This is a genomic window from Meridianimarinicoccus sp. MJW13 (assembly GCF_014901205.1).
GTDB lineage: Bacteria > Pseudomonadota > Alphaproteobacteria > Rhodobacterales > Rhodobacteraceae > Meridianimarinicoccus.
The window spans coordinates 1-57671 of sequence record NZ_JACNMU010000013.1 but is presented as its reverse complement, the minus strand read 5'-3'; the positions used below and the strand labels follow the sequence as shown (position 1 = coordinate 57671).

Sequence of the window (57671 nt, the reverse complement as noted above, 5' to 3'; positions counted from 1 at the left end):
GCATGCCGATGTTTCGCGCGCGAAACATTCCGTTCGCGACCGAAAGGCATCATGGGGCTCCGCCCGTTCGCGCCGGAAACGCTCCCCCGGAGCGTTTCCGAGACGGCGCTCACTCTCTTTGGTCCAAATACTCCGGGGGTGAACGGGCCGGCAGGCCCGGAGGGGGCAGCGCCCCCTTGCGCCCCTCGCAGGCCCTCGCTACCCCGAAGGCAGGCAAGACGAAGAGGCAGGCATATGGCACGCATTCTGGTGACCGGCGGCGGCGGGTATATTGGCAGTCACGCCTGCAAGGCGCTGGTGGCGGCGGGGCATGAGCCCGTCACCTTCGACAATTTCCAGACCGGCTGGCACGACGCGGTGCAATTCGGCCCGAAGATCGCGGGCGACCTGCGCGACCGTGACGCCATCGAGGCCGCCCTGCGCGACGTAAAGCCCGAGGCGGTTCTGCATTTCGCAGCCCTGATCGAGGTCGGCGCCTCGGTGCAGGATCCGGCGGGCTACTGGGACAACAACTTCCGCTCGGCCAAGGCGCTGTTCGATGCCATGGTCGCCACCGGCACCGACAAACTGGTGTTCTCCTCGACCTGTGCGGTCAACGGCGATCTGGACGGGGTGGAGATCGACGAGACTTCGCCGCTGAACCCGATGTCGCCCTATGGCGCCACCAAGGCCGCCGTCGAGATGATGCTGGCGGGCTATGTGAAGGCCTACGGGCTGCGCGCCCTGACCTTCCGGTACTTCAACGTCGCCGGGGCCGATCCGGCAGCACAAGTGGGCGAGCATCACCAGCCCGAGACCCATCTCATTCCGCTGGTGATCCAGGCCATCCGCGGCAGCCGCGGCGCGCTGAAGGTCTTTGGCGAGGATTACCCGACCCGCGACGGCACCTGCGTGCGCGACTATGTGCATGTGCTGGACCTGGTGAACGCCCATGTGGCGGCCATCGACTATCTTGACCGCGACACCCGCGTGCCGCTGCTGTGCCTGGGCACCGGGCGCGGCATGACCGTGCGCGAGATCATCGAGGCGGCGGAAGCGGTCACCGGCGAGACGGTCCCCCATGACATCGCCCCGCGTCGCCCGGGCGATCCGGCCAGCCTGGTCTGCGGCTCGCGGCTGGCGCGGGCGGAACTGGGGTGGGAGCCGGTGCATTCGACGCCCGAGCAGATGATCGGCGATGCCTGGCGATGGCACCAGAGAGCAGGATACACAACATGACACGACGCGCCCTGATCACCGGTTCGGCCGGTTTCATCGGTTACCACCTGTGCGAGCGGCTGCTGGCCGCCGGCTGGCAGGTCACCGGCTATGACGCCCTGAGCGACTATTACGACGTCGCCCTCAAGGAGGCCCGCCATGCCCGGCTGGCCCGGCACCCCGGCTTCACCCCGATCATCGGGCGGCTGGAGGACATGGGCGCGCTGGAACGGGCAGGCGCGCAGGCGCAGCCCGAGGTGATCGTCCATCTCGCCGCCCAGGCCGGGGTGCGCTATTCCATCGAGAACCCGCGCGCCTACCTGGAGACCAACATCACCGGCAGCTTCAACGTCATGGCGCTGGCGCTGGAACACAAGGTCGATCACCTGCTGATGGCCTCGACCAGCTCGGTCTATGGCGCCAACACGAAGATGCCCTATGCCGAGACCGACAAGGTCGACACCCAGATGTCCTTCTATGCGGCCACCAAGAAGGCCGATGAGGCCATGGCCCATGCCTGGGCGCATATCCACGGGCTGCCGATCACCCTGTTCCGGTTCTTCACCGTCTATGGCCCCTGGGGCCGGCCCGACATGGCCTATTTCAAGTTCACCAGGTCGATCCTGAACGGCGATCCCATCGACGTCTACAACAACGGCGAGATGTGGCGCGACTTCACCTATGTGGAAGACCTGGTGCGCGGCATCGAATTGCTGATCGACGCGAAACCGGTGCGCCCGGCCGCCCCCGAGGATATCGCGCCGGGCGACAGCCTGAGCCCGGTGGCGCCCTGGCGGGTGGTCAACATCGGCAATTCCGAACAGGTCCGGCTGATGGATTTCATCGGCGCGCTGGAAGACGCGCTGGGACAGAAGGCCAATTGCAACTTCATGGAGATGCAGCCCGGCGATGTGCCGGCGACCTGGGCCGAGGCCAGCCTGCTGAAGCGGCTGACCGGCTATGCGCCGAAGACCGACATGCGCGACGGGATGCAGCGCTTCGTCGACTGGTACCGGGACTACTACAAGGTCTGAGGCGGGCGGGGCAGGGGCCGATCCCCCTGCCACTTGCGCGCAGGCGCCGCGTCGATGATATTCGGGCATGACAACACCAATCGACCATGACGCCTACATAGCCGCGGCCCCGGACCCACTGCGGCCCCTTCTGGGTCAAGTGCGGGCGCAGCTTGCCAGGACACTTCCCGACGCCGAAGAGATCATCGCCTACAACATGCCCGGTTTCGGCTTCGGGAAATCCGTCATCGCGGGCTATGCGGCCTTCAGCAAGCAATGCGGACTTTACGTGTCCCATGGCGCCATTGCGGCCCATGCCGACGACATTGCCGCCGAGGGGCTCAAACCCACGAAAATGGGCGTCACCTTTTCCCCCGGCAAGCCGATCAGCGACGCATTGATCGCCAAGCTGGCCCTTGCTGCGCGCAGGGATCTTGGTTTGTAAGGCGGTGACCTTGTCTGGAGCGCCGGACCGGTCGGCCCAAGGGGGGTGAATGCGGTACCGCAAGCCGTGCTCTCGGGGCCGGATATCGGTCGTCCCGGACACATGGCGGACAGAGACCGGGGGAAATAAAGCTTGCTTGCTGTGGCGTGAGGCTTTACGAGGGCCGGGTTACGTTATCTCTATCGATGAATCTGCTCCTTACGGCTCAGTGTCGCGATCTAGCACTGACATAGCCGCCCTGCCGCATGTCGCGGGCAGGAAACAAGGAGAATTACGATGGCCAATGGCACCGTGAAATGGTTCAATTCCACAAAAGGTTTCGGATTTATCGCCCCTGATGATGGTGGCCGCGATATCTTCGTGCACATCTCTGCAGTTGAGCGCGCCGGCCTGACCGGTCTGAACGACAACCAGAAAGTCACCTTCGATATCGAAGCTGGCCGCGACGGTCGCGAAAGCGCCGCCAACCTCGCGCTGGTGTAAGGCTGTGCCCCTCAGGGGGCAAGGCTGACGGATTTGAGCGGGCGTATCGGAAACGATGCGCCCGCTTTTGCATGCCGGTGCGGGATCCTGATCCGGTACCCCCCGCATCCTTCGGGGTGGATGCCCCCCGGCGGGTCTAGGCCCTGTCGCGCCGCGCGGCGCGGGCCTTCCTGCGGCGCTTGACGGCGAGGATGCCGCCCAGACCCGACAGGAGCAGCAGGCCGCCCGCAGGCAGCGGCACCGCGCTCACCGCGCCGATCTGAAGATTGTCCAGCCGCATGTGCTTGTTCGTTGCGGTCGATCCGAAGCCGATTTCAACCTGGATCTCGTCGAACAGAATCCCGGTGAACCCATAGTATTTCCAGCCCCCCGTCGGGGCGGTGAAACTTTCGACAACCCCGCCGTTCAACAGCGCCGTGAACTTGTCGGTATAGCCGTTGGTCACCATGTTGAAGGCGGCCTCGGTGACCGTGCCGGAGAAGGTGATCGAAAACGGGTTGTAGGTGTCGGGGAAAAAGTTCCGCAGTTCCGCGCCGGGGTTGCCGCTGGCGCCGAAGTAAAGGCCTGCCGTCGCAGACAGACTGCCGAAGGTGGCGCCAAGGGCGGCGAACTGATCGGTCACGACCGCGCCCTGGGCAATCCCCGGAACTTCCGAGAAGGTTATGGTCGTGACCGGCGCGGCCAGCCCCGTCGCGGTGTTGACCGGTGCCGCGGATGCGCCCGTGACAGAGGACGCGGCCAGGACCGTTCCGGCCAGGATCGACTTGAAAGACATAATGGGGCCCTTTCAGGGGGTGGGGCACAATCGCGCTCACCAAAGGGGAAAGGACGACGGCAACCGGGGTTCCGGCAAGACGTCGGTCATCAAGGGGGGGGCGCCCCGGCTTCGTCAAGTCATTTCGCGCCCCCCCCCGGCGGGCTGCCGGTCGAGGTCGCCCTGGCCGGCCCGGCGAACACGGCGGTGGGTGACGGGCCTGCGGCGTTGTGGTCTGGCGGGGGGCGGTCTGGCCTTTTGTCCTGCCACGGAAGGATCCCCCCCGATGAGCGCCTATCCGATCCATGATGTCGACGTCCACGAACCCGGCCCCTACGGCGCGTTCATGGAACAGGTGAAGCCCCCTGGTTGAATCCTTCGGCGGAAATACCTGGTCCGGGGCGGCGCGCATGAGGTTCTGGAAGGGGACTGGACCCTGACCCGGATTGTCCTGTTCGAATTCCCCGACATGGCGGCGGCGCGGAAGCTGCTCACCCGCGAAGACCATGCCCCCTGAAAGCCCTGCGGCAGAGCGGTTCGACAGGGTGCGTGGTGATCGTCGAAGGCCTGTGACCCCGGCGCGTGTTTCGCGCGCGAAACACCCCCGCCGGTCAGCCCAGCAGCAGGTCGCCCGTCTCGGGCGGCAGGGCGTCCAGATCGGCGAGGATCAGCTGGTCGATCTCCACCGCCTGCGCCGCATCGCTCCAGCGGTTGCCCATGTGCCAGCCGCGTTCCCGCGCGGTGCTGGCGGCGAGGTCGAAGTCGATGCCGGTCTCGGCCAGCACAAGCTGCCCGTCCAGATGCGCCGTCAGCAGGTCGGCGCGGGCGTCAAGCTCCAGCGTCAGGCGGTGCGGGCCGTCGGCCTGCAGGTCGGTCAGGCGCCCGCTGGTGACCGAGGCGGTGCCGCCCTCGGCGGTGCTGGCGGTGAGTTTCAGCCGGTCGCCCACCAGTTCCGCCTCGAAGCGCCGGTGGCTGGACAGCAGGGTGCTGCGCTCGGTGACGTCCAGGTCCACCTGGAACAGGATCTCGGCGGCCAGATGTTGGCTGTGCAGGTCGCCGGGCAGGCCGGGCAGGTGCAGGGCGCCGCCGGTGCCGAGGCTCAACTGGCCGTCGCCCTCGGTGCCGGTCAGCCGGGCATCGCCCATCAGGTTGGCCGCCAGCGCCGGATCCTCCAGGAAGTCGAAGCCCTCGGCCATCACCGCCTGCGCCAGCAGCGTGGCGCTGTCGATCTCGGGCGGGAACACCGGCGGCACCGGGGCCGGGCTGAGGATCGGATCGGAATGTTCCACCAGACCGGTCAGCGACAGGTGGCGCAGCCCGCCCTGGGCATCCGCGTGCCAGGGCGAGCCCAGCATCAGCCCCTTGCGGGGCATCTCGGGCAGGGCGCCCTCCAGCGCGACGGTGTCCTGCAGCACCCCGTCCAGCGTCAGGGTCAGCCCGCCCCCCCCGGCGGCGCCGTCATAGGTCAGCGAGACGTCGTGCCAGCCGCCGTCGCCCAGGGGGCCGGGGGTCTGCACCCGCGCGCTGTCGCCCGTGGCGGTGGTGAGAACCGCCTCCAGGCCGCCCTGATCGGTGACCGAGACCATCAACACCCCCTTGAGCAGGAACACCACGCCCCGGTCCTGCCCCGTCTCCAGCCGCAGGCCGGCGTCAAGCCGGAAGCCGGTGCCGCCGCCCAGCGGTGCCACCGCCGAGGCCGGGGTTTCGACCACCGCGGTGCCCAGGTCCAGCCCGGTGCCGCCACCGCCCATCGGGGTGAGCGCCGCCGCGGGCAGCAGCAGCGCCTGCATGGTGCCGTCTTCCAGCATGCTGAGCAGGCCGGTGCCGCTGTCAAAGGCCAGCAGCGTGGCATCCACCGGGGTGCCCTCGGCCGGGTCATGGGAGATCGGGCTGAGGATCCCCCCGACATAGCCCGGCGCCCCCGGCCGCGCGCTTTGCGCCTTCACGTTGCCCGAGACCGACCAGTCGGCCTGCCCGGAATAGCCCTTCACGTCGTAGGTGATGTTGTCCGAGATCACCACGTTGGTGGAATGCGGCGCCACCCGGATGCGCGGGTCGCCGGCGCCCTTGGCGGTGTCGGCATCGGGGGCTTCGCTGTAGACCAGGATGTTGTTGCGGATCACCGCCGCATCCACCGCGCCCAGCTTGATCCCCGACACCGTGCCCGAGATGATCACGTTGTTCTCGATCAGGATGTTGCTGTAGAAGATCGCCGGATCCGCATCGCGGTTCGACGCGCGGCTGTTGTCCATATAGATCATCTGGCTGCGGTCGCCGTCGGCGATGTCGAAATAATTGTTGCGGATGACCATGTTGCCGGGCTTGCGGGCGGGATCGTCCTGACCGCTCCAGACCTGGATCATGTCGGCGTGGTCGCCCGACTGCATCGACCGGCGGATCGAGTGGAACTGGTTGTCTTCCACCAGCACGTCGCGGGTGTCGATCAGGTTGAGCGCATCCGAGCGGATCTCGTGCAACTCGGTGCGCAGCAGTTGCGCCCCATCCACCCGCGCCAGGTAGATGCCCTTCCAGAAGCCGGTGACCTCGCTGTCCTCGATCACGATGTTCTGGCTGTCGCGGGCGCGCAGGCCGAAACCGGTGAAGTGATCGTCGAAATTGGCCTTGCCGGTGCCCGAGGCCATGTCCCCGGTCAGCAGCACCCGGCGGAAGATGATGTCGCTGCTGTTGCGGACCGACAGCATTTCGGTTTTCAGCGTGTCGCCGGCCTGGAAGGTGTAGTCGAAGGTCACATCCTCGAAGGTCACGCCTTGCACGCCCCGCAGCATGCCGCCGCTGAAGCTGGCGCTGCCCGGGCTTTCGGCCTTGAAGGTCAGATTGGTGGCGGCCTTGCCGGTCAGGTTCAGGCGGCCGTAATCGCCCGGCGCCAGCAGGAAGGTTTCCCCGCCCGAGGCCTTGGCCAGGGCCGCGTTCAGCGCTTCGACGCTGTCGACCTTGAGGATCGTGGAGTTGGACACGTTCAGACACCCCTTGACCGCCGGCCCGTCACAGGACGGAGCGGCGCGGTGCCCCCATGGCAGGGCAACCTCGGGGGTGCGGGTGAAGAAAGCCTTAAGCGGGACCGCCGCGGCAGGAGGGGAATATCCTGCATTTTCCGAAGTTTGCACCGGACCGGTCGCAGCCGCCGGCAGCATGGTCGCCACGGTCAGAAGCGCGCCCAGGGCGGCACGCAGGGCAGGGGGGATCAAACGGGACATGAGAAAACCTCCGCAATAGGGCTTCAGTCTAGCGCAGCGCGCCCCAAGCGCCACGACAATCCCGGAAGGGGGGGTGGGGCGGGGCGCGATAATGGCAGCTTATCGGGGGTGATGGGACAGGGAAGTAAGTTGCAGGGGTAACGCGCGTTTGTCGGTCTTTTCAAACATAATGCTGTCCAATGAACCAAATCGGCTTGTAAAAATCTTTCCATGGAGGGCGGGCTGCAATGACACGCTGCGGGAGCCGTGGCCAAACGGGCAGACCAAGGGTCAGATCAATCAATTGAAAACACTGAAACGGCAGATGTGTGGCCGCGCAAACATCGACCTGCTCAAGGTCTTCCTGGTCGCAGCGCCATGAACTGAGGAAACACCATGCGGCACCGAGAGTGAGTCAGACCCAATTTTGCATGCCGATCCGCATCGCGGGACGACGGGATCGCCGTCCCGCAGCAAGGTCAATACGAAACATTCGTATAGCCGTTGTCGCTTGCGGTGATGTCGCGGGCGGTGCACAGGTTGACGCCCCTCAGTTCCACCTCTCGACCGCCGTTGTAGATGATCCTCACATCGAACTTGCAGTACCCCTGATGCCGATCCGGCTCGAGCGTGGCCGTGGACCCCACGGGAATCACGTAGTTTTCCAGCAGATCACGGCCCCAACCGCCATCGTCGACATGGGTCATCTGTACCGACCAGATGGACGCGTTTCCGGAATTGTGGATGCGCACCCAACGTTCCAGAGCAAGGGCGGGGTTGGCAAGGGCGGCGGTCAGCAGGGCGGCAGCGGCAATGGTTTTTCTGGTCATGACGGGTTCCTTTGTGTTGGGCTGTTGGCAGGTGTCCCGCCGTTGTTTGCGAGACACCTACAGTCTGCCGACACACCGTCATTGCACCGTCATCGGTGCTTCGGGTGGCGCCCCTGGTGCGGGCGCCAGCCTTTCAATTCTCCTTCGGTTCGCTGTGTGCCGGAGGCCTGAGCCGGGCCAACTCCCTGGCTTGTTCGAGGGTGAAAAGCTCGGGCTTTTCCGGCGGCGGCCCCTTGTAGGGCTGCGACGCGTGATTGGGTGTCGCGTCACCCTGTTCCCCGGCCCGTTGCAAGGCGATGGCCAGCGAGACCAGCCCCGCCGCAAGCGCCGTGGCCGCCGATGTTCCCGAGAACCGGCAATAGAGCGACGCGACCTCGAGATGCTCGTCACCTGGCTGGCTGGGAACGTGATCGTAGGGCGACGGGTTGTAGCCCGCCGGGCCGGGCACGTCGGTGGACACGATGTCCGTCGGCTGGAAATTCTGGTCGAACAGCCAGTCCGGCAGGTCCATTTCCGAGTCGTTCTTGGCCCAGGGATCAAGTTTCTGGACAATCTGGTCCAGGCGGGGATGCTCGGAACTCAGCGTCGTGATCAGCCGGTGGCCATTCCGGCGTACGGCCCCGGACTTGGGTGTATAGGTCAGGTCATGGCCGGTCTTGTCGCAGGCCCCCACGGCCCAGGGCCCGACCTTGGGCGTGCTGAGCGACGCAGGATAAACCAGGCGGGATCGCGGCTCGTTGCCAGCCGCGCAAAACACGAAGGTTTCCGTGCACAGCTTGCGCAGCGCTTCTTCAACGGGGGTCCAGCGATTGTCCTGTCCCGGAGATTTGCTGTCCGCCGCGGACTTGGGCACTTGCGATCCATAGCCGGTCGGGATTTTCCCCGCTTTCGTATTGGATCCAGCGTCATAGGCCGTCCCGGCGCGATCCCAGGAATCGGCAATGACGACGATGTCCACAGCAGCCTGCGCCGATCCGGCATAGTGCAATGCCGCAAGGATCATCTCGGGATCGGGGGCGGCAGACACCACGATGGGCACGATCGTGGCAAACGGATTGATCCCGGCGAAGGGCAGCGCGATGGGCCGCGTGGTGGATGCGGGTGGCAAGGGGGCGTCGGGATCGATGTAGCCCGGCACCCGCAAGATAACGTTCATTCCAGGCCGCGCGGCGATCAGACCTGCCACCGACGTGCCATGAGCCCCAAAGGCACTGCCGGAGTCAGGCAAAGCTGGCAGGTCTTTTCCCGCGCTGTCGGTCGTGAAATCCATGCCACAGGCAATATCGATTGCATGGGTCAGATTTGGATGCGTGAACGCCGGCAACGTGTCGATGATCGCAACGCGCACCGGATCGGCAGGAGCATGGCGCTGCTGGCTGTCATAGACTTTTTCCCAGGCCGCGCTTTCGAAGGCTTCGATTTCCTCGGCCACGCCCAGTGTTTTCAAGTGCCACAACGCATGAAACCTTGGGCGCCGCCCTGTCCGCTCCAGCGGGTCGAGATGTTTGGGGCTGGCGGGCTGTGTGTGTTCGTTCTCGCCGGTCATTGTCCACCCTCCGTGCTTTCGCCAAGCCACTCGGCGCGCACACCGCGCCGGTGATCCTTCAGAACCTCCTCGATCGCCGGCGCGCTCAGCCGGGCAAGCTCCATCCCGGCAAGCGTGTCCGAGCGATAGTGCAGCCCTGCGTATTCGCGGTTGATCGCGACCTCCCATGCCGCGTGGAACAGGGATGACGCGCCGGGGTGTTCCGGAACCATGCGCGAGAACACTTCGGCAATCAGGAAGGACTGGAAGGCATGGTTTGACGGAAAGGACGAATAGACCGGCACCGGGATGTAGGGTTCGAGCGTTGGGTCCAGAACGTTCGGGCGCGGGGTGTTGTACCGCGCCTTGTAGATCTGTCCGATCAGGCTGCCGAGCCAGAGTATGATCTGGAACATCACGGCGGTGTGGCCGGCCGGCGACGCGGCATCCGCGCCCAGCGGCAGCATATAGGCCGTCAGGTCGTTGCCCGCCTCGATCTGGATGCGCTCGCGGCGCCAGGCGCTGTCCGGGCGCCGAAGGTCGTCTTGCATCAGGTGCAGGACAGCAAGCTCGGCCGCGAATTGGTCGATCTCGGGCGGGGCGCCGTCCAAGACGTGCCCGGGGCGATGATCCGGAAGCCGGTGCTTGTGCCAGGCATACTTGTCCTTCCGGTCGAACAGCCGCTTGATTTCGCGCCACGGCACTTCGATTTCCGGCCAGGCCATACTGCTGGCAGAGTAAGAGGCCGCCCCCCCCAGCACCGCCTTGTGCAGACTCTTGTGGAGCCCCTTGTGCAGGCTCTTGTGCAATCCTTTGTGCAGGCTTTTGTGAAGCTTGCCGCCGCCAATCCCGGCGACCGCCACGCCCAGCCTTGGAGCGAGAAGGGTATCCACGGCATTGATCAGCTCTTGCGTGACCTCGACCGAGACCAGGGTCGGGGCATGCCCGTCAAAGAGTTCCTCCCACAATTCTTCGAATGTATCGAGATCCTGTTGCGGAATGATCGGCCCCGAGGCCAAAAGCTCAATCCTGTCCTCGGAAACCCTGAAACGCCAGTCGGTCAGAACCTTGACGTAGTCTGCGTAGGTTGGCGCGGGCTCGCCGCCCCCGCCATCATCAAGTACGGATTGGTCAATCATTGGTTTTCTCCTTTCAAATCAAATGTGTCGTCTTCAACCCTTTCGCCAACGTCTTGCTGAAGTGCGGCTGAGACCGGCCCATCAGGCCAAGTGTCCAGCCGTTGAAATCATACCCCGGACGCAGCCTTTGGATGCGGGCCTTCATCCGGTCAGCCTCACGCGCCTGTTCCGACAGGGCGAAGCCGAGCATGGCATAACGCAACGCCCCGATGAATCGCGGCTTGAGCATCAACGCCCGGTTGGAAAACAGCAGCGCCTGGCGAACGTCGCCCCGCGCGATGGCAATCATCGCCCCGGACACGTTGTAGGTATACCGCCAGGGGCTGGCTGCCCCGCAGCGCAAACACCGGTCCAGCGCCCGCTCGGCGCCGGCCAGATCGCCGCGCATCAGCCGGATCACCGCCAGATGATCCAGGTTCAGTGCCAGGTTCGGAGCAAGGTTGCGGGACCGCGTCACCAACATCTCGGCCAGGTCATTGTCGCCGACCAGCATATGGGCCGAGTATCCCGACAGGCTGAGCGCAAGGGGAAGCAGCGGGTGGGTGTCGGGAATGGCCGACAGGGTTTCGCAGATTTCCTCGGCGCTGGTTGCGTCGGCGCGGGCCAGACCTTCGTTCTCCTTGAAGATCTGTGTAAACACCCTCAGGCATTCGAAGACAGGACGGTGGCCATTGTCCGCCAGGGTCCAAACCTTCGCTTCGGTGCGGGAAATCAGGTCATCATCCAGGGAAAACAGGCCCGTAAGGGCGGTCCAGGGAAACAGGTCACGCGGATCGCCCCTTGCCGGACAGGCCACCATTTGCTGCAACAGCATTTCGGACAGGGAACAGACCACGGCGTTGCGATGGTCCGCCCGCAAATCGATCGGTTCGGACATCCAGACCACCCGGCGATCCGTGGCCTCATACAGGCGCAGGTGCAGCGCAAGGGTCTGGCCGCGCCTCTCGACCACGGGTTGCAGAAGATGCGTCGCGCCAAGACCGGTGTCGATGGGAAGGGGGAAGGTGAAATCCGCGCAATCCCGCAGGTCATGGATTTCGATATCCGTCATCAAGCTGACAAAGCGGGCAATCGCATCGAGAAAGCTTTCGATCCGGTTCAGGTCATCCTCGACCAGCCCGGCATGATGCGGGGCCAGCAGCCCAAGCGCCGTGTGCTGGCGCGTGGGCTCGGGGGTGCGTGCAAGCTCGTGCCCTTCGCCGTCGCCTGTGTATCTTTCATCCCCGCCGGCCCGCATCTGGCGGAGCCAGTCCTCGAACCCTTCGCAGTCTGTGAGACGCCTCAGATCCATCCCCTCGAGGAACGACGGCCCGAAGGAGTCGTTGGCAACCGCAATGCGCCCCGGGGCAAGAGAGACACTGTGCCGGTCGGCGCGAATGCAGTCCTTGCCAAGCAGCGCCAGGTCTCGTTTCAGCAGGTTCAGGGCGGTCCGAAACCGGCCTGACGATTTTTCGGGTTCATCGGACCCCCAGAACATGTCCTGCAGCGTGCGCCGCGCCCGCGTTTGCGAGGGTGCGACCAGCAGGATCGCAAGGATGGCTTGCCGGAGCGCGCCGCCGGGCGTGATGTCTTCCCCATTGCCCAAAACCACCTTCATCGGACCGCAAAGGAAGGCCTCCGCGCAGGGGTTACCTTGCGGAACATGAGGTTCTCTGGGTGCTACCACGCCGTTTGAAGGCATCGTATTGACCTTTGTCAGCGGTAATTCGCCGAAAAAGGATACCACCGAATGCAATTCAAACGAAGCGTGGGCCATTAACGGTCCGGCTTCGGGTGATCTTGAAAATGATCGAACATTGTCGGTGCACTTGTCTGTATTTTTGAATGACCAACTTTTCAGGATTGGCACAATTGGCACATGGGCGGCAAATTCCCGTTGTGGACTTCGGAGCGGTCGTCGCCGAAATAGCCCGGTTGCCGCCTGCCCAATCGAAGGGGCGTTCTGTTGATGCCCGGGCGCAACGTGCTGCCGCGTATGGGATGTGCTGGAAGCCATGGCTTGCGCGCTGACACAAACTGACAGGCTTCGGGGTGCGTCGCCCCCAAAGCCTGCAGGGGTGCCAATGAACTCAGCGCGTTGTCACTGAGGCATCGGGCGAGCGTGTGCTGATTCGGGTCATCGAGGCCCGAACCTCGGCATCGAAAGCGGCGCGCTGCTTCTGGATCACATCCATGCGTTGCTGCCATTCATGCCCGCCCACTTGAGCGAGTTCGATCATTTCGATGGTGGTGTACTCGCCTGGTGCCACATCGGCAGCACGGGCAAGCTGCTCGTTCGCAAGCGCCGGTGCGGCGATTCCAACGGACAAAGCACAGATGATACAAACCTTGAACATTTCGAGTCCTCCTGTTTTGCGGTGCGTCCCGACAATGCGATCGGGATGGGAACATTCTGCCGACGCACCGTCATCGCTGCGTCATCGGTGAACTGCCCCCCCCCTTTCGACCGGCCATCCGGGCGCAACCCTGGAGGCCCGGGGACGGCCCTGAGCAAGGGCTTGTGTCTGAGTATGAAATCACCACCGGTGGCGGCCGCCGGCGTCGCGGGTCGAGACCCTCAAGGAAAAACCGGGCAAGCCACGCTCAGAAGGAATCGACGTATCTTGCGCAGGGAGACGACCGCCGGCTCTTGCAGCGGGGCCGGTGTGGTCGGCAAACAGCGCGGCCCGTGGGTGAGCCCGAAAACACGGGGGTGATGCTTCCAAATGCACACCGTCTGTGTCGCGGTTTCACTTGGCAAAAGTGCAGGTAGAAGCCATGAATATCAAATCATGAGGGGAAGGTTAGAATGACGAGCATCTTTTCAAAACAAACGCCTGTCGTGATGAAAGATGAGGTGGAACAGGCATCGGAAGAGACCCTCGAGGCAAAGATCCGGAAGGGGTTTGATGCTGCCTACTACCTGTCAAAATATCACGATGTACGCGCCTCGGGTGTCGATCCATTGGAGCACTACATGGCCTACGGCTGGCGCGAGAAGCGGCGCCCGAACGGCTGGTTCAATCCGGATGAATACACCGCCCGCCACCCCGAGTTGGTGGGGCCGGACACAAACCCGTTCCTTCATTTCCTGACGCATCAGAGCCGCGCCGCGAGCGAGATCAGGGAAGATCTTCGGGCCCTGCGCGAGAACCAGGTTCTTTACTGGGCCGACAAATACCTGGACGGGGAAGACGGGCCGCGGCCGGTCATCATTGCCTCCGCGATGCCAGACAGGGAAAGCCTGCGTCTCGTGCAGGAACACTTCGATGCAGAGTTCTACATCGCCCAGAACCCCGAGGTGATGGAACGGTCGATGGACCCCTTGCTTCACTTCATGACGCAGGGCTGGCTGGAACTGCGGGATCCCAGTCCGGATTTTTCGGTGTCCTATTACCTGCGGAACAACGCGGATATCCGGCGCCAGCGGGTCAATCCCTATGTCCATTTTCTCAAGCATGGATCTCGCGAACGCTGGCGCAGGTCGGCAACGGTCGCAGATGCCAATGTTCTTGAACTGTTCGAGAACGATGAAACGATGAGCCAGCTTGTTGCCAGGGCCAAGCAACTGGAGCCAATGGTTGCGATGCCCAACACGCCGCGGCAGATCACATCGCCGCTGAAGGCTGCGGAGCATACAACGAATGTCGCGCAGGCATTGCGACGCAAGCTGGCAGGCAAGACCTACAGATACATCGTCGCTGTGCCGCATGTACGCATGTCGGGTGCCAGCCGCGTGGCATCCATTTTTGCCGATGCCCTGACACATGCCTGCGAGGCCTCTGACATTCTGGTTGTCACCACGGACGGTTCGGAAAACGAATACATCGGCTGGTTCTCGGAAAAGCTGGATATCTTCGATTTGTCCAAGGAGATCGGCCCCCTGAGCGCCGAGGAAAAGATCCGGGCGCTGATCGACGTGATGCGCGGGGTGGGGTGCCGCACGATCGTCAACGTCAACAGCCGGCTGGTCTGGGAGGCCATGCGCCTGTACGGTCGGCAGTTGCACCATGAATTCCGCGTGGTGACCTATCTGTTCACATGGGACGAGAACACCAAGGGCGACCGCGTCGGCTATCCCATCCAATGGTTGCGCGACACGGCGGACCATCACCACCTGATCCTGACGGATACCATGAATCTGGCGAATGACGTGGCGGACCGGTTTGGCTTTGACCAATCGTCGGACCATGCACAGGTGGTGCCGCTCTATACGCCGATGACCGGAGAGACAGCGACCGCCACCCGGGAGACGCGCCGCTCCGGCGGGGGGCATTTCCTCTGGGCGGGCCGGTTCGATCCGCAAAAGCGGCTTGATATCCTGGTTGCGATCGCGCGCGCGAACCCGGACATGACCTTCGACGTGTATGGCAAGACGGTTTTGGGCAACAAGAGCCTGAGCGACTATAATCCGCCCGACAATATTATCCCCAAAGGCACATATACGGATCTGCAGGATGTCCTGAACACCCGGTACAGCGGGTTCCTGTACACCTCGCAATGGGACGGGCTGCCCACGATCCTGCTGGACATGGCCGCGGCCGGATTGCCCATTGTTGCTCCCGATGTGGGCGGCATCGCGGAACTTCTGGACGACCAGACGGGCTGGCTGGTCGAGGATTTTGAAGACGTGGAGGGTTTCAGCGCCGCATTGGCCGAAATGGCGGCAAACCCCAAGGTGGCCACCGCGCGGGCGCAGGCCCTGCAGGCCAGGCTGGCCGACAAATTCGCCCCGGAACGGTATATCAACCGCATCAGCAAGATGGTGACCACCTATGACCTGTGATCTGACATGCATCATTACGGGCCACCGCGAAGGCCGCCTGGCGGTGCCTTCGCTCCGTTCTTTCTGGGCAGCGATCGAAGCGGCCCGCGCGGCCGGCTTCAGCGTCGAGGCGTTGCTGTGTCTGGACCGTCCCGATCCGCTGACCGAAAAGCTGTTCAACGCCTACAAGAAGGACGCGGAGGCGATCGACACCTATGATGTGGCCGATCAGGGCAAGGTTCGCAACGGCGCGGTCGCCAAGGCCAGGGGCACCTATTGTGCGTTCCTGGACGCCGATGACCTGTGGTCCGAGACCTGGTTGGTCGACGCGCTGACCTTTCTCAAGGACGGGCCGGAAAACCGCATCGCGCACCCGCAGTTCAATTACTTCTTCGAGAAGCAGGCGACGATCTTCACCCATGTGGATCAGGAAAGCCCCGAGTTCCGGCTCGATCTGTTGCGTGTCGCCAACTACTGGGATGCATTGTGCGTGTGCCCGACCCAGATTTACCGCGAGATTCCGTTCTGCGACCGCGATATCGCGGGCGGCTATGCCTATGAGGACTGGCTGTGGAACTGCGAAACGGTTGAAGCCGGATACATCCACAAGGTGGTTCCGCGAACGGTCCTGTTCAAACGGCGGCAGGAGAATTCGCAAACGGTCAAGGCTTCGGCCAACAAGTCGCTGACCCGCAGGCACCCGCTTCTGGACTACGCGCATCCCATGTATTCAGCCAGATAGGGCATCTCATGATCTTGGTTCTGGGCGGCACCGGGTTCGTCGGAAAAAACCTTTGCGTGTCTCTTCATGCACGCGGCATCCCCCTGCGGGTTGTCTCGCGCGCACCCGATACGGGGTTTCTTGACGCCAATGTGCCCGGGGCCAGCGCCCTGCGGCTGGAGCAGTTTATGGCGGACCCCAAATCTGCCCTGTTCGGGGTCGAGACGGTCGTCTACCTCGCCTCGACCAGCACCCCGGGGTCGAACCTGGACAGTTCGTGGCGCGAGGCCCATGACACGGTCGAACCCGCCATGCGGGTCATGGCCGCTGTCGCCCATCATTCGCAGGCCAATGTGATCTACCTGTCCTCCGGGGGGGCGGTCTATGGCGAGACGACCTCGGAGATGATTTCCGAGAATACCGAGCTCAACCCGATTTCCCCCTACGGGCTGGGCAAGAAGATGACCGAAGCCGCGATTGACTTCATGGCACGGACCGAAGGGTTGAAGGTGACCATCCTGCGCCCGTCCAACCCGATCGGCCGCTGGCAGGTCAGCGTCAGCCAGGGCGTGGTGGGCGCCCTGATGCGCGCCGCCCGTCAGGGAAGCGTGTTCCCGATGATCGGGCAGGGCGTGGCTGTGCGCGACTATTTCGATGTCCGCGATCTGTCGGCCGCGATCGAGGCGGTGATCGACCAGCCCGACAAGAGCCACGGCAAGATCTGGAACGTGGGGTCGGGCACGGGCACATCGGTCCGCGAAATACTGGACCTGGTGCAGGAGATCAGCGGGCGCAGCATTGCCGTGCAGCATCTGCCGTCCAGACCCACGGATGTGGCGCGCGTCGTGCTGGACACCCGCGAAATCAACGCCGCCCTAGGATGGGCCCCGCAGCATGACTTGCGCAGTTCACTGCAAGATCTCTGGGCAGCATCCTGAACCGGAACCAGGTGGCCGCCCCCATGTGATCTGCGTGTTCCGGCCCCTGCCCTGTCCTGCGCGTCATCCTGCCGGGTGCCAGCGCGCCAGGTGGTCGATGCCCGCGGTGCTTGTCCCTGCATCCGGGACATGCGCGGGGGCGGTATAATTCCCGCGCCATGCGATCCCCATGACCTGCATGGTTTCATAGATTCTGGTCTGCCAGCCTGCATCGGCATAATGGTGCAGGGCCTGCGCCACGTCAGGGCAGACCAGATCGTGGAACATGACGGCCGCGGTGTCGGCCATGAAGGGTTCCACGGCGCGGGCATCCGCCAGCGGAGCGGTGCCGTCGTGCAGGCCATCGATGAAGGCAAAGCGCCATTTCGTGCGGGGTTTGGCGGCGTGGACCAGTTTCACGATGCCAGGTGAAAAACCGGCGTGCAGGCGCGGTGCGGTCCCGGGCACGGCCCGGTCCAGGTTGTCGTGCACGGCCACGAGATGTGCGGCATCCCCCAGGGCCGGATCGATGACATCCAGATCCAGACCCGCGGCCAGCAGATGAGCAGTTGAAAATCCCATGTGGCAGCCGATCTCCAGCCCGCGCCGGCCCTTGAAGGGCAGCGCCGCATTGTACAGGACCGCCCCTTCATCGACCGACAGCACGCCGATATTCGGCTTGGACGCCCGCGCGTCGGTGCGCCAGACCTGCGCCACGTGGCGGCGCAGGTACGGCCATTTGACGGGCATCGGGTCGGTTTTTTCCAGATAGCTGAACCGGCCGACAAGACCGGGGTCCCGAAGCCCCTTCGAGATATAGTCACGGCGGTCGAGATCCGACGCGGACGGGGCGGGTGGGGCGGTTTGGGGCTGGGGCTTCACGAACAGCCGTCCGGTATAGTCCAGCGGCGTCAGGAAATGCGGGCGCCCGGCCGCCTTTTCCTTTTCCAGAAAGGCATCGACGGCCTTGCGCGCGCCTTGCCAGTGTCCGTAGTCATCCACGATGACAACACCATGCGGGCTGACCTTGGGATACAGATGGATCAGCTCGGCCTGGGTGCTGTCGAAGAAATCGGTGTCCAGCCGCAGCAGGGCGATCTTGCCCAATCCTTCGCATGGGAGTGTCTTGCGGACATCGCCTTTCACATAGGCAAACCGGTTCCGGGGGTAGCCCGTGGAGATCATGTTCGCGCGGACCGTCGCAAGATCGCAGGCGGCGTGGGTCAATCCGTCGGGGGCTTCGGTTTTCAGAATGTCGGCGGCGGCGCGGCCTGAGGGATCGCGATCCTCGTCGGAGGGCTCCGTCATGCCTTCGAAAGTGTCGAACAGGCGAATGGCGCGGTTGGTCACCCCGCGCTCGAGCAGGGTCAGCGCGATGATCATCGACGAGCCGCCGCGCCAGACGCCACATTCCACGAAGGCCCCCGGAATGCGGTTGTCGATGACGTGATTGACCGCCTCATACAGCGCGAACCCACGGTTCCTTGAGGTCATGGTGAAGGGCTTCACCTTCTCCCAGATCGCCTCGAAAGGATCAGGATACCGCATTGGTTCACCCCCGTTCTTTGGCAGATCCCCGCCTTGAAAACCGTACTCGTGGTCCTGCACGTTCAAGGCAAGACGCCGGCAGGCCCCGGGGGCCTGCCGGCGCAAGGTGTTGCCAGCCCTAGCGCCAGGTGGAGACGCAGGGGATCTTGCTGGTGTCGCAGCGATCGGCGTATTTCGCGGCGATCTCCTTGACCTCTTCCATCAGCCCGGCTTCGAGCTTCTTGGGTTCGAGCCCCAGGCCCAGGAAACGGTCGTTGGCCACATGCAGATCGTTTTCTGCCGCCTCGTTGCGCGGGTTGTCGAGATAGGCAATCTCGGCGCCCATCATGTCGTGGATCATCTGCGCCAGATCCCGCACCCGGTGGGTCTCGGTCATCTGGTTGAGGATGTTCACGCGCTCGCCCGATTGCGGCGGGTTGTTCAGGGCCAGTTCGATGCAGCGGCAGGTGTCCTGAATATGGATGAAGGCGCGGGTCTGGCCGCCCGTGCCATGCACCGTCATCGGATAGTTCACCGCGGCCTGCATGATGAAGCGGTTCAGCACCGTGCCATAGTCGCCGTCATAGTCGAAGCGGTTGATCAGGCGCTCGTCCATCTTGGTTTCTTCGGTCTGGGTGCCCCAGACGATGCCCTGGTGCAGGTCGGTGACCTTGACTGCGTCGTTCTTGTTGTAGAAGGCGAACAGCAGCTGATCCTGGCTTTTGGTCATGTGATAGATCGAGCCGGGGTTGGTCGGGTAGAGGATTTCCTGCTCGGTCTCGCCGATCGGCGTATCCACCTTGACCTTCAGGTAGCCTTCCGGGATCTGCATGCCGGCGGTGCCGTAGCCATAGACCCCCATGGTGCCCAGGTGGATCAGGTGGATGTCCAGGCCGGATTCGACGATGGCGGCCAGAACGTCATTGGTCGCGTTGATGTTGTTCGAGACCGTATACCGCTTGTGATAGCTGGACTTCATCGAATAGGGCGCGGCGCGCTGTTCGGCGAAATGGACAACCGCGTCGGGCTTTTCCTCCTGCAGCAGCGTCAGCAGGCGATGGTAGTTCTTCCCGACCGTGCAATTGACAAACTTGATCTCCTTGCCGGTCAGTTCCTTCCAGACGCGGAGGCGTTCGCCGATGGGGCGGATAGGGGTCAGGCTGTCGACTTCAAGTTCAAGGTCGATCGCGCGGCGGCTCAGGTTGTCGACGATGACGACGTCATGGCCCTGCTTCGACAGATGCAGTGCGTTGGGCCAGCCGCAAAACCCGTCGCCGCCAAGAATAATTACCTTCATGATCTTCCTCATTTGAGCAGACGTCTACTGCCAGACTTATCGCAAGCCTTGCCCCGCAGTTGAAGCCACTTTCATCGCCGACACGGCGCGACCGCGCCCCTTGGACATAAAACCGCAGGCACCCCGAGTTGATTGCCGGAACAGATATGGCAAGGAACCGCCGGATTCCCGGCGGGCTCTGGCGGTATTTATCGGTTTATGCAGTTTTTCCGGAGCCTTGCAGCCCTCCACAACCTACAGCCTTGTGAGTCATGAAAATATCCTCGCCTGCCCCAAGCAGTCATGCTAGCAGGTTAAAAAAAGGGCTGCGAAAGGTATACTTTGCCAAACAGGACAAATTTAACCGCCCCCATATGCCTCGTTGGCCTCGGTCGGTCCGGAACCACTCTTGTCACCAATATTTTCCGCCGACATCCGGGTTTTCAAAGTCTCGGGGAGACCGCCAATCTGGTCTACTCAACATTTCGCCATATTGAGAAGTCACTTCCCATTTCAGGGCCGCGGAACCAGAATCGATCAGATCAGGATGTTGCGCGATTGCGTCTACAAGGTCCTGCTGGACATCTATGCGTCGCCGAAGCCCAACTGGTTTCAAAAGCCCATACTGATCCCGTCAATTGTGTCTTCCTTCGGACCTGACTTCGAGGGCTTCGGCACGTGGTACTGGTCGGTAAATCGGTTGCTATTCCCCGAGGGAAAATTCTTCACGGTGATGCGCGAACCAGCCGACGTGCTGAAGTCCAGCATCATCCGCTGGGGGTGGTCTTTCGATGACGGAATTGCGACTCTCCGGCGGAACTACACCCTGTTGTCCCATGCGGACACGCGCGTTGATCTGGTCATCCCCTTCGACAGGCTCCAACAGGAACCGGAGGCGACGACACGGCAGCTCCTCAATTTCGCCGGCGTCGATTTTCATGAGGACTGCATGACGGCCTTCAAGAGCGCGCATGCGCCCAATCCTCGGAAAAAGGACGGGGTCGCTATGGGTGAAATTCCCCAGGATGTCATGGATCTTTATCACAAGGTTCTGGCGCGCAGCGAGCCGGTCCGGGATCGGGTTTCCGAACCGGAACATGACAAGGGCGGCGCGGGCACGAGCTGACAGGACCCCCTTTGCGCAACGGTCATGTCCGGTTGCGACACGTCGCCAATCCCTGAGCCGGGTGCCGCCGGTCCAGACTCCGTGGCGCGGGCCCAGCCAGCCTCCGCCGGAACCGCCCACGAACCCCCCCCGCCGATGGCCTCGGCGGGGGGTTTCCTTGTCTTTCAGACCTGTGGCCGTCTTACGACTCCGAGCCGATCAGCCCCATGCTTTCCAGCTTCAGCAGCACCTGCTGGGCGCAGAAATCCACGTCGGTGCCTTCGGTGTCGAGGCGCAGTTCGGGGTTCTCGGGCACGTCGTAGGGATCCGAGATGCCGGTGAACTCCTTGATCTTGCCTTCACGGGCCAGCTTGTAGAGCCCCTTGCGGTCGCGGCGTTCGCATTCCTCGATCGAGGTGGCGACATGCACTTCCACATAGGCGCCGAACTGTTCGATCTCCTCGCGCACGGCGCGGCGGGTGGTGGCGTAGGGCGCGATCGGGGCACAGATGGCGATGCCGCCGTTCTTGGTGATCTCGGAGGCGACATAGCCGATGCGGCGGATGTTCAGGTCGCGGTGTTCCTTGCTGAAGCCCAGCTCGGACGACAGGTTCTTGCGCACCAGGTCGCCGTCCAGAAGCGTGGTCGGGCGGCCGCCCATTTCCATCAGCTTGACCATCAGCGCGTTGGCGATGGTGGATTTGCCCGAGCCCGAGAAGCCGGTGAAGAACACGGTGAAGCCCTGCTTGGCGCGCGGCGGCTTGGTCTTGCGCAGCTCGGCCACCACTTCGGGGAAGGAGAACCACTCGGGGATCTCCAGGCCTTCGGACAGGCGGCGGCGCAATTCGGTGCCGCTGATGTTCAGGATGGTGACGTTGTCCTTGTCGGCGATCTCGTCGGCGGGCTCGTACTGGGCGCGGTCCTGCACATAGACCATGTGTTTGAACGGCACCATCTCGATGCCCATCTCGTCCTGGTATTCCCGGAACATTTCCTGGGCGTCATAGGGGCCGTAGAAATCCTCGCCGGCGGAGTTCTTGCCGGGGCCGGCGTGGTCGCGACCGACGATGAAATGGGTCAGGCCGTGGTTCTTGCGGATCAGACCGTGCCAGACCGCCTCGCGCGGGCCGGCCATGCGCATGGCCAGCGGCAGCAGCGACATGTGGGTGGTGGCCGCCGGGTATTTGTCCAGCACCGCCTCGTAGCAGCGCACGCGGGTGAAATGGTCCACGTCGCCGGGTTTGGTCATGCCCACCACCGGGTGGATCAGCAGGTTGGCCTGGCTTTCCTTGGCGGCGCGGAAGGTCAGTTCCTGGTGCGCGCGGTGCAGCGGGTTGCGGGTCTGGAAGGCGACGATCTTGCGCCAGCCCATCTTGCGGAAATAGGCGCGCAATTCGTTCGGCGTGTCGCGGCGGGCGCGGAAGTCATAGTGGATCGGCGCCTGCAGGCCGGTGATCGGACCGCCCAGGTAGACCGGGCCGGCGGTATTGTGCAGGTAGTTCACCGCCGGGTGGGCGCTGTCATCGGCGCCGAAGACCTTCTCGGCCTCGCGGGCCTTGTTCGGGGTGTATTTGTCGGAGACGTTCAGGATCGCCAGGATCACGCCCTCGGGGTCGCGCAGGGCGATGTCCTGGCCGGGTTCGATCCCTTCGGCGAATTTCTCGCTGACATCCAGGGTGATCGGCATCGGCCAGAGGCTGCCGTCGGCCAGACGCATGTTTTCCACGACGCCGTTGTAGTCTGCCTCGCCCAGGAAGCCCTTGAGCGGGTTGAAGCCGCCGTTCATCAGCAGTTCCAGATCGCAGATCTGGCGGGCGGTCAGATCCCAGGACGGCATCTCGCCGGCCTCGACCTTCAGTTTCTGGGCGCTTTCGGCGGAGACATAGAGTTCGGTAATGGGCGAATGCAACGACGCTGTCATGGGATTGAACTTTCAACTGGTACGCGTTGGGGGCGCGTTTAACAGGCGCCCCGGTGCCGGGCAAAGCGACAAATCGGCTGTCATTGCCGCTGTGACAAGATTGCAAAGGGGGAATCATTTGCCATTCCCCCCCGGCTGCCGTCATACCCGGTCCGGTAGAAGTGGCGCAGGTGTCGAGTAATGGTGAAGAAGATCGTGCTGCTGTTGTCAGGCAACGTGATGACCTCGGTCATCCTGTTCCTGCGCACGATCCTGATCGCGCGGCTGATCAGCGTGGCCGATTACGGGATCGCGGCCACCTTCATGATCTCGGTCACGATCATGCAGCTGCTGTCGAACCTGGGCCTGAACCAGATGATCATCCAGGACAACGACGGCGACGATCCGGATTTCCAGGCCTCGTTGCAGGGGTTCCAGCTGTTGCGCGGCTTCGTCTCGGGGGCGCTGCTGTTCGCGCTGGCGGCGCCGATGGCGCGCTTCCTGGGCCAGCCGCAGATCACCTGGGCCTACCAGCTGCTGGCGGTGGTGCCGGTGCTGAACGGGCTGGCGCATTTCGATGTCTTCCGCCTGCAGCGGCGCATGGCCTATGGGCCGTTCATCGCCACCCAGCTGCTGCCGCCGCTGATCTCGGTGCTGGCGATCTGGCCGCTGTACATGATGTACGGCGACTACCGGGTGATGCTGGGGGCGATCCTGGCGCAATGGCTGCTGTACCTGCTGCTCACCCACCTGGTGAAAGAGCGCCGCTATGCGCTGGCCTTCCGGCGCGACATCCTGATGCGCGGGGTGCGCTTCGGCTGGCCGCTGCTGGCCAACGGGGTGATGCTGTTCATCATCTACCAGGGCGAGCGGCTGGTGGTCGGGCGCGAGCTGGGCATGGCGACGCTGGCGATCTTCTCCATGACCCTGTCGCTGGTGCAGACCCCGATGGGGGCGGTGACCCGCGCCGTGCACCAGTTCCTGCTGCCGCAACTGTCGGCGGCCAAGGCCGATGACGGCGAGTTCAACCGCATGGCGGTGGTGATGGTGCAGGCCTCGGCGCTGGCGATGGCGGTGCTGGCTTTGGGCATCGCGCTGGCCGGGCCGCCGCTGGTGCTGCTGGCCCTGGGCGAGAAATACGCCCCGGTGCTGGATTTCCTGCTGCTGATGGCGGTGGTCGAGCTGCTGCGGGCGGTGCGCTCGGGGCTGAGCCAGGTGGCGCTGGCCCGCGCCCGCACCCTGAACGGCGTGGTGTCGAACCTGCCGCGGGTGCTGGCCATCGCCGTGGCCTGGGCGCTGCTGATCCAGGGCGCCGGCCTGCCGGCGGTTCTGGGCGTGGCGGTTCTGGGCGAGGCCCTGGGCTTCATCGTGGCGCTGGTTCTGGCGCATCGCTGGGCCGGCATGGCGGTGGCGCCGCAGGCCCCCTGCCTGATCGCGCTGGCGCTGTTTGCCGCGGCGCTGGCGCTGGCCAGCCCGCTGCTGCCCTGGACTCTGCCGCCGCTGGTCGAGGCCGGGCTGCTGGCGCTGACCGGCGGGGCGCTGCTGGCCACGCTGCGGCCGCTCTGGCGCTACCTGCGGGATCGCCGGATGACCGCTTATGGCGGCTGACCGGCGGCTGGGTGTCCCGACGGGCAGCTAGCGTCCGCCCCTCATGACGGACGTCTTAGCGTCCCCTCTTCATGACGGACGTCTTAGCGTCCGATATTCCCTGACGGACGTCTTAGCGTCCGATACGCCGGGTGATCTTGCGGGTGAACTTGGCCATCGGGCTGTTGAACGCCTTCAGCGCCGCATCGCGTTCGGCGATCTGGGCGGCGGTCAGCACCGGGGCCGGGTTTTTGGGCGCCTTCGATCCGATCTCATAGCCGAAGCGGCTGAAATCCCCGGCATAGATCTCGGCGATCCGTTCCAGGTCCCAATCCGTGGGCTTGGCCCGTTCCACCGCCACCTTGGCGTAATTGCCCCGCTCGTTGATCTTGGGCAGGGCGCGCGGCGCGGCCGCGGTGCCGGTGAGCGCGTCGAACCAGGGCACCAGCGCGTCCAGCCCGTGTTCCATGTGAAAGACCTGGGCGCCCTCGGGGACGATCTCGGTCATCGGGCGGACGTGGTTGTCGTGCACGAAGGGATCCTCGGCGCGGCGGTCGGTCAGATCCTCCAGCCAGTCCGAGAAGCTGACCTGGGTCGAGATGCTCTGCTCGACCTCAAGCTGGAAATGATAGGCGCTGACCAGCCGCGCCACCGGGTGCCGCACGATGGTGAACATCGCGTCGAAGAACCCGTCGGGAAACAGCCGCGACAGGCTGGTGTGGTCGATGTGCTGCGGCGAGGTGCGCGACCACAGGCTGCGCGGATCATGCCGCGTGTGACGGCTGTCATGGAAGGCGACCTGTCCGAAGCGTTCGGTCAGGTACCACGACACGGCCGACCCCCCGCATTTGGGGACATGGGCATAGAGCACGAGCTTCTCGCCGGCCTTGAAGATGGGCATGAACTGGAATCCTTACTCACTGGTACGCGCGCAGTATACGAAGCCGGCGGGCAGAGACAGCAGGGACGAGATGACGCAAGAGGCCGCAGGGCCGGGGCCGGGCGGCCGCGTGCGGGGGGGCGATGCCCACACGCTCGGTGCGCCTCCGGCGAGTACGCTGCGTGCGCCTCCGGCGCAGGAACGCTCGGTGCGCCTCTGGCGAGTACGCTGCGTGCGCCTCTGGCGCAGGAACGCTCGGTGCGCCTCTGGCGCAACGCCCCCGCCCCTCAAGCTAGCCTGAGCCTTCATTTGCCGTTCCCGGAGGCCGGGGCGGGACGGATGGGCCGTGAAACCGGGAGAGGATCCGCCTTGATCCCGGCGCGCGGGGGCTGCCAGTAAGGGAAACCCCTTGCATCAGGACCCCTGCCCATGGCCGCCATCCTTTCCGCTCTGACCGCCCGATCCCGGCGCTGCCACAGAAGGAGCCTGCTTGCCATGATGATCCAGGTCGCGCTTGCCATCGGTCTGCCCAGCCCCATGTCGTCCGCCCCCTCGCCCGGACCCGCCGCCACCGCCAGTATCGCCGAGTTCTCGCGCGATCAGACGCTGTTCGACAGCGGGGCGGCGCGCGGCGGCAACAGTGCCGACATCCCGCTGTCGGGCAGCACCGATGCCCCCGACGGCGCCCGCATCATGGCCGAGATCCTGCGCGCCGACACCGGCGCGGTGCTCTATCCCGCCCAACCCGTGGCCACCGCATCGGGCGGCAGCTGGACCGGCGCCTATCCCGGTGCCGCGCGCAGCGCCCATTGGCTGCGCCCGCGGGTCTGGGTCGAGGGCCATGCAAGCGCCAAGGCCAGCACCACCAGCCGCTTCGGCGTGGGCCATATCGTCGGGCTGATCGGCCAGTCGGAAGATGCCCGGATGTTTGCCGACAATTTCAGCCAGACCGCGCCGCTGGCCGTGACCGACGACAGCGCCGTGCAGGTGATCCGCCAGCAGGAGGGCGGCACCAAGCCCTGGCCGATCACCATCGAACCGGTCACCGCCGCCAATCCGGTCACCGCCTCGGTCGCGGCGCTGGCCGATGTGCTGATCCGCAACGCGCCGGGCGAGAAGTTCCTGATCCTCGACCTGGCCCATTCCGGCACCAGCCGGGGCAACCTGGCCAATGACAGCGATTTCTCCCGCGACTGGGTGGATTTCGCGGCGATCGTGGCGCAGGCCCGCGCCGACGGGTCGGACCTGGGGCTGGTGCTGGACACCTGGACCGCCGCCGACAGCGCCGCCGCCGACATGTTCCGCCAGCGCTTCTATCCCTTCTACGCCGGCATCACTGCGGCCGGCGCCGATTACACGCTGGGCACCGCGCATCAGGCGCGCACCTTTGATCATGTCCTGTGGGACCTGTCGGCCGCCGGCGGACGCGGGATCTTCGATGCCGCGCGCACGCCGCTGCTGATGTTCGGTCCGCACCGGTTCGAAGTCGGCCAGGACATGCGCGACGCGGTGACCCGCGCCGATGGCAGCCCCGATCCGATCGCCAACAAGCAGGACACCCGCCTGTCGATCCGCAACATGCTGGACGACGCGGCCCTGGCCCCGATCCTGGCACCGCGCGGCAAGGGGCCCGAGATCCTGCTCTACCAGAACGGCTATCGCGCGGTCAGCGCCACCGACAACACGCCGTCGGACACCGGCACCCATTGGGATGACGCCTCGCACCCCGCGGCGATGACCGACGACGGGCTTCCCGCCCGCGCCCGCCACGTGGCGGTGACCGCGCTGCACGGGCTGGGGCTGGCACCGATCGAGGTGCCGCGTTTCAACCGCGCCTATTGGGAGCCCTCGGGCGCCTGGGTCGAGTTGTGGTTCGAGGACGCCAGCGGCGCCACGCCGCCGGTCACCACCACCCGCGCGGCGCGCGGCCTGCCGGCGATGCCCACCACATACCCGCATCGCACCGAGGTGCTGGGCTTCGAGATCAACGGCATTCCGGCGGAAAACGCCACGCTGGCGGGGGGGCGGGTGCGGATCGCGCCCAATGGCGGCGGCCTGTTCACCTTCGCCGATTCGGTGCAATTCGGCCGCGGCGGCGCCTCGGGCGTGCTGAAATGGCCCGAGGACAAGTTCGACGGCGACTGGATGAACCTGCCGATGGTGGACCTGGGGCTCGCGGGTGTCGAGGGCGTGGCGCTGGAGCCGCTGCCCCTGGCCACCGAGATCGCCAACACCCTGCCCGCACCCGCGACCTTCACCACCACCGGCGCGGGCCCCTATTTCAACGATCCGGGCAACCTGGGCGCCAATCCGGGCCTGCTGACCATGGCAGCAAGGCTGCGCTTTGCCCCCGGCGCCGGCAATGGCGGCATCTTCGCCCAGTCCGGCGGCGGCATGGAGGTCACCCGGCTGGCCTCGAACAGTGCGCTGCGGATCAACCTGGACGACAGCAGCGGCGCGGCACTTCTGACCAGCCATCAGCCCGGCCTCTCGATCCCCGAGAACGTCTGGGTCACGCTGCTGCTGGCCATCGATCTGCCGGGGCAGACCCTGACCCTGTGGAAGGACGGGGTGGAAACCCAGGTGGCGCTGCCGGCCAACACCGGCCAGCTGGTGCCGGGCCGCTTCCTGACCTTCCTGAACCGCAACGGCAATGGCGGCTACCAGTTCCTGGGCGAGGTCGAATACCTGCGGGTCTGGAAAGGGCTGGCCAGCGTGGATGCCAATGAGCCCGCCACCCCGCCAAGCGCCGAGATCACCGGCCCCGACAGCGCCCTTGTCGGGCATCCCTGGCGCAAGGGCGGCTGAGGGAATTTCCGCGCGGTCCGGTCAACCGGGCCGCGACAAAGCGCCTTCCAGAAAGCGCAGCCGAAGTGTGCCATCTTGCGCTTTGTGTTTGTGTGATCCGCAAGGCGGTCCCCCCCTGAGGATTCGGTCAGGCGGAACGCCGACAGAGTGATGTTACGAAAGGCGGGACGAATGGCGTTTTTCCGGGGCAATCTTCTGTGGAGCCTCTCCACATGACGGTGATCATTGTCGGGCTTTCGGTCCTGTGTTTCATCGCGGCCTTCCAGGTTCTGAACCTTGTGCCACGGGCGCGCACGGCCATCGCCACCTCGCGCGCGACGGCGGCCGTGATGGGCGACAAGAGCCTTGATGAAGACGCCAAGGAAGCGGCGGTGCAGAAAGCCGCGCTGTCGCTGATGAAGAATTTCCTCGATCTGCTGATCCGCGGGGCCCTGACCCTGGTCGCCGCCTGGGTGCCGATCCAGGCCGCCGACATGATCGGCCTCAAGCCCGCCGATGAAACCCTGGCCTTCATGCTGCGGCTGGACGTGATCCTGATCACCAGCGTGATCGTCACCGTGGCCGTGATCATCGGACTGCGGGTCGCGAAGAAATGAGCGCCTATTCCAAGCTGGACCAGCGGGTTCACAAGGTCGCCTTTTCCAGTCGCATGTTGCAGATGTCCATGGCCGACATGGAAGACAGCATGTTTGCCAAGGATCTCAAGGGCATCACCGGCACCCGCCCGATCTTCATCACCTCGCTGCCGCGGGCCGGCACCACCATCCTGCTGACCGCCCTGTCGCATGTGCCCGGCCTGGCCACGCATCTGTACCGCGACATGCCCTTCCTGATGGCGCCGATGCTGTGGAACCGCCTGTCGAAAGGCTTCCGCAAGGACAGCACCCTGGCCGAGCGCGCCCATGGCGACGGCATCCAGGTCGGCTATGACAGCCCCGAGGCCTTTGAAGAAGTGATCTGGAAAGCCTTCTGGCCCGATCACTACACCGACAACGGCATCACCCTGTGGACCGGCACCGACCGCAACGCCGAGGCCGAGGAGTTCCTGCGCAAGCATCTGTGCAAGATCATCGCCCTGCGCTGCGGCCCCAATGCGGCGGACGGGCGCTATATTTCCAAGAACAACGGCAATGTGGCGCGGATCCCGCTGCTGCGGGCGATCTTTCCCGATGCCGACATCGTGGTGCCGGTGCGCGATCCGGTCACCCATGCGGCCTCGCTGTGGCGTCAGCACAGGAATTTCCTGACCCAGCACGCCGAGGATCCCTTCGTCAAACGCTACATGGGCGACATCGGCCATTACGAGTTCGGGCAATTGCACCGCCCGATCCAGTTTCCGACGCTGGCCGCCCGCACCGCGGGCACCACGCCCGAGGATCTGGATTACTGGCTGGGCTACTGGATCGCCGCCTTCGAGCATCTGCAAGGCCTCGACGACGGCATCCTCTTCGTCAGCCACGAGGCGCAGCGCAACGACGGGCTGGGCGAGATGACCCGCCTGTGCGGCCAGCTGGGCCTTGAGCCCGGCGCGCACCTGGCCGAGGTGGCCGGAGAGTTCACCCCGCTGCCCGACCGCCCCATTGCCCACGATCTGCCCGCGGATCGCGTGGATCATGCCCGTGCCCTGTACCAGAGCCTGACCGGAACCACCCTGTAATGTCCAAAATCCTTCCGTTTCTGACGTTCCTCATCGGCGCGGTGATCGTCGCCTTCGGGGCCGGCATCGCCGTGAACGAGTTCAAGCTGCCGCCCTATCCGACCATCGCCAGCGGCGCCAAGACCCTGCTGTACACCTACAAGGGGCTCAACGCGCCGCCCTACCTGGGCCAGTTCGTGGGCCCGGCTCCCGATGTGCCCCCCGCCGAGGCCGCTGCAAACCGCTTCGAGGCGATCGATCCCGCAGCCGCCGGGCTGCCCGAGACCCTGCTGATCACCGGCGGGCTGAACGAGTTCCTGGAGCATTGCCCCGAGGATGGCTGCCTGGCGGTGGAGGTTGACCGCGCCGGCACGGTCACCCATGCAATCCCCTATCGCCCCGACGAGATCTTCGCCGCCGATATCACCGACGGCAGCTTCTACCGCGAAGGCGTGCCGCCGGATCCGCGGCTGATCAAGCGCCCGATCGGCCTGAAACCCTATGCCAACGGCGATTACCTGGTCAGCTTCCAGACCACCGGCAACATGTTTCCCTTCTCGGGCGGGCTGGCGCGCATCGACCGCGACGGTCATCCGCTGTGGTACCGCTTCGACTATTCCCACCATTGGGTGAACGTGATGCCCGACGGGCGCATCATCATTCCCGACCTGGTGCTGGAAGAGGGCGACTGGGAGGTCGGGATCGGCACCCGCGGCCGCATCTATGACCAGTATTGCGAAACCGGCCGCCCGCAGGTGGACGGCATTCATATCCTGGATGGCGATGGCGCGGTGCTGCAGCGCATCGATGTCGACAAGGCCCTGCGCGAAAGCCGCTGGGCGCCCCTGATGTCCCAGACCCCGGTGCCCTGCGATCCGCTGCACATCAACTATGTGGATGTGCTGGATTATACCGCGCCGGGCGGCGTACTGGAGCCGGGCAACCTGGTGGTCTCGCTGCGCAATCTCAGCATGGTCGCGATCATGGATCCCGACACCGGCGCGGTTCTGGACGTGGTGCGCGGCAGCTTCATGCAGCAGCACGCGGTGCAGCAGCTGCGCGGCTCGAAGGCGCTGGTCTTCGACAACTGGGGCGGCGCCGGCAACGGCCACGGCTCGCGTCTGCTGGAGATCGACCTGGCCGGCGGGCCCGAGCGGCAGATCTTTCCCGACCCCGACGCCCTGCAGACCGGGCGGCCGCTGTTCTCCTTCCGCGCCGGCCATCTGAGCATCTCGCCCGAGACCGACCGGGCGCTGGTCAGCTTCACCGAGGATTCGGTGGGGGTCGAGGTCGATCTGGCCAGCGGCGCGCCGGTGATGACCTGGACCAGCCTGCATGACCTCAGCGGCCTGGAGCAGGCCACCGAGGCGCAGAAATCCGCGGCAACGCGGGCGAAACTGTTTGGCATGTACTATCTGCAGCCGTGACCGTAAGACCCCGGGGGCCGGAGGCCTCCGGCCCAGTTACCGGCCCGACACGGGCCGTGCGTGGAGTTGAGCCGAGTATGTCGAAAATCCTGCCGATCCTGATGCCGGTCGTGTCGCTGGTGCTGCTGGTCTTCGGGGCCGGGGTATTCGTGGGCGAGTACCAGGTCCCCCCCTATCGCACCATTGCCGATGGCGCCAAGACGATCCTGTACACCTATCGCGGCATCAGCGCGCCGCCCTACCTGGGCCAGTTCCACGCCCATTCGCGGGAACGGGTGGCGCTGGAGGACGCGGTCTCCAGCCGCTTCACCCCCGGTCCCCGCGCGACCGAGCCGCAAGGCGGGCTGCTGATCAACGGCGGGCTGAACGAATACCTGGAACTGTGCCCCGAGCACGGCTGCCTGGCGGTGGAAATCGACCGCAGCGGCGCGGTGGTCCATGCCACCCCCTTCCGCCCCGACGAGATCTTCGCCGCCGACATGACCGACGGCAGCTTCGGTCACCAGGGTGTGCCCGGCGATCCGGCGCTGATCTTCCGCCCGCTGGGGCTGCAGCGCTATGACAACGGCGACCTGCTGATCAGCTTCCAGTCCACCGGCAACATGTTCCCCTTTGCCGCCGGCGCGGCGCGGGTGGACCGTGACGGGCATCCGGTGTGGTTCCGCTTCGACTTCTCGCATCACTGGGCGACGCTGCTGCCCGATGGCCGCGCCCTGGTGCCCGACCTGGACATCGCGACCGGCGACTGGGTGGTGCCGGTGGGGCCGCGCGGCTCGCGCGAGAAACTGAAATGCGACACCGGCCGGCCACAGGTCGACGGGGTGCAGATCCTGCGCGCCGATGGCAGCGTCGAGCGTCGCATCGATGTGTCGGCGGCCCTGCTGGCCTCGCCCTGGTCGGCGATGCTGGCGGAAACCACCAATGCCTGCGACCCGCTGCACATCAACTATGTGGACGTGCTGGACTATACCGCGCCGGGCGGCGCCCTGCAGCCGGGCAACCTTGTGATCTCGCTGCGCAACCTCAGCGCCGTCGCAGTGCTGGACCCGGCCACCGACACCATCACCGACGTGGTGCGCGGCAGCTTCGTGCAGCAGCATTCGGTGCATCACCTGACCGGATCGAAGATGGTGATGTTCGACAACTGGGGCGGCGACGCCGAGGTTGGCCGGGTCTCGCGCCTGCTGGAGGTGGACCTGGTCACCGGGCAGGAACGGCGGATCTTTCCGCAGCCCGGCACGCCGCAGGCCGCCGAACAGCTGTTCTCGGATCGCGGCAGCCACCTGAGCCTGTCACCCGACCGCCGCCGCGCCCTGGTCAGCTATTCCGGCGAAGGCCGCGGGTACGAGGTCGACGTGGCCACCGGCGAGGTCTATCTGCAATATGACAGCCTGCATGACCTGAGCGCCGTGCCCGGCGCCAACGCGGCGCAAAAGAGCCACGCTGCGCGTGCATCGTTGTTCGGGATGCTTTATACAGGCGAATGAACTGGTCTGAGTTGAGAATTGGAAAGGTAATACGATGAAACGGGATCTCACGGTACCCCTGGCGCTGGCCGTCATGCTGCTGCCGACCCTGGCCCATGCCTATATCGGCCCGGGCGCCGGCGTTTCGGCCATCGGTGCAGCCCTGGCCCTGGTGGCCGCGGTGTTTTTTGCCATCGTGGGCTTCGTCTGGTATCCGGTCAAACGCCTGATGCGCAAGCGCAAGGCCGCGGCCGAGCAGGCGTCCGACACCCCGCCGTCGGCCGAGTGACCGGGCACCGTCCCGGCGACCGCCGCGACATCAAAGCCCCTTGAGTTGAAGGGGCCCGACCCCCAAAGCTGCGGCCGCACAACCGGCGGGAACACCTCGTGTGCGCCCGCTCCGGTTGCGTCATGGCCGCGGCCGCTTTCCGTCCGCGCGCGCCTCGCGCCGGGCAAGACACGCAGCAGGTGAGTGCAGAAGTATGGATACCGCGTCGATCAAGGAAGAACTCGTCGACATCTTCGAGGATGTCATGGATGCCGATGACGTCGAGCTGACCGATGAGACCACCGCCAATGATGTCGAGGAATGGGACAGCCTGAGCCATGTCCGCCTGATCATCGCCATCGAGCGGAAGTACGGCATCAAGTTTTCCAATGCCGAGATCGAAGGCCTTAAGAAGTTTGGTGACATCATCACCCTGATTCAGACCAAGGCCGGCTGACGGCCCGCGGTGACGTAGTTTCGGTGCGCGTGGAGTATGCACAATGTTCGACCTGTCCTCCGGAAAGCTTCCCTGGCTGGTTCCGGCTACCGCTGATTTCCGCGCCACGCTGAAGGCGCTGATCGCGGCCCCTGGCCCGGTGCCCGCCCAGGACCTGGTGGCGCTGGCCGCCCAGGATCTGGATCTCAACAAGCTGACCAGCCTCGACAAGGCGGTGGGCAAGCTGGCCGGTCGCATCGACGGGCCGGCATTGAGCCCGCTGAAGCTGGCGCTGCTGGCCCAGGCCACCACCGATTACATCGCCCCTGCGATCCGCGCCTCGGCCCTGCGCCACGGGCTGCAGGTCGAAACCTATGTGCCCGCCTACGGCCAGGCCATGGCCGAGGTCATGGATCCGGGCAGCCCCCTGCGCGGCTTCGGGGCCGAGATGGCGCTGATCGCCGAAACCCCGCAAAGCCTGGGCCTGACCCGGTCGTTCATCGATGCGGCCAGCGGCGCGGCCGCCGTGGCCTCGGCCACCGCCACCCTGACGGCGCTGGTCGAAGGGCTGCAGGGGGCGGGCATCAAGACGGTGATCCTGCAGACCCTGCCGCTGCCCGCCGATCCCTGGGCCGGGCAATACGACCGCCGCGCCAAGGGCGCGCTGGCGGCCCAGATCGCCGCCGTCAATGACGCCATGGTCGATCTGTGCGACAGCCATGCCGCGGTGCTGTTCGATGCCGAGGCGCTTTCGGCTCTGGTGGGCCGGGCCAATTGGCACGACGCCGGGCTGTGGCATCGCGCCAAGGTGCCCTTCGCGCTGGATTACGTGCCACTGTATGCGGAAAAATTCGCCCAGGTGCTGCGCGCCCTGCGCGGCAAGGCCTCGAAATGCCTGGTGCTGGACCTGGACAACACCTGCTGGGGCGGCATCATCGGCGACGACGGGCTGGAAGGCATCGAGATCGGCCAGGGCTCGGCCCAGGGCGAAGCTTTCCTGGCAATCCAGAATTACGCCCTGTCGCTGAAGGAACGCGGCGTGGTGCTGGCGGTCTGTTCCAAGAACGAGGAAGCCAACGGCAAGCTGCCCTTCGAGCAGCACCCCGACATGGCCCTGAAACTGGACGACATCGCGGTCTTCGTGGCCAACTGGACCGACAAGGCCTCCAACATCCAGCATATCGCCAAGGTGCTGAACATCGGCACCGACGCGCTGGTCTTCCTGGATGACAACCCCGCCGAACGCGCCCGCGTGCGGATGGAACTGCCGATGGTCGGCGTGCCCGAGGTCGGCGACGATCCCAGCCTCTACCCGGCGATGCTGGCCCAGGGCGGCTATTTCGAAACCGTTGGCCTGTCGGCGGATGATGCCCAGCGGGCCGAGCAATACCGCGCCAACGCGCAGCGCGCCGTGGCGATGGAAACCATCGGCAATTACGACGACTACCTGCGCTCGCTGGACATGGCCTGCACCATCGCGCCGTTCGACGCGGTGGGCCGCACCCGCACCGCCCAGCTGATCAACAAGTCCAACCAATTCAACCTGACCACCCGGCGCTATACCGAGGCCGAAGTGGCGGCGATGCAGGACGATCCCGCCTGCCACACCCTGCAGGTGCGCCTGACCGACAAGTTCGGCGACAACGGCATGATCTCGGTGGTGATCCTGCGCAAGGATGCCGAACCGGACGCCTGGGTCTTCGACACCTGGCTGATGTCCTGCCGGGTGCTCAAGCGCCGGGTCGAGGAAGCGACGCTGGCCACCGTGGTCGAGGCGGCCCGCGCCGCCGGCATCGGCAAGCTTTACGGCGATTACCTGCCCTCGCCCAAGAACGGCATGGTGGAAGATCATTATGGCAAGCTGGGCTTCGAGAAACTGGGCCCGATCGGCGACGGCGGCACCCGCTGGGTGCTGGAGGTGGCCGGCTATGACGCCCCCGACCTGCCCATGACCCTGGCGGTGCAGACGCCCGTGTCCGCATGATGTCCTGAGCCGGGAGATCCGCGGTGCTGTTCAACTCGCTCCAGTTTGTCTTCCTGTTCCTGCCAGCGGCGCTGGCGGGCTATTACCTGCTGATCGCCACCGGCAGGCAGCGCTGGATCTTCCTGTTCCTGGTGATGGCCTCGCTGCTGTTCTATGCGGTGTGGAACCCGCCCTATGTGCTGCTGCTGCTGGCCTCGATGGGCGGCAACTATATCTTCGGCAGCTGGCTGGACCGGCGCCGCGAGGCCGGGCGCGGCAACGCGCGGGTGATGGGGCTGGGGGTGTGTTTCAACCTCGCCATCCTGTTCTATTACAAATACGCCAATTTCTTCATCGACAACCTGAACGGCGCGGCGGGCACCGATTTCGTGCTTGACCGGATCCTGTTGCCGCTGGCGATCTCGTTCTACACGCTGCAGCAGATCGCCTTCCTGATCGACGTGGCAAGGGGCGAGGTGCGCCCCACCGGGGTCTGGCGCTATGCCACCTTCGTGATCTTCTTCCCGCAGCTCATCGCCGGCCCCATCGTCCACTACAAGGAGATGATGCCGCAGTTCTTCGGGCGCCGCCTGGGCCGCTTCGCCACCGCGAATTTCACCGTCGGGCTGGCGATCTTCGCGCTGGGGATGTTCAAGAAAACCGTGCTGGCCGACAGCGCCGCGGCCTTTGCCACCCCGATCTATGACGCCGCCGCCGCGGGCGATCCGATCGGGCTGCTGGCGGCCTGGCGCGCCGCGGCCTGCTATACGCTGCAGCTGTATTTCGACTTCTCGGGCTATTCCGACATGGCGCTGGGGCTGGCGCGGATGTTCGGGGTCAAGCTGCCGCCGAACTTCCATTCGCCGCTGCGCGCGGCCTCGATCATCGAATACTGGCGGCGCTGGCACATGACCCTGCAGCAGTTCATCGTCGCCTACATGCACCAGCCGCTGGTGGTGCCGCTGACCCGGTTCGGCGCCGAACGCGGCTATGGCAAATGGCAGATGTTCGCCCTGACCACGGCGATGCCGACGATCCTGCTGTTCGTGGTCATCGGCTTCTGGCACGGCGCCAACTGGACCTTCGTGGTCTTCGGGCTGATGCATGGCATCTACCTGACGGTGAATGAATTCTGGCGCACCTACCGGCGCAAGCGCCGCAAGAAGATCAAGCCCGGTCCCTGGGACATGGTGTTTTACCACGCGCTGACGCTGGTCTGCGTGGCCGCGGCCAACGTGGTGTTCCGCGCCGACAGCGTGGCAGCGGCGGCGGCGATCTGGGCCGGCATGGTGCAGCTGGGCGACCTGCTGATGCTGCCGTCGATCCTGCCCGCCAGCTTTGGCGAGCTGCTGACCGAGCCTTTGACCTTCATCCTGGTGGCCGCCGCACTGATCGCCTTCTTCCCCAACACCCAGCAGATCATGAACCGCTACGAGCCGATCCTGGGCTGGGCCAAATGGCGCGGCGTGGCGCTGCCGAAGATCGCGCTGCAATGGCGTCCGACACCGCTCTGGGCGTGCTATACCGGGCTGGTCCTGTTTCTTGCCGTGGCCTTCGTCAGCCGCGGCGAGACCGAATTCATCTATTTCAACTTCTGACGGGGCAAGGACGCATGGCAGAGACATCCTCCGGCCCGAACAGTTTCGGCCCCCCCGCCGCCAACGCCCGGCAAGCCGGCGACAGAAGCGTCGAGACGCCGGTGACGGACAAGCCCGGCTGGCTCAGCCGGCCGCTGGGGCTGGGCCGCTTCCTGGGGTTGGTGGCGGCGGTGTTCCTGGGCGCCTTCGCCCTGACCCTGGCGCTGCCGCATGATCCCTACATCCGCTACCAGTCCTTCAAGGGCACGATCTTCGACCGGCTGGGCTGGGTCTATGAACGGCTGGCCTATGACGACACCCCGATCGACGTGCTGGTCATCGGCTCGTCGCGGACCGCGCGCGGCGCCAATGTGGAGCAGCTGGAAGCCGCCCTGGCCGAGCGCGGCGTCAGCGCCCATGTGGCCAATGTCTCGATCCCGGCCTCGGGCTTCGACTGGCGGCTGACGGTGCTGCGCGAGGCGCTGAAACATCACCCCGAGATCAAGCTGGTGATCTGGGAACTGGTCGAGGTCTTCCCGCGCGACGGCCACCAGACCTTCGGCGACCTGGCCCGGCCGGGCGAGCTTCTGTCCAGCCCCTGGCTGGTCAACCGCACCCTGCCGGTGAACCTGGCGGCCCTGCCCTACCGGCAGATGGAACTGGGGCTGGCCAGCCTGCTGCCCGAGGCCTTCGGCTATGCGAAGGATTTCGATCCGGCGGGCTATCTCGGCCCCGCCCCCGATCACCGCGGCTTCAACGATCCGGGCTGGAGTGTCGACGCCGAGGCGCGCCAGACCAGCGCCCTGGATCACGCCCTGGCCATCGCCGCCGACAGCGCCCAGCGACGCGAAGAAATCACCTGGCCGGTGCCGGCGATCCCCGACGCGCTGGAATTCGGCGTCTCGCGCGCCTACCTGCGCGACCTCGACAGACTGGCCGAAACCCATGGGTTCGAGACCGCCTTCCTGTTCCTGCCCTTCTATGACGGCTACGGCGACGCCCATGAGGCCGAATGGGTGCAGCAATTCGGCGACTACTGGGCGGCGCGCTTCCTGGCGACGGATCCGGAGAATTACGTGGATGCCGCCCATGGCTCCAGCCTGGGCATCGCCCGCCTGACCCCCTGGCTGGCCGACCGGATCGCCCGCAGCCTGTCCGGGGACTGACCTTTCCCGACCCGACCTTCCCGACCGACCCTGCCGGAGCCCCCATGACCGATCTGCCCATCCTGCCCGCCGCCCCGAAACTGCATCACGTGGGCATCATCCAGCCCGACATGGAGGCCGCCGAGGCCTTCATGGCGCTGTTCAACCACGAAGAAGACTACCGCGGCTACGTCGACGCCTTCGAATGCTGGTGCATCTTCCTGAAGGCCCCCGAAGGCACGGCGGCGGTGGAGTTGGTGGTGCCCACCGGCGGGCCGCTGATGAAGTTCAACCGGGGCGCCGGGGGCTTGCATCACTATGCCTTCGAAACCCCCGACATCCGCGCCGTGCAGGCCGCACTGGCCGAAAAGGACGTGCGGATGCTGGAAGATGAACCGGTGCAGGGCGCGGGCAACTTCCTGTGCAACTTCGTGCACCCGGTCTCGACCCGCGGCGTCATCATCGAATACGTCCAGCCGCTGGGCTGAGGGGGCCGTTGCGGCGCGGGGCGGCATCCTGCGCGAACGACATTCGAGGCGTCTGTCCCACCTGAACCCGCCGGGGAAATCCCCCGCTAGCCTTTGATTTGCCCGACAGCGGTTCTGGACCCTGCAGACAGCCGTTCAACCGGGACCTCGCGACCATCGGGGTTGACGGATGCAGAAATTCTAGTGCCCGATAGTCTTTTATGGACGCTTGGATTTGGAGGTGGTGCGATGCGCTCGTTTGTTGCTGTATTTGCCAGTTTATTGCTCTCTACCGCAACGTTTGCACAGGATGCCAAGCCTGAGTGGGGCACATTCATTGGGGATTTCAAAAAAACAACCCGAGTCGACGGAAAGCGCAAGTCGCAAATGCGCCCGTCTTTCCTCCGCGTCTACGGCGAAGATTGCACAGAGGTTTTCGTCGAAACCGTGACCTACAATGAAGAAATGTGGGCCACGAAACACCCGGAAGACTCCGGATTGACCGCCGCCTTTGTTCTTAAAGAAATAATTGCCAATCATCCGGATATGCCACCCGTCTGCGAGCAAAGCACGATGGTGACGCGTCTTGTCCGCGAAGGGTCTGATGAGGAGCTCTATTTCCATTCCGGTAATCCGATCGATCTTCTTGCCTTCAATGAACTGACCGGCGGTCCGCGACCCGATCCAATTGAGCCGCAGGCCGACTGGGGCGCCATGGCAGGCAAACTGCCCAACACATTTTTCGACAAATCCAGGCAGGTTCGGACCGAGAGGCTGCGCACCTGGGTGCAGACCCATGGTGGCAGTTGCGCAAGCCTGATTGTCGAGACGATACTGCTGGGCGCGGAAATTCGGGACATCGCGGGCAGCGAACCGACGGGAACGGCCGCGCAGAACATCCTAGACATTGCAAGCCAGCGACCCGATCTTCTTCCACCCTGCAGAAGACCGCACATCGTGGCGCGCATCATCTGGGAAGACAACGGCAGGACCCGGTATTGGCTTGGCGATGACGAACTGACAGAAGAACAGTTTGCGGCGCTCGTTTCCTCAGACGGGGCCACCATGGAAGCGGAGGTCTATCGAAATCTGGCGTCGTTGCCCGGCGGTATCGATCCATTCTGGGGCATCTACTACAAGGGAAACTTTGGCGGCCTGGGCACGCGACCGGAAGACCGCACGGCGGGTGATCGGACGGTCGCAGCCCATGCCTATCACGGCATTATGAGGGCCTACTCAAACCAGGTCGATGCGAATGTATCGTGCCTGATTCCCGGCGATGTCAAAACGACTTTTTCGCGGACCAGTCAATCCGACCGTAATGATCCTTCGACAGCCACAACCGATCCCAATGCATTTTCCATATATCATCCGCAGTCGCACGCTCCGATGGTTCGCCGCGCATTTGAAGGAGAAGTTGGTGGCTTGACGCGTGGTTGGGTACGAGATGGCGCACGTATTCTGCAAATATTCGGTTGCCGAAGCGATGAGCTTCAGGTTTTACGCGAAAACCTCCGGCGCTATGTCGAATGGGAAGAACCAATGTCTACTGCAGAGGCAAATGCTCTTCTCGGGTTAAAACAATAGGAGGGACATGAGACAGTTGCGGCACAACCCTTGCCGGGATCCGGTTTGATTTTGACACGTTTATGGCCGCCGTCCCAAAACCGGGCTTTCGCCATTCCGCAGCACCATTTTGGGTATGGCCTCAGATCCGCCATTTTCCACACCGCAGGGTTTTGGCGTGGCTCAGGTCTCGGGCGGCTTGGAGACATCCGCGCCGGTGGCCATGGGCACCGGCACCATGCCCGCTGCCTTCTTGCCGCCGGTCTCCTTGCGCCCTTCCAGCTTGCGCCCGAAGCGCATCATCGGCCCTTCGAAGATCTTGTACGAGATCATCGCCTGCACATGGGTGAGGACCAGCGCCGCCAGGGTCATGATCCAGAACGACGGCGGGGTCGCGAACAATTTGTGCACCACCGCGAACAGCGCGTAGACGTTGAAGTAGTGAAACAGGTAGGTGAAGTAGGAATAGAAGCCGATGTTGGCGATCACCTCGGTCACCGCGTTGGAATACATCCGCCAGCGCCCGCCATCGAACAGCGCGATGCAGAAGCAGGTGCCGAAGGTGGTGAGCGAATACAGGAAGGTGCGGTTCAGCACCGGGGTCTGCTGCACCAGCACCCAGGACAGCAGCGTCAGCCCGCCGAACCCCAGCAGCAGGTATTTCAGCGGCGTCTTGCGCACCATCAGCCAGGCCAGCACCCCGCCGGTGGCGATGGCATCGATCCGGGCCAGCGGGAAATAATGGATCGCCGGGGTGTGGTTGCCGTTGGCGCTTTCCCAGTACAGGTACCAGCGCAGCAGGATCGGCAGGATGCTCACCGCGATCAGGAAGGCGGGCATGCTGCGGCGGCTGAACCAGGTCACCAGCCCGAAGACGATATAGGCGAATTCCTCGACCGACAGCGACCAGGTGATCGTGTAGGGCACCGTGGCCTCGCCCTGGAAGAAGATGATCCAGGCGGTCAGGAAGCTGTAGGGCACCCACATCCGGTCCAGCAGGTGCAGGTCGGTCTGCGTCACGATCATCGCCAGGGCAAACACCGTCACCGCCACGAAATACAGCGGCACGATGCGGAAGAAACGGCGCAGGAAGAAGGTCTTCAGGAAGCCGGGATAATCGCGGGTCAGCAGGAAGCTGGAAATCAGGTAGCCGCTGAGCGGGAAGAAGATCGCCACCCCCAGCAGCCCGTAGCGGCGCAGGAACAGGGCCGCCGCGTCCAGATCGGCGCGGGGGTATTCCAGCGCCACGTGGAAGCCGATGACCATGATGATCGCCACGGCGCGGATACAGTCCAGCAGGGCGGACCGGTTTTTCAGATGGGGCGGACGCACAACACTTAATCCTCGTTAAGACGCTTGCGGACCGGCTGCGCGGCGCGGACAGAGCCGGGCCGGGCAGGACGGACACCGCCTGCGGGAACACTTCCCTTGGGAAAACGGGTATAGACGGGGGCCGAGGATCCCGGCCCGGTCCCGGCCCCGCCTCGGGGCGGGGGCGCCGGATCGGCGGCCACCGGCCGGCCACCGCCGCGGCTGCGGGCGGCCCGCGGATCGGCCGCGGCTTGTGGCGCCTCGCCGGCCAGCGGCTGCAACAGGAACACCGAGGATCCCAGCAGGAACATCACCATGCCCAGCACCTCGTTCCAGATGGTCACCGTGGCCAGGATCAGGAACATGGTGACCAGCAGGAAGGTCACCGCCACGCGGGCGTTATAGGCGTCGGAACCGGGGATGAACTTGCCGCGCCCGGCGCGGATCATGATCGAGAAATAGACCGCGATCATGGCGAAACTGGCGGGGATGCCATAAAGGATCGCCAGTTGCAGCCAGTAGTTGTCGATGCTGCCCGACATCCAGACCGGGTGGTTCCACCAGTTGTGGCCGATGCCCAGGATCGGATGGTCGGCCACCTGCGCGGTGCCGTATTCCCACAGGGTCCGGCGGATCGAGGCGGTGTTGGAGTTGAAGGCCAGCCGCACCGCGACCGCGTAAAGCCCGAAGGTGTCCGACCCGATCTCGATGATCGCATAGATGATGGCCAGCCCCCACAGCAGGATCGGCCATTGCTTGGGATGGCCGTCCAGCATCATGAAATAGCCGATCAGCCCGGTCTGGAAGATCGCCGACAGCAGCGGCCCCGAGGACACCGAGGTGAAACAGGCCGCCAGCATCAGCGCCACCGCCGTGCCGCGCGTGACGAAGGAAATCTTGTTGCGCAGCCCGATGAAGAACAGGCTGATCGGCATGGCGCAATACAGGCCGAAATGGATCGGGTGACCGAAGACCACCTGCGCCCGGTCCAGCCCGAACCGGCGCGGATAGCCCTTGTCGGTCACATCCGTGACGCTGGAAAACCCCGGCAGCGAGGCGATGAAATCGGGGATCAGGAAGGCCGCGGTGATGGCTTCGTGCACCGCCAGCGGCGCCATGCAGACCACGATGATCCCGAACAGCCGCGCCATCGCCTGCCAGTCGCCCAGGGTGCGGATCGAGGCCCGCCCGATCAGGTAGCCGCCCAGCACCAGCGACATCTGCAGGGTGCCGAAGACCAGCACCACATCGGTGTTGAACAGCGCGATCGACAGGTACATCCAGAAGGAATAGAACAGCATCAGATAGTCGGTCAGGACCACCTTGCCGAACTTGCCCATGAACAGCATCACCAGCAGGACCGGCAGACAGGTCACGAACAGCAGCCGGGTCGGCGCCAGCAGCACCCCGGCCACGTCGAGCCAGATCGGCGAGATCATCGCGATCATCGCCACCAGCGCCAGTTTCGGCACAGGCGGGATCTTCCCCGGCACCATCTGTTCGGGGGGAAAATCCTTGGGTGGCTCCGCCATGGCCGGCCGTCCGGTCGGGCGGGAGCGTGACAGCGCGGCGTCAGACACGGCGCCTCCTTTTCTGGTCCGGCAGGGGGGGCGCGGTCAGCATCCGCGCCGGTTCCCCCCGAGTGTCACGCGCGATTATAAATATCTTCGTAGCGGATGATATCGTCTTCGCCGGTATAGGACCCGGTCTGGACCTCGATCAGGTGCAGATCCACCTTGCCGGGGTTTTCCAGCCGATGCACGGCCCCCAGCGGGATGTAGACCGACTGGTTCTCGGTGACCAGCTTGACCTCGTCATCGATGGTGACCGTGGCCGTGCCCTGCACCACCACCCAGTGTTCGGATCGGTGCACATGGCTTTGCAGCGACAGCTTCTTGCCCGGCGGCACCATGATCTGCTTGACCTGGAAACGGTCGCCCAGGGCCAGGGTCTCGTACCAGCCCCAGGGGCGGTAGGTGCGCGGCAGGATCTCGGCCTCGTCGGCGCCTTCGGCCTTCAGGGTCTGCACCGCGGTCTTCACCGCCTGCAGGTCGGCCATGTCGGCCACCAGCACCGCGTCGCGCATGGCGATCACGGCGATATCCCTGAGGTTCACCCCCACCACCCGCGGCCCGTCGCTCTCGGAGCGCAGCAGCGTGTCGGCACAGTCGATCTGGGTCACCGCGCCCGAGGTGGCCACGCCGGCGGCGTCCGGGCCCATCTCGCGCCAGACCGCGTCCCAGGCGCCCAGGTCGGACCAGCCGCATTCCACCGGCACCGTGGCCACGGCGGCGGCCTTTTCCATGATCGCATAGTCGATGCTGTCTTCCGGCACGCTGGCGAAAGCGTCTTCGTCCAGCCGCAGGAAGCCCAGGTCCGGGCGCGCCTTTTCCACCGCCGTGCGGCAGGGGGCCATCATTTCGGGGGCCAGGTCCTCGAAGGCGGCGATCAGCGTGTCGACCTTGAACAGGAAGATGCCGGCGTTCCACAGGAAGCGGCCCTCGGCGAACATCGTCTCGGCGCGGTCGGCATCGGGTTTCTCGATGAAGCGGGTGACCGGCATCGCCCTGGGCGTGGCGGTGTCGGTGCTGCCCACCTCAAGATAGCCATAGCCGGTCTCGGCGCGGTCGGGACGGATGCCGAAGGCCACCAGATCGCCCTTTTCCGCCGCCGCCGTCCCGGCTTCGACCGCCTTCAGGAAGGCCGGCACATCGCGGATCACATGGTCCGACGGCGCCACCAGCATCAGGTCATCGCCCTTGTCCTGGCCGGCCAGATACAGTGCCGCCGACAGAATCGCGGGCGCGGTGTTGCGCGCCTCGGGCTCCAGCAGGATGGCGGCCTTTTCAAGACCCACCGCCGAGATCTGCTCGGCGGCCAGGAAACGGAAATCGGCATGGCTCAGCACCACCGGGGCGCCGAAACCGTCGCCCAGATAGCGGCGCAGGCAGGCCTGGAACAGGCTTTCGCGGCCGAAAAGCGGCGTGAATTGCTTGGGATAGGCCTTCCGGGACAGGGGCCAAAGACGGGTCCCGGACCCGCCGCACAGAATTACTGGATGAATCATCACACTGCCTCTACCGAACTGTCAGCACTGCACAAAGTCATAGCCCACAGGGCCGGGCTTGTTAAGCGCGACACATCCTCTGTACGGGAGGCGACTCACGGCTGGCGAGAGGATTTCTCAACCTAAGCGTGTATTTTAATCACCTTTCCCGAAAAGGAAGAGACTCGCAGAGAATAGCGCTTTTTTAGGCAATTTCACGCCGATTCTCCCTTCATGCGGTATCAAACGGCGGCAGTTCCCGTCTGCGTGGAGTCTGTTTGCGTTTTCTTGCAGCGCCGATTCATGGTAATTGCGTCTTAATCTTCGAAGTCATCCCGGGCGCGGCAGTCCTGTCGTCAACCCTTCCCAACGAAGCAAAATGTGGCGTGCGACGCGAGCCAGTCATCGCGTTGTTAAGTGTTTTGGAGAAGTTAGATGTGTGACGTGTGCCTTGATCCGGTCTGTGAAGGTGTGTGCAGTGCTCCCAAGCCAGAGGGCTCCGGCCTTGTGACGGCGGCCAATTCGGTCAACGGGACCGCGACGCTGTCGACCGAACCCGACACGCCCCCGAGCGGGAGCGAGATCCAGGCGCTGCTCAGCCCCGCCGGGCCTTGGAGTATGGCCAGTTTTTCCTATGGGTTTGCCGACAGTGCCGCCGATTACCCCAGTTCCTACTCCGCCTACATGGAGCCGGGCGATTTCCTCAGCTTCAGCGAGGCCGGCAAGGATGTGCTGCGCGATGCCTTCTCGGCCTGGAACGCGGTCTCGGGCCTGAACATGACCGAGACCGGCAACGCCGCGAACGCGGTGATCCGGATCGGCGGATCGAGCGTGCCGGACACCGCCTGGGCCTACAGCCCCGGCACCTATGACGCCAATGGCGACATCTGGTTCGGTCTCGACCAGACCTATTTCGACAAGATGATCTCGCCCACCGCGGTCCCCTATATCGGCAGCTACGAATACCTGGTGTCGCTGCACGAGATCGGCCATTCCGTCGGGCTGAAGCATCCCCACGACAATCCGACCAACATGGATGCCGCCTATGACGGGCTGGAATACACGGTCATGTCCTACCGGTCGTACCTGGGCGGGCCGCGCAGCAGCTATACGGTGGAAAGCTGGGGCTATCCGCAATCGCTGATGATGCTGGATCTGCTGGCGGTGCAGGAACTCTACGGCGCCAATTACGCCACCCTGTCGGGCAGCACCGTCTATACCTTCGACCCCGCCACCGGCGAGATGCTGATCGACGGCGTGTCCCAGGGCACCCCCGGTGCCAACCGCATCTTCCGCACCCTGTGGGATGGCAATGGCACCGACCTGATCGACCTGTCCAACTATACCACCGACCTGGAGATCGACCTGAACCCCGGGCGCGGCCTGGACCTGGACGTGGGCGGGCTGAGCCAGCGCGCGCAGCTGGTGGGCGGCTCCGCCCCGATCTATGCGGCGCGCCATGTCTACATGTCCCTGCTGCACCAGGGCGATACCCGGTCGCTGATCGAGAACGCCACCGGCGGCTCGGGCAATGACCTGCTGATCGGCAACCAGATCGGCAACGTGCTGCGCGGCCGGGGCGGCGACGACTTCCTGACCGGCGGGCTGGGGGCGGACACCCTGGACCTGGGCAATGGCGCCAACACCGTCACCGACAGTCTTGTCGGGCTGGACGGGGACACCGTGAAGGGCTTCGACAGCGACGACACCGTGGTGATCGAAGGCACCGCCCTGGGCGCCAGCCAGATCAGCTATGACGCCACCAGCGGCCTTCTCAGCGTCGATCTGGATGGCGATGGCACCGCCGAGGCCAGCCTGACCTTCACCGGTCTGGCCGCCACCGACAGTTTCGACGTGGCCACCTCGAACGGCAACACCCTGCTGACCCTGACCGGCAGCACGGGCGGCGGCACCGGCGGGGGGACTGGCGGTACCGGCGGCGGCACCGGCGGCACGGGCGGCACGGGCGGCACCGGGGGATCGGGCGGCAACGGCGGCGGCCTGGGCGGCGCCGAGGTGGTCTACCTGTCCAATGCCACCGAGAAGCTGAAAAGCAGCGGCGCGGCGGCGGCGATCATCATCGCCGGCGGCGGCCGCAACGATATCTTCGCGGGCTCGGGGGATGACATCCTGGTGGGCGGCGCCGGCACCGACAGGCTGGAAGGCCGCAACGGCGATGACGTGCTGTTCGGCGGCGCCGGCAAGGACACGCTGACCGGCGGGCGCGGCAATGACCGCTTCCTCTTCACCTCCGATGACGAACTGCATGCCACCAGCACCAAGAAGGACATCATCACCGATTTCACCCAGGGCGAGGACGTCATCGACCTGTCGGGCTTCGGCTTTGCCAGCTTCAGCGACCTCGACCTGCGCAGCGATTCCGCCGGGGTGAAGATCATCGCCTCCAGCAAGCATTTCATCATCGTGCAGGGCCTGAACGTGGCCGATATGACCGCCAATGATTTCGTGCTGACCAACAGCCTGGCGGTGACCCTGCCCGGCGCCCCCAGCTCCACCGACACCGTGCTGGGCAGCACCGACGACCTGCTGCGCGTCACCGACAATGTCACGGCCACGGTCCATGGCGGCGGCGGCAACGATCGGCTGCTGTTCTCCTACGGGGCGCAGGATCTCTATGGCGGCGACGGCAACGACTACATCAGCGGCGGCCGCGACAACGATCTGCTGGACGGCGGCCTGGGCGATGACACGCTGATCGGCGGCCGCGGCTCGGATGTCTTCGTCTTCCAGGACACGCTGGCCCAGGCAGGTGACGTGGATACGATCCGGGATTTCGGGCTGGGCAACAACACGATCCGGCTGGAAGGCGTGGCCCCCACCACCCTGGCCGGGCTGGGCCTGACGCAGAACGGCAGCGATGCCGAGCTGACCCTGTCCAACGGCCAGACCATCGTGCTGCAGGACTTCAACGCCAGCGCGCTCAGCCTTTCGGACTTCGAATTCGTCTGATCCCGGCGGCGGGGGCTCAGCCCCCCGCCCCTGTTCCGGCCCCCGCCCCGCAGGCGGGCTGCCCGGCGGCGGCTCCGATCATCTGTGCCAGCACCGGCACCGCCAGCTGTGCCGTCTTCCCGGGCGCGGGGTGCAGCCCGTCGGGCAGGTCGCGCAGATCCGCCGGAGCGGCCCGCCAGCGCGGGAAAAGATCGGCCAGACCGACCCCCTGTTCGTCGGCCAGATCGCGGTAGATCCCGTAATAGGCCCCAAGCCACGGCCGCTGCAGATGGCGCACCACGCCGGTCACCGGGCTCATGGTCATCAGCAGAACCCGCGTGTCCGGCAGATCGCGGGTCAGCGCCGCCAGCAGAGCCGCATGCCGGGCCCGGCTGGTGCGTCGCGACACCCCGTCCAGCAGATCCGCGTCATTGATGGAAAACTCCAGCAGCACCAGGTCGGGGCGCGCCGCGACCACCCGGTCGAGCTGTTCCAGCGCCCAGGCCGAGCCCATGCCGCTTTGCGCCACGCGGGTCATCTGCACCGGATGGCCCAGGCAGGCGGTCAGGGTGTCGGCCAGATCCTCGGGCCAGGACCCGCGGGCGGTCAGGCTGGTGCCGAAAGCCAGGATGCGGGCCGGGCGCGCCGGATCCTCCCAGGGCACCAGCGCCCGGTCGGCAGGCTCCTCGGGCGCGCGCGGCCACAGCAGGGCCGCCAGCCCGGCGGCCAGCGCCAGCGCGACCAGTCCTGCCCCCGCCCCGGCCCTCATGCCGAGGGACGGCCCACCGAAACATAGGCAAAGCCCGCCTCGCGCGCCGCCTCGGGGCTGAAGACATTGCGCAGGTCGGCCAGTCGCGGGGTCGCCATGACCTGTGCCAGACGCGCCAGGTCCAGACCCCGGAACTCGTTCCATTCGGTCAGCAGCACCACCGCCGCGGCATCGCGGGCGGCCTCATAGGGATCATCGTCCCAGACCACGCCGGGCAACAGCCCCGCGCCCTCGCGCTGGCCCTGCGGATCGACCACATGCACCCTGGCGCCGCGCCCGATCAGCGCCGGCACGATGGTCAGCGCGGGCGCGTCGCGCATGTCGTCGGTGTTGGGCTTGAAGGTCACCCCCAGCACCGCCACCTTCTGGCCCGCCACGCTGTCGCCGCACAGGTCCAGCACCTTGTCGACCATCGCCCGCTTGGTGGCCTCGTTCACCGCGATCACGGTTTCCACGATGCGCTGCGGGGCGGCATATTCCTGGCCGATGCGGGCCAGCGCGCTGGTGTCCTTGGGAAAGCACGAGCCGCCATAGCCCGGCCCCGCATGCAGGAACTTGTTGCCGATGCGCCCGTCCATGCCCATGCCCTTGGCCACCGCCTGCACGTCGGCGCCGGTCTTTTCGCACAGGGCGGCGATCTCGTTGATGAAGGTGATCTTCGTGGCCAGAAAGGCATTGGCCGCGTATTTGATCATCTCGGCGCTTTCCAGACCGGTCCAGACGATGGGTGCCTCGCGCAGGGACAGCGGGCGATAGATCTCGGCCATGACCTCCTGGGCGCGGTCGGATTCGACGCCGACGACGATGCGGTCGGGGCGCATGAAATCCTCGATCGCGGCACCTTCGCGCAGGAACTCGGGGTTCGAGACCACGTCGAACTGCGCGCCGGGCACCTCTTCGGCGATGATCCGGGCGACCTCGCGGTTGGTGCCCACCGGCACCGTCGATTTGGTCACCACCACCGTGTAGCCGTCCATGGCATGGGCGATCTCGCGGGCGGCGGCATAGACATAGGTCAGATCCGCATGGCCATCGCCGCGCCGGGTCGGGGTGCCGACGCCGATGAAGACCGCATCGGCCCCCTTCAGCGCGGCGGCCAGATCCAGCGTGAACGACAGCCGCCCGGCGGCCACGTTGCGCGCCAGAAGATCGTCCAGCCCCGGTTCATAGATCGGCACCTGGCCTGCATCCAGCGCGGTGATCTTGGCGGCCTGCTTGTCGACACAGGTGACCGCATGGCCGAAGTCGGAAAAACAGACCCCCGACACAAGCCCCACATAGCCGGTTCCGATCATTGCCAGTTTCATGGGCGGGGCTCCTTTTGCTGTCCGCGCCCGCCGCCGCGACATTCCGAAGGCGGGCGGCGGAACCTTAGGCCGAGGTGATCAGGCTGCGCAACTCATCGACGCGGGCGTCCAGCAGGGCGCGGTCGCCGCGGGTTTCCACGTTCAGGCGCAGCACCGGTTCGGTGTTGGACTTGCGCAGGTTCATCCGCCAGTCGGGAAAGCTCAGGCTCAGCCCGTCCAGCCGGTCGGTATCGGTGGCGAGGGGGCCGAAGCGCGCCTCGATGGCGGCCAGCGCGGCGTCGGGATCGTCCAGCCGGAAGTTGATCTCGCCCGACGAGGGGAAATCGGCGCGCATCTGCGCCACCAGCGACGACAGGCTCTGGCCGGTCATCGCCATGTGCTCGGCCACCTTCAGCCAGGGGATCATGCCGCTGTCGCAATACATGAAGTTGCGGAAGTAGTGATGCGCCGACATCTCGCCGCCATAGACCGCGTCGACCTCGCGCATCCGCGCCTTGATCAGCGCGTGCCCGGTGCGCGACACCACCGCCGTGCCGCCGCCCTGCCCGACCACGTCCAGCGTGTTCCACATCACGCGCGGGTCATGCACGATGCTGGCGCCGGGTTCCGTGGCCAGAAAGGCCGCCGCCAGCAGGCCAACGATATATTCGCCGTCGATGAAGGCCCCGGTTTCGTCGAACAGGAAGCAGCGGTCGAAATCGCCGTCCCAGGCCACCCCGAAATCGGCGCCATGGTCGCGGACCGCCTGCGCCGTCACCGGCTGGTTTTCCGGCAGCAGCGGGTTGGGGATGCCGTTCGGGAAGGTGCCGTCGGGATCGTGGTGCATGCGCACGAAGCTCAGCGGCGCGCCGAGCGCCTCCAGCTTGCCTGCGATGGCATCGAAGGCTGGCCCGGCGACGCCATTGCCGGCATTGACCAGGATCTTCAGCGGCGTCAGGCTGCCCGGGTCGATGAAGGACAGCACCCGGTCAACGAAAGCGGCGCGCGGGTCTTCCAGGCGCAGGCTGCCTGTCGCGGCGACCGGCGCGAAATCCTGGCTGTAGGCCAGGTCGCGGATGTCGTTCAGCCCGTTGTCGCCCGACACCGGGCGCGAGCCTTCGCGCACCATCTTGATGCCGTTGTAATCGATGGGGTTGTGCGAAGCCGTCACCATCAGCCCGCCGCCGGCCTCGTAATGGGTGGTGGCGAAATAGACCTCCTCGGTGCCGCACAGCCCGATGTCGATCACATCCGCCCCGCCGTCGCGCAGCCCGGCGATCAGCGCCGCCTGCAACTCGGCCGAGCTTTCGCGGATGTCGCGGCCGGTGACCACCAGGCCGGGCTGCATCACCTGCGCGAAGGCGCGCCCGATGCGGTGGCAGATGCCGGCATCCAGGTTCACGCCCAGCTGGCCGCGGACGTCATAGCTCTTGAAACAGGTCAGGGTCGACATGGGACCTCTCTTGGATCGGTTTCGGGGGGCGGCCCCCGGACAGGTTTACAGAAGGGCGGTGCGCTTTGGCGCGGCAAAGGCGATCTCGGCGGCCGGCCCGCTCAGCCGGGCGCGTACCGAGGCCGGCGGGGTCAGCCCGAAGGCGGCGGCCAGCACCGCGTGCGCCTCTTCGGGGGCGCGGTGGCGCAGCAGCAGCCGCGCGGCATAGGCCAGCGTATAGGCATAGCCCGTCAGCAGGCTGCGCCTGGGGGCGAAGCGGCGCAGGAACATCATCCGGCCGCGATGCTTGAAATACAGCGAAAACGGCGAGGCCAGACGGCTGAGCGTCGGCGACCCGATCGAGCTGCCGGCGTGGTGATAGATCCGCAGACCCTCGCAGAACAGCAGCGGCCGGTCGCCCCGGCGCATGGCCCAGTCGACCTCTTCGTAATACAGGAAATACTCCTCGCGCATCGGGCCGACCTCTTCATAGAAGGCGCGCGAGGCGATCATGCTGGCGCCCATGATGAAATCCAGCTCTGCCGAGGCTGGCGGCGGGGTGTCGTTGTGCGACAGGCCCAGGTGGATGTTGGCGGTCACGCCGGTGGCCATGTTCACCTTGCCGCCGTCGATCTGGATCATGTCGGAGGGATCCAGATAGGTCACCCGCCCGCCCATCAGCGCGTAATCCCCGGCATTCGGCAGGGTGTCGACCAGCGCCGTCAGGGCCTCGGGCGGCACCACGCTGTCGGGGTTGAGCACCCAGAAATGCTCGATATCGGAAAACTGCGCCAGATAGGCCAGCCCGACGTTCACGCCGCCGGCAAAGCCGCGGTTGGCAGTATTGTGCAACAGGGTCAGCCGGGCCTCGGGATCGGCGGCCAGGTCGGCACCCCCTTCGCGCAGCGCCAGCGGCTTGGCGACAGGGGTCAGATCGAAGGGCAGGTTGACGGGGGCGGCATAGGGGGTTTCGCCCGAAGCCCAGCCGCGCAGCCGCGCCACGGTGTCATCGCCCGAGGCATTGTCCACCAGCGCCACGCGCAGCCGCACCCCCGCAGCCGTTGCCGCCGCCAGCAGGCTTTCGGCGCAATCCACCGCCTCGCCACCGGAATTGAAGGCGACGATCACCACGCCCAGGGGAAAATCACGCATGCTACTCGCCCATATCTCGCGGAGCGCGCCGTCCCCGCCTGCACCATCTAACATATCACGCGGACCTGCAAAACACAGGACAAGCCCAGGTTGCACCTAACAGCAGAGTAACCCTTGGCGGCCAGAGGACGGATTGATGCAGTGAAAAGGGCATTGGCCGCTGGTGCCAATGCCCCCAAGACCGCCGCGCGAAAGACGAGAGGCGGCGGCCGTGCCGCGGGCCGGACCCTAGGCCGGACCGCAGACCTTGCGCCGGACCCGGCCCTGAAAGGCCAGCGCGGCAAGCGATCCCGCCAGCAGCACCAGCGAGGCCGGCAGGGGAACGGGCGCCTCCACGTATTGGGTCCGCACCGTCTGATCCAGATCCGAATACAGACCGGTGGCAAGCGCCCGGCCCGGTTCGTGCCTTGACCAGCGGCTCACCTGGATGGAGGCCCCGGGCGCCAGAGTCAGCGAGATGTTTCCCAGCCCTTTCAGCACCACATTGGTGATGTCGTAATGGCTGGAGGACAGGTTCTGGAAATCATAGGTATAGAGCCAGCCATTCCCCTGCGGGGCCGCACGGCTGTCCACGTTGAAGTCATACACCAGCGGCTGCGAGAACATGTCGAAATAGATGGTGGCGTTTTCGCCGGCATTCCCGGTTTTCGGGCTGCTGATCGACATGGCCTGGGTCTGAAGATCGAAGAAAAAGACCAGACCGCTCACCCGGCGAGCGGGGTTGATATCGATCCGGTCATCCCGCCGGATGTCCTTGTCGCGAAGATGGATGCTGATAGGCACGGAATACCCGTAATTCTGGGTATAGAGCCTGGGATCGATGGCGCGCACGATGGACCAGTCCGGGGAAACGGTTCTGTTCTCCTTGGCCTTGTAGGTACCCGTACGGAAGCCTCCCCCATACCCGATACTGCCAGAGGCATAGGCCTCCGCGGTATTGTCCCCCGGGCCATCCATGTCTGCCGTGACTTTCAACTGCGGAATGCTGAGCGACACCTTCAGCGTCGCCGCCGCACCCGGCACGGGCAGACCCGCCAGAAGGACCGAGGCCAGGGCAAGGGCACCGGCGCATCTGCACAGCCGACCCAATGGCGCGCGCCCGGTGCTGTGTTCATTTCCTGCGGTAATTTGCATTGCTGTCCCCCCTGATCAGATCGTGTGGCATTCAGGCCAGACACGTATTCAGATGTTTACATAATATGTCGAAAAAGTCGTTGATGTGAATCATGGCACCGCCCGCCCCGGCCCGCGCCGTCACATCCCAACAAGATGTTTGCGCAGATCAGGCCGTGGGGGGCGGAGGGCCTCTGACACGGCGCCCCCATGCGCATCCGGAAACGTGTCTGGGGCGCGCTGTGTGGCAGGCGATGCGGATACGGGGAGTTTTTCTGCTCCAGATCGGTAGGTTGCACCGGGGCGTTCGATCACCGGGCAGATCCAGAAAGCGCCTATCTTATTCCCTTGGGCAGGTCCTGATGCAACGCATCCATGTCTCTCAGTCGCTTGGCAAGCTTGATGAAGTCGGCCCAATGAGTGCACTCGTCGCCAACCAGCTTTCCCCCAACGATTGCTTCTTGTGCCAACAGGTTATCGACCCTGTACGCAAACATGCTCGCAAATACCTCTGGGTTGAGTGACTTCTGCCTCATCAGCACTTCACACCGCTCAAGAAGCCCCATGTAGGCATCAACGGCTGCCCAGTCGTCCAGCGTACTAGGGTCTTGATCACCCTTCTGCCAATCACCCGCCGGTCGAAGCTTGATATGAACCGCATCATGCTCCTTGAACATCTTGGTGAGTTCGAGAAGAAACTGACCTTCGGAAATTCGCGCATTCTTCCGAATTTGGATTGCCGCATAGATTAGGCCAATCCCTGCTACCACCACACCAATTATTGTGGCCAATTCAGCTGCTTGAGTGAGCGTCATGTGTCAAGGTTACGAAACCCCGCGGGGCAATACCAGCCTGGCATAGGAGCCTAGAACAGTCGTATTTGTCCCCACCCGGCGTGCAGGGTGGCGCGCGGGGCAAAGGGACCCCACTGCCCCGCTGCCGCCGCCGCATCACCATGACCCTAGGCGCGACCCGCGCAATTTGGCACAAGGGCGGCAGGTTCCGATCCCGAGGTGTTCCCAGTGTCCGAAGTTGTTCCCCCCACTCCTGAAACCGACCCCGCCCCTGAAACCGCCCCCGCTCCACAAACCGACCCCGCCCCGCCACGGCTGGCCGTCATCATCCCCCATTACAACGATCCCGAACGTCTGGGCCGCTGCCTGTCGGCGCTGGCCCCGCAGCTGGCCGCGCACCGGGACGTCGAAGCGGTGGTCGCCGACAACGCCAGCCCCTGCGACCTGGGCCCGCTGCAGGCCGCCCATCCGGGCGTGCGCTTTGTGACCGAACCCACCAAGGGCGCGGCGGCGGCGCGCAACCGCGGGGTGGCCGAGACCACGGCACCGCTGATCGCCTTTCTGGACAGCGATTGCGTGCCCGCCCCCGACTGGCTGGACACCGCCCTGCGGCTGGCGGGCAAGGCCGGGCTGACCGGCGGGCGGGTGGATACCTTCGATGAAACCCCGCCCCCCCGCTCGGGCGCCGAGGCCTTCGAGACGGTCTTTGCCTTCCACCAGCGCAGCTATGTGCAGGACAAGGGGTTTTCCGTCACCGCCAACCTGCTGACCTCGCGCGCCGTGTTCGACGATGTCGGCCCGCTGATCGTCGGGCTGTCGGAAGACATGGACTGGTGCTTCCGCGCCACCGCCAGGGGGCACGATCTGGTCTATGCCGACGAACTGGCGGTCAGCCATCCGACGCGGCAGGACTGGGCGGCGCTGGCCAAGAAATGGAAACGCACCACGCTGGAGGGGTTCCACCTGAACGGCACCAGCCCCGCGGCGCGGGTGAAATGGGCGCTGCGGGCCGGGGTCGTGCTGATCTCAGGGCTGGCGCATCTGCCGAAAGTGCTGGGCTCGGACAAGCTGGCCAGCCCGCTGGAACGCCGCCGCGGCGCGGCCACGCTGCTGCGCCTGCGCGCGGCGCGGGCGGGCTGGATGCTGGGACAGGCGCTGCGCGGCGCCTGAACCGGAAGCCTGAGCTCAGCCCAGGCCCAGGTCGCTCATCAGGATGCCCTGCAGTTCGATGTATTTGTCCACATCGTCATGGATCGTCAGCACCACCCCGGTGTCGGTCGCATTGGCGGCGATATCGACCGTGGCCCCGGCCTGCAGTTCCACCAGGTCGGCAAGGCTGCGCAGGGTGACGCTGGAGCCGTTCGGCGACACGATCATGTTGTTGGACGGATCCAGGTCATCGCTGTAACTGCCGGGCTGGTTGTTCATGATCCGCAACCGGTCGCCATCACTGAAATTCAGATCCATCACCAGATCGTGGGACACCTCGTCGCCGTTCTTGCGGTTGTCGAAGATGAAGGTATCCGCCCCAAGGCCGCCTTCCAGGATATCGTCGCCGCCGGTGTCGGTCAGCTTGTCCTTCCCGGCCAGGCCCTGGAAATGGTTCACCGCGTCATGGCTGTAGGCCCGGTCCGTCAGGTTGTCTTTCGCCGCGGTGCCGGTGATCAGGATCACATCCACAAGACCGCCGCCGCCGCCGTTGGGATCGTTGGGATCGGTCCCGCCGCCACCGCCGGTGCCGGTGCCGGGGCCGGGATCGGTGTAGATATAGGGCAGGGTCGTGATCACCTGGTCATAGGTGTGTTTCCAGTAATCCACGTCCGTCGAGGTCGGCGACAACAGGGTGTTGCCGCTTTCGGTGACATTCATCGCCGCCATCTCGGTGGCGTTCAGGTTCAGGATCTTGCCGTTGTTGCGCGGCAGCAGGGTGTTGCCGGTGATCTGCACGTTGTCCACGTCCAGCAGCGAGATCCGCGGGTAATCGCTGTAGGTCAGATCCTCGGCATTGGGCAGCAGGATGTTGTTCGAGATCTCCATGTTCACGACATCCGAGATCTTGATGGCATTGGCCGAGGCATTGATGATGGTGTTGCCGGTGATCAGGAAATCCGTGGCCGTCACCCCGGGATCGGCCTTGTTGAGATGGCCGAAGATCGATTGCGCCCGCGCCCCTTCCGGCTGGTAGAAGAAATTGTCCCGGATGGTGATGCCATGCACGCCGGAGGCAGAGTTCACCCCCCAGTACTGGATCATGTCCGGATGATCGCCAAATTTGCCATCGGGATCGTACCAGGGGTTCAGATCGTGGAAATAGCTGTTCTCGATCACCATGTTGGTGACATCGTTGAAATTCACCCCCTCGCGGGTGTGATGCAGGTCCAGATCGTCGATGGTCACATTCGTGGCGCCGTTCAGGCGCAGCCCGACGCGCAGGTCGGCCAGTTCGACGCCTTCCATGACCAGCCCGTCCACATTCCGCGCCAGCACGCCGAATTCATAGCCATAGCCGGTCAGGGGGATATCCCGCGTTGCCGCGACGCTGTCGGGATCGGTGCCCTCGATCGTGTCGGGAATATGGCCCTCGATCGTCATGTCGCGCAGGGTGATGTCGCTGCTGTTGCGCAGTTGCACCCGGCTCCAGCTGTAGTTCGGCGCCAGGGTCGCCGCTTGCAGGTCGATGCCCTCGAAGGTGATGCCGCTGCAATTCTCGATCAGCAGCGAGTCGGTCAGCACCGCGCGATCGTTGGGATCGGCTGAAGCGATGGTCAGGCCGGTGGCGAAATCCCGCCCCGTCAGGTTGACCGAAATCGCGTAATCTCCGCCCGCCAGTTCGATCCGATCCCCGTCGGCCGCGGCCTGAAATGCCGCGTCCAGCTCAACGGTATCGGTCACCACGAAAGTCGCCATGGCATTGCACCCCTTCAAAAAACCGCATCGGAAACAGGCCCCACCGCCGGCTCGAATACCACCGGCACACGCATACGGTTAAAAAATCCTCTCCCCCTTATACACGTATAGGGCGTCTTGTGACCCATCCCGCGGTAAAAAATGAACGCGGGATGGGACGGGCGCAGGCCAGAGGGGGGGGCCGCGCGCCGCGCCCGATCGCTCAGGCCAGGCCCAGGTCGCTCATCAGGATGCCCAGCAGTTCGACCTCATGCGCCGCCGCATCCTGCACCGTCAGCACCACGCCGCTGTCATCGGCATTGGCGGCGATGGCGACACTGGTGCCGGCGGCCAGTTCGACCAGGTCGGCCAGGCTGTTCAGCGTCACGCTGGTGCCGTTGCTGTTGACGTTCAGGGTGTTGGACGGATCCAGGGTGTCGGTGAAGCTGCCCGCCAGGCTGGTCAGGAAGCGCAGGCTGTCGCCGGCAGCGAAATCCAGGTCCATCACCACATCGGCCGAGGCCGCATCGCCGCTCTTGCGATTGTCGAAGATGAACCGGTCGGCGCCCAGGCCGCCTTCCAGCCAGTCATCGCCGCCGGTGTCGGTGATCTTGTCGTTGCCCTCCAGCCCCTGGATATGGGTGACCTGGCCCTGGTCGGTGGCCCGGTCGGTCAGCACGTCGTTGTCGGTCGTGCCCGCCAGCACCACCGCATCGCCGGGCACGCCGGTGTCGGGCGGCCCCGGCTGGCCGGGCAGCGTGGCCAGCAGCTGATCGTGCAGGATCTTCCAGTAATCCGGCGCCGCCGGGTCCAGCGAGAGCAGGGTGTTGCCGCTTTCGGTGACATTCATCGCCGCCATTTCCGCCGCGTCCAGGTTCAGCACGCTGCCGTCCCAATAGGGCACCAGCGTGTTGCCGGTCACCACCGCCCCATCCAC

At 65.1% G+C, this 57671-nt stretch carries 46 protein-coding genes and 2 pseudogenes; 25 read left to right on the top strand and 23 right to left on the bottom strand.

What is annotated here, in order from left to right; all coding sequences use genetic code 11:
• Positions 1 to 234 precede the first annotated feature (234 nt).
• The 4 genes from galE (at position 235) to H8B03_RS18685 (ending at position 3138) form a co-directional block, all read left to right on the top strand.
• Positions 235 to 1218: a UDP-glucose 4-epimerase GalE gene (gene galE / locus H8B03_RS18700; protein WP_193143432.1), complete on the top strand. Its 984-nt coding sequence runs from the start codon at positions 235 to 237 to the stop codon at positions 1216 to 1218.
• Entirely contained in the window at positions 1215 to 2231 is a 1017-nt protein-coding gene (locus tag H8B03_RS18695; RefSeq protein ID WP_193143430.1) for an SDR family NAD(P)-dependent oxidoreductase, read from the top strand. Before galE ends, H8B03_RS18695 begins: the two co-directional genes overlap by 4 nt.
• Positions 2232 to 2298: 67 nt before the next feature.
• Positions 2299 to 2655, top strand: coding sequence for an iron chaperone (locus H8B03_RS18690; protein ID WP_193143428.1), 357 nt, complete (start codon positions 2299 to 2301; stop codon positions 2653 to 2655).
• A gap of 276 nt (positions 2656 to 2931) precedes the next feature.
• Positions 2932 to 3138, top strand: coding sequence for a cold-shock protein (locus H8B03_RS18685; RefSeq protein ID WP_193143426.1), 207 nt, complete (start codon positions 2932 to 2934; stop codon positions 3136 to 3138).
• A gap of 136 nt (positions 3139 to 3274) precedes the next feature.
• On the opposite strand, the gene H8B03_RS19050 is transcribed toward H8B03_RS18685, so the two are convergent.
• The gene (locus H8B03_RS19050) at positions 3275 to 3913 is read right to left on the bottom strand and encodes a VPLPA-CTERM sorting domain-containing protein (RefSeq protein ID WP_226926139.1); all 639 of its coding nucleotides are present in this window, start codon (positions 3911 to 3913) and stop codon (positions 3275 to 3277) included.
• A gap of 352 nt (positions 3914 to 4265) precedes the next feature.
• Between H8B03_RS19050 and H8B03_RS19235 the strand changes: the two genes are divergently transcribed.
• On the top strand, positions 4266 to 4409 hold the full coding sequence (locus H8B03_RS19235; protein WP_193143468.1) for a DUF1330 domain-containing protein: 144 nt from the start codon (positions 4266 to 4268) through the stop codon (positions 4407 to 4409).
• Positions 4410 to 4503: 94 nt separating this feature from the next.
• Here H8B03_RS19235 and H8B03_RS18670 read toward each other — a convergent pair whose 3' ends face one another.
• The 6 genes from H8B03_RS18670 to H8B03_RS18645 all read right to left on the bottom strand — a co-directional run bounded on the left by H8B03_RS18670 (position 4504) and on the right by H8B03_RS18645 (position 12916).
• The gene (locus H8B03_RS18670) at positions 4504 to 7107 is read right to left on the bottom strand and encodes a right-handed parallel beta-helix repeat-containing protein (RefSeq protein ID WP_193143424.1); all 2604 of its coding nucleotides are present in this window, start codon (positions 7105 to 7107) and stop codon (positions 4504 to 4506) included.
• A gap of 458 nt (positions 7108 to 7565) precedes the next feature.
• The gene (locus H8B03_RS18665) at positions 7566 to 7916 is read right to left on the bottom strand and encodes a hypothetical protein (RefSeq protein ID WP_193143422.1); all 351 of its coding nucleotides are present in this window, start codon (positions 7914 to 7916) and stop codon (positions 7566 to 7568) included.
• Between the two features lie 133 nt (positions 7917 to 8049).
• Positions 8050 to 9462: a S8 family serine peptidase gene (locus tag H8B03_RS18660; RefSeq protein ID WP_193143421.1), complete on the bottom strand. Its 1413-nt coding sequence runs from the start codon at positions 9460 to 9462 to the stop codon at positions 8050 to 8052.
• A complete protein-coding gene (locus H8B03_RS18655) occupies positions 9459 to 10580 on the bottom strand; it encodes a phosphatase PAP2 family protein (RefSeq protein ID WP_193143419.1) in 1122 nt (373 codons plus the stop codon). Before H8B03_RS18655 ends, H8B03_RS18660 begins: the two co-directional genes overlap by 4 nt.
• 13 nt (positions 10581 to 10593) lie before the next feature.
• Positions 10594 to 12177, bottom strand: coding sequence for a tetratricopeptide repeat protein (locus H8B03_RS18650; protein WP_193143417.1), 1584 nt, complete (start codon positions 12175 to 12177; stop codon positions 10594 to 10596).
• A gap of 472 nt (positions 12178 to 12649) precedes the next feature.
• Entirely contained in the window at positions 12650 to 12916 is a 267-nt protein-coding gene (locus H8B03_RS18645; protein WP_193143415.1) for a hypothetical protein, read from the bottom strand.
• A 452-nt stretch (positions 12917 to 13368) separates the two neighbouring features.
• Here H8B03_RS18645 and H8B03_RS18640 point away from each other — a divergent pair, with 452 nt between their 5' ends.
• The 3 genes from H8B03_RS18640 to H8B03_RS18630 are packed head-to-tail and all read left to right on the top strand — an operon-like array spanning position 13369 to position 16983.
• Positions 13369 to 15345: a glycosyltransferase family 4 protein gene (locus H8B03_RS18640; RefSeq protein ID WP_193143413.1), complete on the top strand. Its 1977-nt coding sequence runs from the start codon at positions 13369 to 13371 to the stop codon at positions 15343 to 15345.
• A gap of 43 nt (positions 15346 to 15388) precedes the next feature.
• On the top strand, positions 15389 to 16066 hold the full coding sequence (locus H8B03_RS18635; RefSeq protein WP_193143410.1) for a glycosyltransferase family A protein: 678 nt from the start codon (positions 15389 to 15391) through the stop codon (positions 16064 to 16066).
• An 8-nt stretch (positions 16067 to 16074) separates the two neighbouring features.
• Positions 16075 to 16983 carry an NAD-dependent epimerase/dehydratase family protein gene (locus tag H8B03_RS18630; protein ID WP_193143408.1) on the top strand — a complete coding sequence of 303 codons (909 nt, stop codon included), beginning with the start codon at positions 16075 to 16077 and terminating at the stop codon, positions 16981 to 16983.
• 63 nt (positions 16984 to 17046) lie between these two features.
• On the opposite strand, the gene H8B03_RS18625 is transcribed toward H8B03_RS18630, so the two are convergent.
• Entirely contained in the window at positions 17047 to 18510 is a 1464-nt protein-coding gene (locus H8B03_RS18625; RefSeq protein WP_193143407.1) for a TylF/MycF/NovP-related O-methyltransferase, read from the bottom strand.
• A 118-nt stretch (positions 18511 to 18628) separates the two neighbouring features.
• Entirely contained in the window at positions 18629 to 19786 is a 1158-nt protein-coding gene (locus H8B03_RS18620; RefSeq protein WP_193143404.1) for an NAD-dependent epimerase/dehydratase family protein, read from the bottom strand.
• A 321-nt stretch (positions 19787 to 20107) separates the two neighbouring features.
• On the opposite strand from H8B03_RS18620, the gene H8B03_RS19230 reads away from it, so the two are divergent.
• Both H8B03_RS19230 and H8B03_RS18610 read left to right on the top strand, forming a co-directional pair.
• Positions 20108 to 20425 carry a sulfotransferase gene (locus H8B03_RS19230; RefSeq protein WP_193143402.1) on the top strand — a complete coding sequence of 106 codons (318 nt, stop codon included), beginning with the start codon at positions 20108 to 20110 and terminating at the stop codon, positions 20423 to 20425.
• Positions 20313 to 20891 carry a hypothetical protein gene (locus tag H8B03_RS18610; RefSeq protein WP_193143482.1) on the top strand — a complete coding sequence of 193 codons (579 nt, stop codon included), beginning with the start codon at positions 20313 to 20315 and terminating at the stop codon, positions 20889 to 20891. Before H8B03_RS19230 ends, H8B03_RS18610 begins: the two co-directional genes overlap by 113 nt.
• Here the strand turns inward: H8B03_RS18610 and H8B03_RS18605 are convergent.
• Positions 20859 to 20951: pseudogene (locus H8B03_RS18605) on the bottom strand (IS5/IS1182 family transposase); the annotation flags it as partial. The gene H8B03_RS18610 and the pseudogene H8B03_RS18605 sit on opposite strands and share 33 nt — an antisense overlap.
• 121 nt (positions 20952 to 21072) lie before the next feature.
• Entirely contained in the window at positions 21073 to 22791 is a 1719-nt protein-coding gene (locus H8B03_RS18600; RefSeq protein ID WP_193143400.1) for a bifunctional sulfate adenylyltransferase/adenylylsulfate kinase, read from the bottom strand.
• A gap of 180 nt (positions 22792 to 22971) precedes the next feature.
• Between H8B03_RS18600 and H8B03_RS18595 the strand changes: the two genes are divergently transcribed.
• Positions 22972 to 24378 (top strand): oligosaccharide flippase family protein, encoded by a 1407-nt coding sequence (locus tag H8B03_RS18595; RefSeq protein ID WP_193143398.1) that lies wholly within the window; start codon positions 22972 to 22974, stop codon positions 24376 to 24378.
• Positions 24379 to 24490: 112 nt separating this feature from the next.
• On the opposite strand, the gene H8B03_RS18590 is transcribed toward H8B03_RS18595, so the two are convergent.
• Positions 24491 to 25258: a sulfotransferase family 2 domain-containing protein gene (locus H8B03_RS18590; RefSeq protein WP_193143396.1), complete on the bottom strand. Its 768-nt coding sequence runs from the start codon at positions 25256 to 25258 to the stop codon at positions 24491 to 24493.
• Positions 25259 to 25732: 474 nt separating this feature from the next.
• Between H8B03_RS18590 and H8B03_RS18585 the strand changes: the two genes are divergently transcribed.
• From H8B03_RS18585 to H8B03_RS18530, 12 genes are all read left to right on the top strand, one after another.
• Positions 25733 to 28045: a LamG-like jellyroll fold domain-containing protein gene (locus tag H8B03_RS18585; protein ID WP_193143394.1), complete on the top strand. Its 2313-nt coding sequence runs from the start codon at positions 25733 to 25735 to the stop codon at positions 28043 to 28045.
• A gap of 212 nt (positions 28046 to 28257) precedes the next feature.
• On the top strand, positions 28258 to 28641 hold the full coding sequence (locus H8B03_RS18580) for a hypothetical protein (protein ID WP_193143392.1): 384 nt from the start codon (positions 28258 to 28260) through the stop codon (positions 28639 to 28641).
• Positions 28638 to 29702: a sulfotransferase gene (locus H8B03_RS18575; protein WP_193143391.1), complete on the top strand. Its 1065-nt coding sequence runs from the start codon at positions 28638 to 28640 to the stop codon at positions 29700 to 29702. Before H8B03_RS18580 ends, H8B03_RS18575 begins: the two co-directional genes overlap by 4 nt.
• Positions 29702 to 31108 carry an arylsulfotransferase family protein gene (locus H8B03_RS18570; protein ID WP_193143390.1) on the top strand — a complete coding sequence of 469 codons (1407 nt, stop codon included), beginning with the start codon at positions 29702 to 29704 and terminating at the stop codon, positions 31106 to 31108. The genes H8B03_RS18575 and H8B03_RS18570 overlap by 1 nt, the downstream gene beginning before the upstream one ends.
• 77 nt (positions 31109 to 31185) lie before the next feature.
• Positions 31186 to 32595: an arylsulfotransferase family protein gene (locus H8B03_RS18565; RefSeq protein WP_193143389.1), complete on the top strand. Its 1410-nt coding sequence runs from the start codon at positions 31186 to 31188 to the stop codon at positions 32593 to 32595.
• Positions 32596 to 32629: 34 nt separating this feature from the next.
• Positions 32630 to 32863, top strand: coding sequence for a hypothetical protein (locus tag H8B03_RS18560; protein ID WP_193143388.1), 234 nt, complete (start codon positions 32630 to 32632; stop codon positions 32861 to 32863).
• A gap of 193 nt (positions 32864 to 33056) precedes the next feature.
• Positions 33057 to 33299, top strand: a complete 243-nt coding sequence (locus H8B03_RS18555) for an acyl carrier protein (RefSeq protein ID WP_193143387.1) — start codon at positions 33057 to 33059, stop codon at positions 33297 to 33299.
• Positions 33300 to 33342: 43 nt separating this feature from the next.
• Complete coding sequence (locus H8B03_RS18550) at positions 33343 to 35262, top strand: HAD family hydrolase (protein WP_193143386.1); 1920 nt, start codon at positions 33343 to 33345, stop codon at positions 35260 to 35262.
• A 23-nt stretch (positions 35263 to 35285) separates the two neighbouring features.
• Positions 35286 to 36839, top strand: coding sequence for an MBOAT family protein (locus H8B03_RS18545; protein WP_193143385.1), 1554 nt, complete (start codon positions 35286 to 35288; stop codon positions 36837 to 36839).
• Between the two features lie 14 nt (positions 36840 to 36853).
• Entirely contained in the window at positions 36854 to 37984 is a 1131-nt protein-coding gene (locus H8B03_RS18540) for a hypothetical protein (protein ID WP_193143383.1), read from the top strand.
• A 44-nt stretch (positions 37985 to 38028) separates the two neighbouring features.
• A complete protein-coding gene (locus H8B03_RS18535) occupies positions 38029 to 38451 on the top strand; it encodes a VOC family protein (protein WP_193143382.1) in 423 nt (140 codons plus the stop codon).
• A 228-nt stretch (positions 38452 to 38679) separates the two neighbouring features.
• Positions 38680 to 40017 (top strand): hypothetical protein, encoded by a 1338-nt coding sequence (locus tag H8B03_RS18530; protein WP_193143381.1) that lies wholly within the window; start codon positions 38680 to 38682, stop codon positions 40015 to 40017.
• A 162-nt stretch (positions 40018 to 40179) separates the two neighbouring features.
• Here the strand turns inward: H8B03_RS18530 and H8B03_RS18525 are convergent, their stop codons facing one another.
• From H8B03_RS18525 to H8B03_RS18515, 3 genes are all read right to left on the bottom strand, one after another.
• Positions 40180 to 41328, bottom strand: a complete 1149-nt coding sequence (locus H8B03_RS18525) for an acyltransferase (RefSeq protein WP_193143380.1) — start codon at positions 41326 to 41328, stop codon at positions 40180 to 40182.
• A gap of 5 nt (positions 41329 to 41333) precedes the next feature.
• On the bottom strand, positions 41334 to 42839 hold the full coding sequence (locus tag H8B03_RS18520; RefSeq protein WP_193143379.1) for an O-antigen ligase: 1506 nt from the start codon (positions 42837 to 42839) through the stop codon (positions 41334 to 41336).
• 113 nt (positions 42840 to 42952) lie between these two features.
• A complete protein-coding gene (locus H8B03_RS18515; protein WP_193143378.1) occupies positions 42953 to 44374 on the bottom strand; it encodes a mannose-1-phosphate guanylyltransferase/mannose-6-phosphate isomerase in 1422 nt (473 codons plus the stop codon).
• A 414-nt stretch (positions 44375 to 44788) separates the two neighbouring features.
• Between H8B03_RS18515 and H8B03_RS18510 the strand changes: the two genes are divergently transcribed.
• A complete protein-coding gene (locus H8B03_RS18510) occupies positions 44789 to 47323 on the top strand; it encodes a M10 family metallopeptidase C-terminal domain-containing protein (RefSeq protein WP_193143377.1) in 2535 nt (844 codons plus the stop codon).
• 16 nt (positions 47324 to 47339) lie between these two features.
• Here the strand turns inward: H8B03_RS18510 and H8B03_RS18505 are convergent, their stop codons facing one another.
• The 6 genes from H8B03_RS18505 to H8B03_RS18480 form a co-directional block, all read right to left on the bottom strand.
• The gene (locus tag H8B03_RS18505) at positions 47340 to 48071 is read right to left on the bottom strand and encodes an SGNH/GDSL hydrolase family protein (protein ID WP_193143376.1); all 732 of its coding nucleotides are present in this window, start codon (positions 48069 to 48071) and stop codon (positions 47340 to 47342) included.
• Complete coding sequence (locus tag H8B03_RS18500) at positions 48068 to 49378, bottom strand: UDP-glucose/GDP-mannose dehydrogenase family protein (RefSeq protein ID WP_193143375.1); 1311 nt, start codon at positions 49376 to 49378, stop codon at positions 48068 to 48070. Before H8B03_RS18500 ends, H8B03_RS18505 begins: the two co-directional genes overlap by 4 nt.
• Before the next feature lie 64 nt (positions 49379 to 49442).
• A complete protein-coding gene (locus H8B03_RS18495) occupies positions 49443 to 50810 on the bottom strand; it encodes a phosphomannomutase (RefSeq protein WP_193143374.1) in 1368 nt (455 codons plus the stop codon).
• A 45-nt stretch (positions 50811 to 50855) separates the two neighbouring features.
• Positions 50856 to 51941, bottom strand: coding sequence for a glycosyltransferase family 2 protein (locus tag H8B03_RS18490; protein WP_193143373.1), 1086 nt, complete (start codon positions 51939 to 51941; stop codon positions 50856 to 50858).
• A 228-nt stretch (positions 51942 to 52169) separates the two neighbouring features.
• Positions 52170 to 53075, bottom strand: a complete 906-nt coding sequence (locus H8B03_RS18485) for a hypothetical protein (RefSeq protein WP_193143372.1) — start codon at positions 53073 to 53075, stop codon at positions 52170 to 52172.
• A 314-nt stretch (positions 53076 to 53389) separates the two neighbouring features.
• Entirely contained in the window at positions 53390 to 53869 is a 480-nt protein-coding gene (locus H8B03_RS18480; protein WP_193143371.1) for a hypothetical protein, read from the bottom strand.
• Between the two features lie 207 nt (positions 53870 to 54076).
• Here H8B03_RS18480 and H8B03_RS18475 point away from each other — a divergent pair, with 207 nt between their 5' ends.
• A complete protein-coding gene (locus tag H8B03_RS18475; RefSeq protein WP_319022507.1) occupies positions 54077 to 55018 on the top strand; it encodes a glycosyltransferase in 942 nt (313 codons plus the stop codon).
• Positions 55019 to 55033: 15 nt separating this feature from the next.
• Here H8B03_RS18475 and H8B03_RS18470 read toward each other — a convergent pair whose 3' ends face one another.
• Entirely contained in the window at positions 55034 to 56755 is a 1722-nt protein-coding gene (locus H8B03_RS18470; RefSeq protein ID WP_193143370.1) for a right-handed parallel beta-helix repeat-containing protein, read from the bottom strand.
• A gap of 202 nt (positions 56756 to 56957) precedes the next feature.
• A pseudogene (locus H8B03_RS18465) lies at positions 56958 to 57671 on the bottom strand (hypothetical protein); the annotation flags it as partial.

Coding starts and splice junctions, on each gene's coding strand:
- galE (WP_193143432.1), top strand. CDS start 235: ATGGCACGCATTCTGGTGACCGGCGGCGGCGGGTATATTGGCAGTCAC.
- H8B03_RS18695 (WP_193143430.1), top strand. CDS start 1,215: ATGACACGACGCGCCCTGATCACCGGTTCGGCCGGTTTCATCGGTTAC.
- H8B03_RS18690 (WP_193143428.1), top strand. CDS start 2,299: ATGACAACACCAATCGACCATGACGCCTACATAGCCGCGGCCCCGGAC.
- H8B03_RS18685 (WP_193143426.1), top strand. CDS start 2,932: ATGGCCAATGGCACCGTGAAATGGTTCAATTCCACAAAAGGTTTCGGA.
- H8B03_RS19050 (WP_226926139.1), bottom strand. CDS start 3,913: ATGTCTTTCAAGTCGATCCTGGCCGGAACGGTCCTGGCCGCGTCCTCT.
- H8B03_RS18670 (WP_193143424.1), bottom strand. CDS start 7,107: ATGTCCCGTTTGATCCCCCCTGCCCTGCGTGCCGCCCTGGGCGCGCTT.
- H8B03_RS18665 (WP_193143422.1), bottom strand. CDS start 7,916: ATGACCAGAAAAACCATTGCCGCTGCCGCCCTGCTGACCGCCGCCCTT.
- H8B03_RS18660 (WP_193143421.1), bottom strand. CDS start 9,462: ATGACCGGCGAGAACGAACACACACAGCCCGCCAGCCCCAAACATCTC.
- H8B03_RS18655 (WP_193143419.1), bottom strand. CDS start 10,580: ATGATTGACCAATCCGTACTTGATGATGGCGGGGGCGGCGAGCCCGCG.
- H8B03_RS18650 (WP_193143417.1), bottom strand. CDS start 12,177: ATGAAGGTGGTTTTGGGCAATGGGGAAGACATCACGCCCGGCGGCGCG.
- H8B03_RS18645 (WP_193143415.1), bottom strand. CDS start 12,916: ATGTTCAAGGTTTGTATCATCTGTGCTTTGTCCGTTGGAATCGCCGCA.
- H8B03_RS18640 (WP_193143413.1), top strand. CDS start 13,369: ATGACGAGCATCTTTTCAAAACAAACGCCTGTCGTGATGAAAGATGAG.
- H8B03_RS18630 (WP_193143408.1), top strand. CDS start 16,075: ATGATCTTGGTTCTGGGCGGCACCGGGTTCGTCGGAAAAAACCTTTGC.
- H8B03_RS18625 (WP_193143407.1), bottom strand. CDS start 18,510: ATGCGGTATCCTGATCCTTTCGAGGCGATCTGGGAGAAGGTGAAGCCC.
- H8B03_RS18620 (WP_193143404.1), bottom strand. CDS start 19,786: ATGAAGGTAATTATTCTTGGCGGCGACGGGTTTTGCGGCTGGCCCAAC.
- H8B03_RS18610 (WP_193143482.1), top strand. CDS start 20,313: ATGTTGCGCGATTGCGTCTACAAGGTCCTGCTGGACATCTATGCGTCG.
- H8B03_RS18600 (WP_193143400.1), bottom strand. CDS start 22,791: ATGACAGCGTCGTTGCATTCGCCCATTACCGAACTCTATGTCTCCGCC.
- H8B03_RS18595 (WP_193143398.1), top strand. CDS start 22,972: ATGGTGAAGAAGATCGTGCTGCTGTTGTCAGGCAACGTGATGACCTCG.
- H8B03_RS18590 (WP_193143396.1), bottom strand. CDS start 25,258: ATGCCCATCTTCAAGGCCGGCGAGAAGCTCGTGCTCTATGCCCATGTC.
- H8B03_RS18585 (WP_193143394.1), top strand. CDS start 25,733: ATGATGATCCAGGTCGCGCTTGCCATCGGTCTGCCCAGCCCCATGTCG.
- H8B03_RS18580 (WP_193143392.1), top strand. CDS start 28,258: ATGACGGTGATCATTGTCGGGCTTTCGGTCCTGTGTTTCATCGCGGCC.
- H8B03_RS18575 (WP_193143391.1), top strand. CDS start 28,638: ATGAGCGCCTATTCCAAGCTGGACCAGCGGGTTCACAAGGTCGCCTTT.
- H8B03_RS18570 (WP_193143390.1), top strand. CDS start 29,702: ATGTCCAAAATCCTTCCGTTTCTGACGTTCCTCATCGGCGCGGTGATC.
- H8B03_RS18565 (WP_193143389.1), top strand. CDS start 31,186: ATGTCGAAAATCCTGCCGATCCTGATGCCGGTCGTGTCGCTGGTGCTG.
- H8B03_RS18560 (WP_193143388.1), top strand. CDS start 32,630: ATGAAACGGGATCTCACGGTACCCCTGGCGCTGGCCGTCATGCTGCTG.
- H8B03_RS18555 (WP_193143387.1), top strand. CDS start 33,057: ATGGATACCGCGTCGATCAAGGAAGAACTCGTCGACATCTTCGAGGAT.
- H8B03_RS18550 (WP_193143386.1), top strand. CDS start 33,343: ATGTTCGACCTGTCCTCCGGAAAGCTTCCCTGGCTGGTTCCGGCTACC.
- H8B03_RS18540 (WP_193143383.1), top strand. CDS start 36,854: ATGGCAGAGACATCCTCCGGCCCGAACAGTTTCGGCCCCCCCGCCGCC.
- H8B03_RS18535 (WP_193143382.1), top strand. CDS start 38,029: ATGACCGATCTGCCCATCCTGCCCGCCGCCCCGAAACTGCATCACGTG.
- H8B03_RS18530 (WP_193143381.1), top strand. CDS start 38,680: ATGCGCTCGTTTGTTGCTGTATTTGCCAGTTTATTGCTCTCTACCGCA.
- H8B03_RS18520 (WP_193143379.1), bottom strand. CDS start 42,839: ATGGCGGAGCCACCCAAGGATTTTCCCCCCGAACAGATGGTGCCGGGG.
- H8B03_RS18515 (WP_193143378.1), bottom strand. CDS start 44,374: ATGATTCATCCAGTAATTCTGTGCGGCGGGTCCGGGACCCGTCTTTGG.
- H8B03_RS18510 (WP_193143377.1), top strand. CDS start 44,789: ATGTGTGACGTGTGCCTTGATCCGGTCTGTGAAGGTGTGTGCAGTGCT.
- H8B03_RS18505 (WP_193143376.1), bottom strand. CDS start 48,071: ATGAGGGCCGGGGCGGGGGCAGGACTGGTCGCGCTGGCGCTGGCCGCC.
- H8B03_RS18500 (WP_193143375.1), bottom strand. CDS start 49,378: ATGAAACTGGCAATGATCGGAACCGGCTATGTGGGGCTTGTGTCGGGG.
- H8B03_RS18495 (WP_193143374.1), bottom strand. CDS start 50,810: ATGTCGACCCTGACCTGTTTCAAGAGCTATGACGTCCGCGGCCAGCTG.
- H8B03_RS18490 (WP_193143373.1), bottom strand. CDS start 51,941: ATGCGTGATTTTCCCCTGGGCGTGGTGATCGTCGCCTTCAATTCCGGT.
- H8B03_RS18485 (WP_193143372.1), bottom strand. CDS start 53,075: ATGCAAATTACCGCAGGAAATGAACACAGCACCGGGCGCGCGCCATTG.
- H8B03_RS18480 (WP_193143371.1), bottom strand. CDS start 53,869: ATGACGCTCACTCAAGCAGCTGAATTGGCCACAATAATTGGTGTGGTG.
- H8B03_RS18470 (WP_193143370.1), bottom strand. CDS start 56,755: ATGGCGACTTTCGTGGTGACCGATACCGTTGAGCTGGACGCGGCATTT.